The 57,671-nt window shown below is 43.1% G+C and carries 50 protein-coding genes and 1 riboswitch (2 of these 51 cut by a window edge); of the genes, 28 read left to right on the top strand and 22 right to left on the bottom strand.

The window, feature by feature from the left end:
• Positions 1-1,234 carry the 3' portion of a transporter substrate-binding domain-containing protein gene (locus tag MSG36_RS15670; protein WP_282452237.1) on the top strand. It extends 236 nt beyond the left edge of the window, so only the last 1,234 of its 1,470 coding nucleotides appear in the window; its start codon lies beyond the left edge, outside the window; its stop codon occupies positions 1,232-1,234.
• 134 nt (positions 1,235-1,368) lie between these two features.
• Here MSG36_RS15670 and MSG36_RS15665 read toward each other — a convergent pair whose 3' ends face one another.
• Positions 1,369-1,911, bottom strand: coding sequence for a DUF3332 family protein (locus MSG36_RS15665; RefSeq protein ID WP_048613988.1), 543 nt, complete (start codon positions 1,909-1,911; stop codon positions 1,369-1,371).
• Positions 1,912-2,221: 310 nt separating this feature from the next.
• Between MSG36_RS15665 and MSG36_RS15660 the strand changes: the two genes are divergently transcribed.
• The gene (locus MSG36_RS15660; protein WP_248368681.1) at positions 2,222-3,100 is read left to right on the top strand and encodes a LysR family transcriptional regulator; all 879 of its coding nucleotides are present in this window, start codon (positions 2,222-2,224) and stop codon (positions 3,098-3,100) included.
• 107 nt (positions 3,101-3,207) lie between these two features.
• Here MSG36_RS15660 and MSG36_RS15655 read toward each other — a convergent pair whose 3' ends face one another.
• On the bottom strand, positions 3,208-5,031 hold the full coding sequence (locus MSG36_RS15655) for a M4 family metallopeptidase (RefSeq protein ID WP_248368679.1): 1,824 nt from the start codon (positions 5,029-5,031) through the stop codon (positions 3,208-3,210).
• Between the two features lie 637 nt (positions 5,032-5,668).
• Here MSG36_RS15655 and MSG36_RS15650 point away from each other — a divergent pair.
• The 13 genes from MSG36_RS15650 to MSG36_RS15590 all read left to right on the top strand — a co-directional run bounded on the left by MSG36_RS15650 (position 5,669) and on the right by MSG36_RS15590 (position 17,617).
• On the top strand, positions 5,669-7,507 hold the full coding sequence (locus MSG36_RS15650; RefSeq protein WP_248368676.1) for an AAA family ATPase: 1,839 nt from the start codon (positions 5,669-5,671) through the stop codon (positions 7,505-7,507).
• 208 nt (positions 7,508-7,715) lie between these two features.
• Positions 7,716-9,032: an MATE family Na+-driven efflux transporter gene (locus tag MSG36_RS15645; protein ID WP_248368673.1), complete on the top strand. Its 1,317-nt coding sequence runs from the start codon at positions 7,716-7,718 to the stop codon at positions 9,030-9,032.
• Between the two features lie 97 nt (positions 9,033-9,129).
• Positions 9,130-9,528, top strand: coding sequence for an NUDIX hydrolase (locus tag MSG36_RS15640; RefSeq protein ID WP_061017790.1), 399 nt, complete (start codon positions 9,130-9,132; stop codon positions 9,526-9,528).
• A gap of 441 nt (positions 9,529-9,969) precedes the next feature.
• Positions 9,970-11,388 carry an SLC13 family permease gene (locus tag MSG36_RS15635; protein ID WP_048613999.1) on the top strand — a complete coding sequence of 473 codons (1,419 nt, stop codon included), beginning with the start codon at positions 9,970-9,972 and terminating at the stop codon, positions 11,386-11,388.
• A 6-nt stretch (positions 11,389-11,394) separates the two neighbouring features.
• Positions 11,395-12,750, top strand: coding sequence for an ATP-binding protein (locus tag MSG36_RS15630; protein ID WP_052878519.1), 1,356 nt, complete (start codon positions 11,395-11,397; stop codon positions 12,748-12,750).
• Positions 12,737-13,210 carry a response regulator gene (locus tag MSG36_RS15625; RefSeq protein ID WP_017070648.1) on the top strand — a complete coding sequence of 158 codons (474 nt, stop codon included), beginning with the start codon at positions 12,737-12,739 and terminating at the stop codon, positions 13,208-13,210. The genes MSG36_RS15630 and MSG36_RS15625 overlap by 14 nt, the downstream gene beginning before the upstream one ends.
• A 416-nt stretch (positions 13,211-13,626) precedes the next feature.
• A complete protein-coding gene (locus tag MSG36_RS15620) occupies positions 13,627-14,127 on the top strand; it encodes an opioid growth factor receptor-related protein (protein WP_248368671.1) in 501 nt (166 codons plus the stop codon).
• Positions 14,128-14,327: 200 nt separating this feature from the next.
• Entirely contained in the window at positions 14,328-14,783 is a 456-nt protein-coding gene (locus tag MSG36_RS15615) for a hypothetical protein (RefSeq protein WP_248368668.1), read from the top strand.
• Between the two features lie 112 nt (positions 14,784-14,895).
• The gene (locus MSG36_RS15610; RefSeq protein WP_248368665.1) at positions 14,896-15,570 is read left to right on the top strand and encodes a hypothetical protein; all 675 of its coding nucleotides are present in this window, start codon (positions 14,896-14,898) and stop codon (positions 15,568-15,570) included.
• A 61-nt stretch (positions 15,571-15,631) separates the two neighbouring features.
• Positions 15,632-16,081, top strand: coding sequence for a GNAT family N-acetyltransferase (locus tag MSG36_RS15605; RefSeq protein ID WP_086969713.1), 450 nt, complete (start codon positions 15,632-15,634; stop codon positions 16,079-16,081).
• The gene (locus MSG36_RS15600; RefSeq protein ID WP_086969715.1) at positions 16,074-16,466 is read left to right on the top strand and encodes a hypothetical protein; all 393 of its coding nucleotides are present in this window, start codon (positions 16,074-16,076) and stop codon (positions 16,464-16,466) included. The genes MSG36_RS15605 and MSG36_RS15600 overlap by 8 nt, the downstream gene beginning before the upstream one ends.
• An 89-nt stretch (positions 16,467-16,555) precedes the next feature.
• Positions 16,556-17,107, top strand: a complete 552-nt coding sequence (gene cyaB, locus MSG36_RS15595; protein ID WP_086969717.1) for a class IV adenylate cyclase — start codon at positions 16,556-16,558, stop codon at positions 17,105-17,107.
• 27 nt (positions 17,108-17,134) lie between these two features.
• A complete protein-coding gene (locus tag MSG36_RS15590) occupies positions 17,135-17,617 on the top strand; it encodes a tetratricopeptide repeat protein (RefSeq protein ID WP_086969719.1) in 483 nt (160 codons plus the stop codon).
• Between the two features lie 33 nt (positions 17,618-17,650).
• Here MSG36_RS15590 and MSG36_RS15585 read toward each other — a convergent pair whose 3' ends face one another.
• Positions 17,651-18,097 carry a hypothetical protein gene (locus tag MSG36_RS15585; RefSeq protein ID WP_248368663.1) on the bottom strand — a complete coding sequence of 149 codons (447 nt, stop codon included), beginning with the start codon at positions 18,095-18,097 and terminating at the stop codon, positions 17,651-17,653.
• A gap of 84 nt (positions 18,098-18,181) precedes the next feature.
• Between MSG36_RS15585 and MSG36_RS15580 the strand changes: the two genes are divergently transcribed.
• Positions 18,182-18,619: a MarR family transcriptional regulator gene (locus MSG36_RS15580; protein ID WP_081229655.1), complete on the top strand. Its 438-nt coding sequence runs from the start codon at positions 18,182-18,184 to the stop codon at positions 18,617-18,619.
• Positions 18,620-18,721: 102 nt separating this feature from the next.
• Here the strand turns inward: MSG36_RS15580 and MSG36_RS15575 are convergent, their stop codons facing one another.
• Both MSG36_RS15575 and MSG36_RS15570 read right to left on the bottom strand, forming a co-directional pair.
• Positions 18,722-19,750, bottom strand: coding sequence for a methionine synthase (locus tag MSG36_RS15575; protein WP_248368660.1), 1,029 nt, complete (start codon positions 19,748-19,750; stop codon positions 18,722-18,724).
• Between the two features lie 45 nt (positions 19,751-19,795).
• Positions 19,796-20,773, bottom strand: coding sequence for a DUF1852 domain-containing protein (locus MSG36_RS15570; protein WP_029405689.1), 978 nt, complete (start codon positions 20,771-20,773; stop codon positions 19,796-19,798).
• A gap of 343 nt (positions 20,774-21,116) precedes the next feature.
• Between MSG36_RS15570 and MSG36_RS15565 the strand changes: the two genes are divergently transcribed.
• The 3 genes from MSG36_RS15565 (at position 21,117) to MSG36_RS15555 (ending at position 26,618) form a co-directional block, all read left to right on the top strand.
• The gene (locus MSG36_RS15565) at positions 21,117-21,926 is read left to right on the top strand and encodes a sulfite exporter TauE/SafE family protein (RefSeq protein WP_029235341.1); all 810 of its coding nucleotides are present in this window, start codon (positions 21,117-21,119) and stop codon (positions 21,924-21,926) included.
• 227 nt (positions 21,927-22,153) lie between these two features.
• Positions 22,154-23,158, top strand: a complete 1,005-nt coding sequence (locus tag MSG36_RS15560) for a metal-dependent hydrolase (RefSeq protein WP_248368658.1) — start codon at positions 22,154-22,156, stop codon at positions 23,156-23,158.
• Positions 23,159-23,480: 322 nt separating this feature from the next.
• A complete protein-coding gene (locus tag MSG36_RS15555; RefSeq protein WP_248368656.1) occupies positions 23,481-26,618 on the top strand; it encodes an HD domain-containing phosphohydrolase in 3,138 nt (1,045 codons plus the stop codon).
• A 65-nt stretch (positions 26,619-26,683) separates the two neighbouring features.
• Here MSG36_RS15555 and MSG36_RS15550 read toward each other — a convergent pair whose 3' ends face one another.
• Positions 26,684-28,162 carry a carboxypeptidase M32 gene (locus MSG36_RS15550; protein ID WP_248368655.1) on the bottom strand — a complete coding sequence of 493 codons (1,479 nt, stop codon included), beginning with the start codon at positions 28,160-28,162 and terminating at the stop codon, positions 26,684-26,686.
• Positions 28,163-28,459: 297 nt separating this feature from the next.
• On the opposite strand from MSG36_RS15550, the gene MSG36_RS15545 reads away from it, so the two are divergent.
• Positions 28,460-29,095, top strand: coding sequence for a LysE family translocator (locus MSG36_RS15545; protein ID WP_050650625.1), 636 nt, complete (start codon positions 28,460-28,462; stop codon positions 29,093-29,095).
• Between the two features lie 145 nt (positions 29,096-29,240).
• Here the strand turns inward: MSG36_RS15545 and MSG36_RS15540 are convergent, their stop codons facing one another.
• The 4 genes from MSG36_RS15540 to MSG36_RS15525 all read right to left on the bottom strand — a co-directional run bounded on the left by MSG36_RS15540 (position 29,241) and on the right by MSG36_RS15525 (position 34,297).
• The gene (locus MSG36_RS15540; protein WP_050650624.1) at positions 29,241-30,719 is read right to left on the bottom strand and encodes an aerolysin family beta-barrel pore-forming toxin; all 1,479 of its coding nucleotides are present in this window, start codon (positions 30,717-30,719) and stop codon (positions 29,241-29,243) included.
• 550 nt (positions 30,720-31,269) lie between these two features.
• Entirely contained in the window at positions 31,270-31,731 is a 462-nt protein-coding gene (locus MSG36_RS15535) for a hypothetical protein (RefSeq protein ID WP_048669389.1), read from the bottom strand.
• Complete coding sequence (locus MSG36_RS15530) at positions 31,728-32,534, bottom strand: winged helix-turn-helix domain-containing protein (protein ID WP_102479689.1); 807 nt, start codon at positions 32,532-32,534, stop codon at positions 31,728-31,730. The genes MSG36_RS15535 and MSG36_RS15530 overlap by 4 nt, the downstream gene beginning before the upstream one ends.
• A 392-nt stretch (positions 32,535-32,926) precedes the next feature.
• Positions 32,927-34,297: a sodium:alanine symporter family protein gene (locus MSG36_RS15525; RefSeq protein WP_048659467.1), complete on the bottom strand. Its 1,371-nt coding sequence runs from the start codon at positions 34,295-34,297 to the stop codon at positions 32,927-32,929.
• A gap of 128 nt (positions 34,298-34,425) precedes the next feature.
• Positions 34,426-34,559, bottom strand: a riboswitch (glycine riboswitch).
• A 609-nt stretch (positions 34,560-35,168) separates the two neighbouring features.
• On the opposite strand from MSG36_RS15525, the gene MSG36_RS15520 reads away from it, so the two are divergent.
• Both MSG36_RS15520 and MSG36_RS15515 read left to right on the top strand, forming a co-directional pair.
• Positions 35,169-35,903: a chromosome partitioning protein ParA gene (locus MSG36_RS15520; RefSeq protein WP_050650622.1), complete on the top strand. Its 735-nt coding sequence runs from the start codon at positions 35,169-35,171 to the stop codon at positions 35,901-35,903.
• A gap of 161 nt (positions 35,904-36,064) precedes the next feature.
• A complete protein-coding gene (locus MSG36_RS15515) occupies positions 36,065-36,229 on the top strand; it encodes a hypothetical protein (RefSeq protein ID WP_248368654.1) in 165 nt (54 codons plus the stop codon).
• 155 nt (positions 36,230-36,384) lie between these two features.
• Here the strand turns inward: MSG36_RS15515 and MSG36_RS15510 are convergent, their stop codons facing one another.
• From MSG36_RS15510 to MSG36_RS15485, 6 genes are all read right to left on the bottom strand, one after another.
• A complete protein-coding gene (locus MSG36_RS15510) occupies positions 36,385-37,926 on the bottom strand; it encodes an alanine/glycine:cation symporter family protein (protein WP_050650621.1) in 1,542 nt (513 codons plus the stop codon).
• Positions 37,927-38,411: 485 nt separating this feature from the next.
• Positions 38,412-39,581: an ABC transporter permease gene (locus tag MSG36_RS15505; protein ID WP_050650620.1), complete on the bottom strand. Its 1,170-nt coding sequence runs from the start codon at positions 39,579-39,581 to the stop codon at positions 38,412-38,414.
• Entirely contained in the window at positions 39,578-40,849 is a 1,272-nt protein-coding gene (locus tag MSG36_RS15500; RefSeq protein ID WP_050650619.1) for an ABC transporter permease, read from the bottom strand. Before MSG36_RS15500 ends, MSG36_RS15505 begins: the two co-directional genes overlap by 4 nt.
• 7 nt (positions 40,850-40,856) lie before the next feature.
• Entirely contained in the window at positions 40,857-41,831 is a 975-nt protein-coding gene (locus MSG36_RS15495; protein ID WP_050650618.1) for an efflux RND transporter periplasmic adaptor subunit, read from the bottom strand.
• 3 nt (positions 41,832-41,834) lie between these two features.
• Entirely contained in the window at positions 41,835-43,277 is a 1,443-nt protein-coding gene (locus MSG36_RS15490) for a TolC family protein (protein WP_248368653.1), read from the bottom strand.
• A gap of 222 nt (positions 43,278-43,499) precedes the next feature.
• The gene (locus MSG36_RS15485) at positions 43,500-43,727 is read right to left on the bottom strand and encodes a hypothetical protein (protein ID WP_009846577.1); all 228 of its coding nucleotides are present in this window, start codon (positions 43,725-43,727) and stop codon (positions 43,500-43,502) included.
• 616 nt (positions 43,728-44,343) lie between these two features.
• On the opposite strand from MSG36_RS15485, the gene MSG36_RS15480 reads away from it, so the two are divergent.
• From MSG36_RS15480 to gnd, 5 genes are all read left to right on the top strand, one after another.
• Positions 44,344-45,993, top strand: coding sequence for a sensor histidine kinase (locus MSG36_RS15480; RefSeq protein WP_248368652.1), 1,650 nt, complete (start codon positions 44,344-44,346; stop codon positions 45,991-45,993).
• Positions 45,994-46,062: 69 nt separating this feature from the next.
• Positions 46,063-46,758, top strand: coding sequence for a response regulator (locus tag MSG36_RS15475; protein WP_017063807.1), 696 nt, complete (start codon positions 46,063-46,065; stop codon positions 46,756-46,758).
• 410 nt (positions 46,759-47,168) lie between these two features.
• On the top strand, positions 47,169-48,671 hold the full coding sequence (zwf, locus tag MSG36_RS15470; RefSeq protein ID WP_048606938.1) for a glucose-6-phosphate dehydrogenase: 1,503 nt from the start codon (positions 47,169-47,171) through the stop codon (positions 48,669-48,671).
• Complete coding sequence (pgl, locus tag MSG36_RS15465; RefSeq protein WP_248368707.1) at positions 48,668-49,384, top strand: 6-phosphogluconolactonase; 717 nt, start codon at positions 48,668-48,670, stop codon at positions 49,382-49,384. Before zwf ends, pgl begins: the two co-directional genes overlap by 4 nt.
• Before the next feature lie 28 nt (positions 49,385-49,412).
• On the top strand, positions 49,413-50,861 hold the full coding sequence (gene gnd, locus MSG36_RS15460; RefSeq protein WP_017059712.1) for a decarboxylating NADP(+)-dependent phosphogluconate dehydrogenase: 1,449 nt from the start codon (positions 49,413-49,415) through the stop codon (positions 50,859-50,861).
• Positions 50,862-50,993: 132 nt separating this feature from the next.
• Here gnd and MSG36_RS15455 read toward each other — a convergent pair whose 3' ends face one another.
• Entirely contained in the window at positions 50,994-52,154 is a 1,161-nt protein-coding gene (locus MSG36_RS15455; protein ID WP_248368651.1) for an HD domain-containing phosphohydrolase, read from the bottom strand.
• Between the two features lie 429 nt (positions 52,155-52,583).
• Here MSG36_RS15455 and MSG36_RS15450 point away from each other — a divergent pair, with 429 nt between their 5' ends.
• Complete coding sequence (locus tag MSG36_RS15450; protein ID WP_010438513.1) at positions 52,584-52,997, top strand: VF530 family DNA-binding protein; 414 nt, start codon at positions 52,584-52,586, stop codon at positions 52,995-52,997.
• A 136-nt stretch (positions 52,998-53,133) separates the two neighbouring features.
• Here MSG36_RS15450 and MSG36_RS15445 read toward each other — a convergent pair whose 3' ends face one another.
• The 5 genes from MSG36_RS15445 to MSG36_RS15425 form a co-directional block, all read right to left on the bottom strand.
• Complete coding sequence (locus tag MSG36_RS15445) at positions 53,134-53,325, bottom strand: hypothetical protein (RefSeq protein ID WP_017059711.1); 192 nt, start codon at positions 53,323-53,325, stop codon at positions 53,134-53,136.
• 289 nt (positions 53,326-53,614) lie between these two features.
• The gene (locus MSG36_RS15440; protein ID WP_248368650.1) at positions 53,615-54,373 is read right to left on the bottom strand and encodes a sulfite exporter TauE/SafE family protein; all 759 of its coding nucleotides are present in this window, start codon (positions 54,371-54,373) and stop codon (positions 53,615-53,617) included.
• A gap of 192 nt (positions 54,374-54,565) precedes the next feature.
• On the bottom strand, positions 54,566-56,086 hold the full coding sequence (locus MSG36_RS15435) for a tripartite tricarboxylate transporter permease (RefSeq protein ID WP_012603793.1): 1,521 nt from the start codon (positions 56,084-56,086) through the stop codon (positions 54,566-54,568).
• A gap of 10 nt (positions 56,087-56,096) precedes the next feature.
• Positions 56,097-56,597 carry a tripartite tricarboxylate transporter TctB family protein gene (locus MSG36_RS15430; RefSeq protein WP_041472791.1) on the bottom strand — a complete coding sequence of 167 codons (501 nt, stop codon included), beginning with the start codon at positions 56,595-56,597 and terminating at the stop codon, positions 56,097-56,099.
• 242 nt (positions 56,598-56,839) lie between these two features.
• Positions 56,840-57,671, bottom strand: the 3' portion of a protein-coding gene (locus tag MSG36_RS15425; RefSeq protein ID WP_048615086.1) for a tripartite tricarboxylate transporter substrate binding protein. Its footprint extends 140 nt past the window's final position; the window shows 832 of its 972 coding nt (coding positions 141-972); the start codon falls outside the window, past its right edge; its stop codon occupies positions 56,840-56,842.

Below are 57,671 nucleotides of genomic sequence, written 5' to 3'. Positions count from 1 at the left end.
TGATCAAGAGCTAAAGCTGCGTGACCCTTTACTGCGCGTTAAGGTGATTCCGGTTGAGCGGAGTGAGCTACTCAATGCTTTGAATCAGGGGCAAGGTGATATTGCCATCGCCAACCTAACAGTGACTAAACAGCGTGAGCAATTGGTCGATTTCAGTATTCCCATTCGTAGCGACATTGATGAATTACTAGTGACAAGCCGTTCTACCCCTTTGATTAACGACATCACCCAGTTACAGGGTAAAGAGGTCTGGCTAAAGCAAAACTCCAGTTATATCAGCAGCGTTCACTCAGTGAATAAACAGCTAGAGAAGAACGGTTTAGCGCCCATCTATATCCACTTGTTAAGTGACAACCTCCAAGATCTCGAATTGCTCGATTTGATTAAACGCGGACAAATTACCGCAACCATCGTGGATAGCCACAAGCTTGAACTATGGGGAAACTTAGAGCAAGACATCAGAATCCATCACAATCTTGCCTTTAGGCACAATGCAGATATTGCTTGGGCGATTCGCAAAAATAGCCCGCAACTGAAAGCCAAAATCGACCAATATTTGCAAGATTCAAAGCAGGGGACGTTGCTGGGTAATGTCATCGACAATCGTTATCTCGAAAGTACGTCATGGATGAATAGAGCCTCTAATCCGATGCAAAACGAAGAACGGGATAAGCTAGAAAAGCTGTTCATGGTTTATGGGGAAAAGTTCGAGATCGATTGGTTCATTTTGTTAGCGATGGCTTTTCAAGAATCAGGCTTGGATAACTCAAAAATATCGCATCGTGGTGCGGTGGGTATTATGCAAGTGATGCCTAAAACCGCAAAAGATTGGTATGTCGATATTGATAATGTTTACGACTTAGAAAGCAATATTCATGCGGGCAGCAAGTATCTGCGTTTTATCTATGACCGGTACTTCGATTTGCCTGAAATCTCGGATATCGACAAGATTCATTTTAGCTTAGCCGCTTATAATGCCGGGCCTGCTAAAATCAGACGAATGCGTGTGCTTGCCGCCAAGCAAGGTTACAACCCAAATAAATGGTTTAATCATGTTGAAGTGGTCGCAAGACAAAATATTAGCCAAGAGCCTGTAAAATACGTCGCCAACATCAATCGATACTTCACTATTTACCAGCGATTGGATCAGTTTCAAGACACCCGAGAGGAGCAGCTGAGCAATATGACTCGTCAGCTCAATATCAAACGTTTCTCTCCTTATTTCGCTTATTAGTGACGGTTATTCGTCATAAACCAAAATAAAAACGACAAACAAAAAAGAGAGGTTAGCGACTAAGCTAACCTCTCTTTTTTATAGGTACTGACTAACTGAATTGATTGGGGGTGTATCAGTTAATTCTACGTTGCTTAAGACTGCTCAGCCGATGCCATGTACATCTGCATCTCTTCCAAGCTTGTTTTTGCAATCACTTGGTTATCAATAGAGTAGTGAACTTCATCGCCGAAACGTTGACCCGTTAGAGTCGCGCGAGTACCGTCGTTGTAGGTTAGCTCAATTGCGATTTCGTCTTGGTTAAGTACTTTCATTTCACTGTGGTCAATCACATGCTTTGCCAATGGGTCGATAGGCGCTTCTGTTAAACTGTCATCCAGTTGGTCATTAACATCAATGTAAGTATCAACCTTAGAATCGAAGATGTGTGGCTTCTTGTTGATTGGGTTCTTACCCGTCCAAAATTCCAGTGAGTTAAACACGATGTAATCGGCAGCAACGGTAATACCATAAGCAGGGGCAAGTAACATGTTTAGGCCACCACGAGCGTAACGGTTATCAACGGCTTTAACGTTAAATTCCATTAGTTTACCAGTTACTGCGTTACTACCTACGCAGCCAAATAAAGTCACTAGGCTCGCTGAGATTATTATCGGTTTTACAAATCGGTTCATCATTCTCTATTTCTATATGTGTCTATTTAGGAATCGGGAATTATGTCAAACTCAAGCGTCTTCTAATATAACGCCATGCCTATACTAGATATCAGGAAAACCTATATCTTTATAAAAACCAGTCTGTTACCTATTTTCGAAGTTTATTCTTTAAATACTACCGTACTAGTTCGTGTCATTTTGTTTTGGCGTTTTAACAATGTTCTGTCATAACCCTAACTAAAATATGGGAATGGAAAGCGATAATTCACAGTCATTTAAACGATATTATTTTTATCGTTTATTTAAATACATGACTGCCTGAAGAGCTCGAATGAAACGATTTAACCTCAACCTCATATATTACTTTATTGCGATATATGAAGAAGGAAACCTGACGTACGCGGCAGAAAGGCTCAATATATCTCAACCTAGTCTCAGCGCGCACCTAAAGCAGCTTAGAGACGAATATCGGGATCTCCTCTTCGTTAGAAAATCATACACACTCGAGCCTACGCCAGTCGCGAACGACCTGTACCCAATCTTCAAGCAAGCACATAAGCTGGTTTCACACTCACTCCCTGAAACTCACGATTTCGACCCGAAAGAGTGTAATTACACCTTCAGAATTGCTGCGATGAGCATTTCAAGCAGCGTGATCTTGCCTCGTATCTTGGACAGGATTCAAAAAGAAGCCCCCAACTGCGTTATCGAAGTGGTGAACATCAAAGAAGACATGGCAACGGATATTCGAGAGAAGAAGATCGACCTTGTCGTCGACCTTACTAATGCTCACCCGACACTGCAGAGCCAAGAGATCTGGGGCGATGAACTATGCGTTGTATGCAGCCAAAACCACTCGCAGATAGAAGAACAGATAACTTTAGAGCGCTACTTAGCTGAAAAGCACGTGATGTTGACGCATGATAATTATCGAGTGAACCAGCTAACCGAGCTTCACAGCCCGATCTTTTCCGAAAGAAAGGTAGCGAGAAAGCTCAATTCCATTGCTGACTTTTCGGACACCATTTATAACAGTGATTGGGTTGCAACTTTCCCTAAAGGGGTCGCAGACGCGTATTTTGATAAAGACAAAATAAAGCTGTTAGAGGTGCCATTTGAATACCTTACACCATCATTGAGTGTGTATTGGCACAGCAACCGCAATGACGACATCGTGAACTTGTGGCTACGCGAACTCTTCACCAATTAAGTATGAAGTTAGCGTTGTGAAACGAAAAGCCTACTCATCAAAGAGTAGGCGTGTTGGTCTGTCTATTTCAAAACGAGACATACAGTTTCGCTGTTAGTGTACGTCACTCAATCTAAACGCAATGTTAGGCCAGAGTAGTTCGAGTATCCGCGCAGTAACACATGATAGGTGACACCCGGTTGCGCGTTCACACTGCACTGCTCATTGTTCCCTGCGCGATAAGGGCGACAATCGTAACTCGATGTCGTTGGCTTGCTGCCCGATTTCACGTAAAGGTCGGCATCGCCTGAACCACCAGACATTGAAACCGTCACGCTGGATGCAGAATCGACCGTGAATGTGTAGAAGCTTTCAGAGTATTGATTCCCACTTAAGTTCGCAATCGGTGTGCCTTTCGTTAATACATTGCCAGTTGGAGGCGTGACACCACAACTGGTATTAACGCCGACGGTATTAAAAGCATCTTCAACATCGGCAACCACATAGCCCATGTCGGCTGCGGCTTTCGCTACGCCACAAGCACCGGCATCAAAGGTACTGTTTGCCGTCCAATACAATTGGTTTGCGACCGTAAAGATCTCAAAACCCTTACGCACATCCCAGCCAGACTTGTTCGCTAAAAGGTAAAAGGCGCGGTTATAAACACCGCTAGATAGGTGAACGTTCAAGCCATCGTAGTATTGCGAGGCGTGGTCAATCGAGCGACCATCTTTTGAAGGTTGATCGAAGTAACGCAAGCCGCCTTCTGATTTGAATATATCGCTTCCGACAATCCAATCTACACTGCCACGTAAGTAGTATTCAGCCGCTTCGCCCGCAATATCTGAGAAGGCTTCATTCATACCGCCCGACATGTTTCGGTACACAAGGCCGGAGTTTTGCTCGGTGAACCCGTGGCTAACCTCGTGAGCACTCACGTTGATGTCGACCAATGGATAGAAGGTGCTGCCACCATCGCCAAAGGTCATGGATGAGCCATTCCAAAAGGCATTTTCATAATCGGTACCGTAATGAACTCGCATCGTCAGCTGGAAAGTCAAAGGCGATGTGTTCATCCACTCTTTGTACATATCGAATACGACATTACCAAAGTAGTGCGCATCGTTAAGAGGCGAGTATGCCCCGTTGATGTATTTGTGATCGGTGTAGTTGGTGCCGTCGGCACAGTTGTAACTGTAGGCTGCGCTGCCAGACGTTCCGTTCCTCAAATCGACTGTCTTAACAGAATCGTTTTCTAACGTACAAGTTGTGCCTGTTTTGTCGATGGGAAAGCTAGGGAAGTCGCTGCCATATTCATATCGAGTGGTTTTGATATTACCACCGGGGCCAGTGCCGGATGCTTTGGCGTGGTTTAACCCATTCCATTTTTGGAGAACATCGCCAGTCGTGGCATCAATAAAGTAAAAAGGGCGCTCTGGCATAGAGGAAGCGATAAAGAAATCGACCAGATACACCACTTGGGCGGTTTGGTTCTCATCCAATCTCACCATCAGTTTCGCATTTTTGTTTTCAATCGACTTTTTGCCGACGGTAAGCGTGCGGTGAGCGGACAGTGCGGCTTCAATCGCTTGTTCCTGATTTAGCTTTGGTGCGATGCTGGACAAGTCCCCACTGATCCCTTGTGCCATCGAGCCAAACACCTGAGTGGGTTGGTTCTTGGAAAGGGTGGCCACGACCGAAGTATCAAAGACGGGTAAACCTAGGTGAGTTTGTTGATAGCGGACTTTGGTTTTTCCATTGGGCAGTACCACCCGTTTTACTTCAGAAAAACCTAATTCTAGTGGGGCAACACTCTTCGACTGCGCGATGAGGCTCTGTTGGAGTAATGCATCATCATCGACCCTGACCATTTCTGCAGCGTGTGCATTAAAGCCAAAAGACGTACCTAGAATAGCTGCTATTTTCCAGCTTAGTTGACGTTGTTGGTTCATTTTTCGTTCCTGATTTTAATATAAACTCCTTCTTCCCAACGGCTTTATAGGAAGTCTATATGCAACACATTAGTGCCATGTGTTGCGAATCAAGATTGGAAGAGTATTTCGGCTTATGACAAGTTTTTATCAGAGATTAAGTTTTAGAGTATGTAATTCAAAGTTTACAAAGATTCTTATTGATCAAATTATTTTTATAAAATCAAATTTTATTATTTATCGTAAACGTATGAAGGGGCGGTAGTTATTAAAATACGCTTTGTTTGAATCGATAGAATACGTTTCTCTAAGCTAACTTCGATGTTTTTGGCTTTTTATCTTAATTGCAAATGAGTAAATAAGAGCGTTTTGGATGTAGAAATATTGTCTTTATTATCAATAGTAAACTTATTTTAACAATACCATTAAATACAGAACTCATCTTTTCTACATTTGATATTGTCAGACAGAAGAAGATCTACATTTTCTTGTTCAATCATAAACTAAGAACGATAAGTTGTTGTTATAAATGGAGTAAGTCGCTTAAGATAGACAGCATAAGAAACTAGACAGAAAACTCTGTATTTAAATACAGAGTTTTCTGTCTAATCACTGTTAGCTTATTTGGTCAGTTTGGCGAAAACTACAAGAGATAAAAATGAAATTAAAAAGCCTAAAAATATCTAGCTTTAGAGCTATCAATGGTGATGAAAACATTATCAGTTTCATTGATAACAATATAGTTTTTATATTCGGGAAGAACAATATAGGGAAATCAAGTATTCTTCATGCTTATCAATATTTTGTAAAGCCCAATCAAGCTGCACAAATTACTGATTTCTATGGTCAAAACGCAGGCAATAATATAGTTATAGAAGCTACCTACATCAAAGAGGACAGTGATAATGATTATTTCTCAGAAAAAGGTTTTGATAAATGGGTCAGTAAAGATAATGAAGTTAAGTTTAGAAAAACATGGACGAAAGTAGGAACAAAAGCCCAAAAAGAAACATTTTCCGTTGAGAGGAATGAGTATGTTCCTGATGGTTTTGGTGGGCTAGAGACTTTCTTGACAAAGGCAACACCTAATATAATTTATATTGAAGCAATCCCAAGTGTGAAATCTCTAACGGACTGGATTGAGAAAGAGATAAAGAATAAATTACTCAAGAAACTTAAGGCTAATCATAAAAACGAATATGAAGCAGCAATATCTGCTATTAAAACTCTACAAGATAGAGTGGAAACTGATGGTTATGTTAGCGAAATTAATGAAGGCGCAAATAGGTACTTTTGTGAAACTTTTCCAGATTTAAAGCTAAATATAGCTTCAAATCCTAATAAAGAAACAGATATTACAAAGGCTTTTGAAAAAGATTTCAGTGTCGCAATTAGTAACAATACTAATGAAGAGAAAGAATTAAATGAAGCGCTAGATAAATTAAATGAAGTGGGTAAGAGTGATAGTCAAACTTTTGATCTGCATGGACATGGTTTAATTAGACAAGCAATTATCAATATTTTGGGTTTCTTTCGAGATACGACTAAAGATGAAAAGCATATAATTTTGTTTGAAGAACCTGAATTATATTTACATCCTGCAAATAAAAGAAAGTTTAGAAATACGCTGTATAACATAGCTGAGCAAGAAAACTATCAGGTGCTCTGTGTTTCACATGATCCCCAGTTGATCGACTTAAGTCGTGATCATACTTCTTTAGCTAGGTTTGTTAAAAAGCAAAATGGGGAGACTGTTGTATACCAATCAAGTAACGATGTGTTTGCAAATAGAAAGGTAGTTAAAGATAGAATTTTGATGCTCAATCGCTTTAATCCTCATTTGTGTGAAACATTTTTTTCTGATGATGTCATTATGGTAGAAGGCGATACTGAGGCTATAGTTCTAAGAACTCTGATTGAAAAGTACTACCCAGAAAAAGAAGTGTTTGTGTTAAATGCTCTGTCAAAGACAAACATGACATTCTTCATGGAAGTTCTTGGTCACTTTAAAATCCGTCAACACATTATTCATGACTCGGATGAAAGGTATGACTATGAGGGTGGAAGACCTAAGGTAAATAAGGATGGTAGCTTTAAAAGAAACAGCTCTTGGACACAAAGTAATAATATTTTTGAAATGCAGTGTCGTTTGAATAACATTGAATATCTAGTACATAGATATGTTTCGATTAGAAATTTTGAACATAGTCATGGTTATAAGCATAATGCTAGTAAAGGTAAACCACTGTCTGCATATGAATATGCAGAACAAATGGATATCGAAGATAATTCAATTTCTATCATACGATTTCTTAAGCAGATAATTGGAGAACTTGAAAGGGAAGCTCATGGTTATGACGAGTTGTATTTAAAGTCTGCTGTTATGGAACCGTTTGCAAGGGTTAGTCACTCAAATGTTTATTGTAACTACGCCTCAAAACCTCCAGTTGCTAAAAGAACCAATAAATGCAGTGCATATGCTTATAACTCAATGTAAATCAATGATCTAACAAGATTTTAAGACGAATTCTCAACGCATGGCTTTTTCACTATGCGTTGACTTTAGTGTTTCTAGAGTTCGGAGGTAATAATTGCGCGGAATTGAATTAGTGCATGATTTACGTGGAAAGCTACCGTACACGCCTCTATGTTTTTGTCTGAAATCCGAAATGTTGTCGTTTCAAGTTAACTTCTAGGGTGTAAAAATGAATAAAAATATTAATTATCAACTCTGGTTGGTGTTGATGCTTACGAGTTTTATTCCCTTAATTTATGCGACAACTAGAATTTACTTTTTAGGAAGCATCGCAAGCCCTTGGGTATATAGTATCGCGGCGCAAGTAGCTTGGCTAAATGTTGGTTATGAAGTACTCCATGAAGCGTTATTCATTCCGTTAGCATTTATCTTTGGTAAGGTAGTAAGTGATGATAGGAAATTTCAAGAGAGGGTTAGTCTAGGACTAAAAATTATAGTATTCAGTTACCTTTTAGTCACTGCTGTTGTCCTATGGTTTACGCCAATCTTTGTTACTGCAATGCAACAACAAAAAGAACTGTTCACTACGACGACACAATATATCCGATTGGAATCATTAGCTATATTACTTTCTAGTGTTTACGCCTTTTTATCGTTAGTTTTAGTGTTGAAAAATCAGAAGAAGACTCTGTACAAGTTGTTAGTCGTACAAATGATACTAACGATTTTGTTTGACACTCTACTTGTTAGCCAGTTACCAATTTCCTTTGAATTGGGCGTTCATGGTATCGCTTTTAGCAATATTATTGTCAATTTAATACTCGCCGCAGTCGCCATTACTTATCTTATAAGATTAGGTATATCTCTTAAGTTTGGGCAAAGTCATCGAAATCAAAATATATGGCTAAAGGAGTGGGTAGTCATTGGGTGGAAGTCAGGCCTAGAGTCATTTGTTCGTAATACCGCTTTTATTGTAATGATTTTGCAATTAGTGAACCAAGTACAACAAGCCGGAACGTTCTGGGTTGCGAATCAATTTATTTGGGGATGGTTGTTGCTTCCTATATTAGCTTTAGGTCAGTTAGTGAAACAAGACGCTGCAACCAACAAAGGGTTATCGATTGAACGAATCAATGGTTACTTTTGGTTAACTGTAGGGGTCATTGTCGCTTGGGCTATCACAATACCGATGTGGGATGGCTTTATATCAAGTGTAATGGGGGTTAAGAACTCAGGCCCAATTATCGATTTAGTATGGTTGTTAGTCGGATTTTATGTTGTGTTTAGCTTCAACAATGTCATAGACAATTACTTCTATGGTATTGGTCGAACAGACCTCATGCTCTATCAATCTTTGGTGGTTAATAGTCTGTTCTATGGTGGTGCTTTTGTGTGTTATCAAACCGGCATATTTGTTCCTACACTGCAAACTATCGGATTGATGTTCGGCTTGGGTATAACTCTAGACGCAATGATTACATGGGCTTTATACCTAATGCTGAGGAGGCAGCAATCGCTAAGCCAGTGCGAGTCTCTTTTAAGTTAAGTAATAGTTGGTGCAAATACAACGGCACACCTAAGGCGCATTCCTTATTCTTAGTTCATTTTGTTTAAAGTACTTTTTGAAGTACAAGGAAGCTCATATGAAAAACATAGCTATGGCCGTGGTTGTAAGAGAAGGGAAAGTCTTAATCCAAAAGCGTTTTAGACATCGCCAAGGTATGGTTTTTGAGTTCCCAGGAGGTTCCGTTGATCCCGGAGAGTCTGGTAGCGAAGCCGCAATTAGAGAGTTGTGGGAAGAAACAGGTATTAAAGATTTACAACTCCTCGGCACTCATAAAGGTCAGAACTACTTCGGTGGTGAGATTCATTACGTCGTTTTGCGTGCGGATCTAAATAATGAACCGAAAATGGTCGATGCAGAAAGACAGCAAACTTTCTATTGGCTAGAACCCTCAGCGATACCTCTTGGTGATTTTTATCGTGCAGATATTGAGTTTATAGAGAACCATTTGAGTCGATATACCTCTCAAAGATGCTAGTTTCATAACCACCATCTCTATTCATCGTTAGTTTCACGTAGGAAGCATGACAAGCGACCAATTATTGGAAAAGGCACTTTATAGCAGTGCCAGCATCCATCAACCCCCAACGATCTTGTTCAGCGCTTTTATCAGAAGTGATCCTTAATTTATGGACGTGACTTTAAGTGACGGACCTGTTCTGACAGTATCTAGAATAACTGGAACGGATTATGGCTAGAAACGTAGAAACTACTTTCGTGAATTTAATTGCAACAGTAAATGATACACAAACGTAGAGGTAGCGCACAGAATCGAAAAAGGGGATATCGCGATTACGTAATCATTGATCTAGCCGATAGTGAGATAGTGATAAGAGCTCGATAATTCGTTGTCGGATCTAAATTAGAGCTGTAAATCTAATTTCTAAGTAGTTGTTATCTCAGGAAGAGTTTTTGTGCTATGCGCCCCTATATTAAATACATTATCCCTATTTTAATTCCTTTCATTATCCTCGTAATGCCGCTATCAGCGTTTCCATTTGAAGGCCTCACGATTATTCAACAACGCGTTATCGCGATCTTTTTATTAGCGGCATTGTGCTGGGTGTTCGAGCCTATCCCGATTTACGCGACGTCTGTTGTTATTATCGTTCTGCAATTATTGATGTTGTCGGATAAAGGGCTGATCTTTTTAAGGTTTGAGCATGGGGAGGAACATTTTGGTGAGTTGTTAAAATACAGCGATATCATGGCGACATTCGCCAGCCCAATCATCATGCTGTTTTTGGGTGGTTTCTTCTTGGCGATGGCTGCCACTAAATATCGATTAGACGTAAACTTAGCCCGCGTGTTGTTGAAGCCATTTGGGCAAGACCCGAAGTTTGTGATGCTCGGCTTAATGTTGATCACTGGTATCTTTTCGATGTTTATGTCTAACACGGCAACAACGGCAATGATGCTCTCTATTTTAACGCCGGTATTGGCTGTGTTTGGTCCGAAAGACCCCGGTCGTGTAGCGTTTGCGCTTTGTATCCCTGTTGCCGCTAACATCGGTGGCATTGGTACCCCGATCGGCACCCCCCCGAACGCTATCGCACTTAAATATTTAGTTGGCGATAACCTCATTACGTTCGGCGAATGGATGGCATTTGGTGTGCCGTTTGTCGTTATTATGATGGCGTTAGCGTGGTTTTTAATAGGCTTTATGTACAAAGCTGACCAAAAGAAAATCGAGCTAAGCATCAAAGGTAAATTCCTTAAAACGCCTAAAGCCATTGCGGTATACGTCACTTTTGCGCTCACCATCATTCTTTGGTTAATGGGTTCAAGCCATGGCATGAACTCTTATACCGTCGCTCTGATTCCTGTCGCTGTGTTCTCACTTACAGGGATCATCAATAAAGAAGACCTGAAAAAGATTTCTTGGGACGTACTGTGGCTTGTATCAGGTGGTATCGCGCTTGGTTTAGCTCTCGATAAAACTGGCTTAGCAAGGCTCGTGGTACACAGCATTCCGTTTGATGCTTACTCACCATATGTGGTGTTGTTCGGAGCGGCGTTCTTGTGTTTGCTAATGGCAAACTTTATGTCTCATACCGCAACGGCCAACTTGTTAATGCCAATTATGGCTGCATTAGGTTCGTCTATGGCTTCACTCACGCCACTAGGCGGTGAGATAACGTTAATTCTGGTTGTGACCTTTGCCGCTTCATTAGGGATGTCGCTGCCAATCAGTACACCACCGAATGCGTTGGCTCATGCCACGGGTCATGTGCAAAGTAATCAAATGGCCAGAATCGGTATTATTTTGGGTGTGGTTGGTGTGCTACTGAGTTTTGTTATGGTGTGGCTGCTACATTCAATTGGTCACATAGGATAACGATACGTGTATCAACAAAAGCTAGAAGCACTTATCGAGCGCTATTTTAACCAAACAGAACGTCGGGTGACGTGCTGTGCCGGTAACACCATTATTGAACAATCAGCGTTAAACACACGTTTATATTATGTGTTTAGTGGAGAACTGGAAGGGTTTTATACCGATGCGAATACACCGCAAGTGCGAGTATTTAGCGCGGGTAGTGGGGCTTTTATAGGCGTTCATAGCTTCTTTTCAGGTAATTGGACAGCATCTTCAACGGTTGTTGCTAAAACCGATGTTGAGTTAGCGTGGATCGATAAAGACACGCCTGCAGAAGATGAACGTAAATTTGGTCCTCTTACCGCACAGTTCACACCTGTGATTGTCAATGAGTTGTCGCGTCGTCAACGCCGCGCAACACAAGAAGCGATAGCGAAACAAAAAGCGCTAGAGAAGTTACATACTGCTGAGCAAATGACGACCTTGGGTCAATTAGCTGCAGGGATTGCTCATGAACTTAACAACGCTATTGGTGTGGTAAATAGTAAATCTGGTCGACTTGAAACGGTCATCATGGATCTGCTTGAAGAAGTGCATCCAGAAGCCAGTCAATTTTTCGATTTTGGGTTAATGCATGGTCAGAAAACGTCGTCGTTAGAAGCACGAACACGTGGGCGACAATTTGAAAGAAAATATGGTTTAGACAAAAACATTGCTCGCTCTCTTGCAAAGGCGATTCCAATTGACGCTTTATCTGCAACAGACGTTATTTCAAAGCACTGGCTGAAAAACCCAGAAGAAGCGATTCGTTTTTGGCAGATGGGCTGTGATTTACATGATTTACGTTTGGCATCTAGACACACTGTCGGCATCGTAAAATCGGTTAAACAACTTGGCAGAACGGATATCGACACCGAAGAAGCGGTTGATATTAACGACTCCATTAACCATGCCTTATCGTTGTTACAAAGTGAGTTACGTCGAGTGTCTGTGCGATTGAGCCCTGCGGATTTACCGTCTTTTAAAGGCTCGAAAACAGAGCTCGTTCAGATTTGGGTCAACATTGTAAAGAATGCTTGTGATGCAATGTCGAATTCAGACGATGCCACAATAGAAATTCAAACCAGATTAAGTAAGAAAAGAATATTAGTTACGATCACGAATAACGGCCCTGAGATAGACGAGGCGACTCGTAGAAAGATATTTCAGCCCAACTTCACCACTAAAAAAGGTGGTTTATCGTTTGGATTGGGCTTGGGTTTATCAGTAGTTAAGCGGATTGTGGCGGGTTATGGCGGAAGTATCATTGTGAAAAGTGACGCTTCTAAAACTGTATTTAGAATCAAGTTACCAATAGAGGGTGAACATGGAGAAGCTTAATTTAATCTGTGTCGATGACCAGAGAGAAGTACTGAGCGCAGTGATACAAGATTTAGAGCCGCTGGCGAGTTGGCTGAATATTGAAGATTGTGAATCAGCGCAAGAAGTGCTTGATCTCATTGATGAACTTGACGCAGAAGGCGAACACATTACCGTCATCGTGTCTGATCATGTGATGCCAGGGAAAACGGGTGTGGAGTTACTCACTGAAGTGTTCCATGACAGCCGCTTTCCGAATACAAAGAAAATTCTTCTTACGGGGCAGGCCACTCATACTGATACCATCAATGCGATTAATGCAGCAGGCATCGACCGTTACTTTGAAAAGCCTTGGCAAGCAAGCACATTGGTTGAATGCATTCGTACTCTTGTCACTGAGTACATATTTGATCAAGGGCTTGATTACACGGACTATCAGAATGAGCTCGACCAGCAGGTTGTGTTGAGGCGCTTGCGCTAGTCTCTTGAAATTCAATGCACCGAAGGACGCTTTCTGAAGGGTTTTTCGTTGAAAGATGTAATCCTTCGGTGCTTATTTTACCTACCTCTTTTAGTCGTTCAGGTTTTAGTACTCAGTTATTAACACACTGGTTGCTGGCTTAAGTCTAAAACCCATACGCTACGCTAGCGGATGCATTATGTTTTTTTCATGAACGATTCCCTTAACATGCAGCAGATCTAAAATGTGTCGCAGAGTACCAGTGTCGTTTGTTGGAAAAGTAAGTCGAAAGTATTCAAATGTGATTCCTAACGCGTGGTATTTGGAGTTCTAAGTCAGATCGGTACTTACAACGTAAAGGACTAGGCTTTTCACGGCTTACTGCGTAATAATGCATTCGCCCACAAGTGGGGGTTTATAGTCAGTAGGATTTTAAAATGAGTGAGATTGCTCGCTTTATATCTGGTGAAGCGCCGGATAAATTTGGTAGAAATGTAGAACAGTTATTGGCTTACAATCATTTTTGGTTGGAGCATGACCATAAGTACATTCAAGTATTTTTCCCAATTGATGAGGGGACTAAGTTTAATCAACATGCACCGTTGGTTACTCAAGAAGATAGGGCGCTTTTTGCTAATTCAGAAGCGCTTCGCATAGCTCATCTACAAGTGCTTGACCTGATGCTTGAGTTTTGGGGCATGCAGCGCAACGGGAATGAAATATCTTCATCGTTGCCACTTAGCCCGGCGAACCATGTATGGTTGAAGAATCATGACCATAACCAATTGAGGCTAACGCGAGCCATTCGCAGTTTATACTTGTTAGGTAATGAAGAAGTCGCAACTCGCTTATGTGAGTTTCTAGTATCAGCGGCGACCGAGACAGGCTCGGTGTCGGAGAAAACCGTTCAGTATTGGCGCAATGCCTTGGAAGGTTAGGGCTTCTCTGTGCAGAGCTTTCGGCACTGCCCATAATTGATTCTCAATGCGCGGCATTTTTGTACGATGCCGCTTTCTCTATATTCAACATTTGAATGCAATTTGTGGAATATATCAAAATTAATTAAATTGATAGTAAGTTATTACTTTTCATTATGTTAGGGTTCTTTTCTTAAGGTCAGTGGATTAGGAAGAGGCTCATGAAAAAGGGATTTGTGATAGCGATTTCAATCGGCTTTGTTGGCTTCTTCCTCGTTGGTCGTGAACTCCAGTGGTTCGGGTCCAGTAATTCCGAGTCGTTTCCTAAACTTCCTGATAGTCCCCAATTTGTTCCTTCTACCGATTTCGACGGTGAGTGGCTAGGCCGTCGCATTAACACCACTGGCAATAATATGTGTGAACGCACAACCATCACCGGAACCATTCGTGAGGGTAAGGCTACCCTAAGGCTTACCTACAACGGAACACCGTTAGAGGGCTGGATTACTGAAAGCGGCGACTTACGTTTATATGCTAAACATCGCCAATGGGATTATCGTTTTTCCGCACATGGCAGTGGCAATAGATTTGATGGCCGTTGGCACTTAACCAATGGCCCGTGCCAAGGAACTTGGTTTATAGAAAAGCTGGGTGATAGTTTTGGCGTTGATGAGTAAAGGACAATTTTCATGATATCCAACATTTGGCACTTTCGATGCGCACTTGTAGAGGGTGATTACTTTAGAGGCATTATCTCTTTTCGTTTTAAATTGGGGATGATCGGTGCTGATGAATAATGAAGTAATGAAAAAGCTAGGTTGGTTCATGGTACGGCTAGTCATCGCGTACTTATCAATCGGAGTGTTGCTGGGCGTTGTCATACTTAACAACACTTATGCTCCGCGCTTTTTCTCAATGGACTGGGACATTATGGCGTGGTTTGCCGTCTTGGTGACCTTATTAAGTTATGTACTATTTCGGATAAAGAGGACGACCAATATCGGCAAGCTTATGTTTGCGAGTATTTTGGGAACCGTTGTTTTGTTTATGTATGCTGAAGAAAGGTATTGGATTGCCAATATTAACGTGCGCTCTTGGAGTCTGTTTCTTAGTGTATTGTATGTGTCTATGCTTTTATATTTCTTGTTTCCCCACCGATGGTTAAAGCCGTTTCTGTTTTTATCTCCTGTTGCTGCTGGCTCATGGGTTTTATTCTGGATAGGTTATACGCCAATTAACGTCACCTTGAGCATCATGGAAGTGCAAGGGACAATTCCAGACGAAAAATATCACAAGGCAATCGCTATGCTCCCTGACATTTATAGTACTTGTATGATATCGGCTTTGCTTTGGGCTTCACTGGTACTAGGTATTTACGCCTTGGCGTATTGGGGAAACAACCCAAGAGTGAGTTACCAAAACGCGGTGCGATCGTTAAAATCAATGGTTAGCTCTTCAAAGTGATTCAAACTATGTGGCACTTTCCTATGCCGTATTCAGATGTGATTTAAAAAAAGGACACAATATGGAAGTAAGGCTGGTCAAAGGTTCCGATCCTAAGTTCGCTGAATCGATCACCAAAACGAATATGGCGAGTTACTACCAAGTTCGTGGCATCGCTTGGGGTCATAGTCAGTTTTTACGCAGCTGGGATGAGCTGGATAACTATGAAATTTATGTGGGGGATAGCCGTATTGGTGTTGTTCGCTTCAGTTACGCCAGTGGTACAACGTTTCTTAGGGACTTGCAGATATTAGCTGACTATCAAGGTCGAGGTTTTGGCTCTAAGTGTCTCGATTTAGCTATTGAACATGCGAACAATCAAGCATCCACTCAGTTAGTGTTGCGCGTGTTCAGTGAGAATCCCGCCATTAAGCTTTATCAATCAAAAGGTTTTACTCAGTTGTCTGAAGTGAAAGGGCTCGTTGAAATGGAGCTGCCTTTAGGGTCATCATTGAGAGAGTGTCATGGATAACCGTATCCAATTAAATTTTATTAAGTACTTATTTTCAGAGTTACTGTTTATTGTTATTGCACTAGGTATTGTCTATTGGATATCAGACGGTGATCGTTCATCGCTGCTAACCATAGGGCTGATAATTTATGTTCCTCCACTAATTAAAATTCTAATGTTGTGGTGGAAGCTTCGCGATAGCTCATTTGAAATCATGAACGGTCATGTACGTTTAAATGGCGTTGCTTGCGATGTGGCTTTACAGCGCAGCTTTCTTCCGTTTGACATTGGATCATTCATCAAGCTTTCATACACGAAAGGTGCAATGCAGAAACACAATATTTACCTTTCTAAAGGCTCTATGAGCCAAGAAGAATGGCAGCGTGTGTTAGCGTGTCGAACGTAGTTCCACTGCTTTAGTTTGTGTTGTGCGTCAGTTTGTATTTCGGATGCGGTTCGTGTGCTAGTATCGCCTTTTTTGCACCGAGCGATCTTATGACCAACGACCATTTCAAAGGCAAATATGAGGTTGAGCTGAAGTATCGACTTAGCTCTAAGTCTGAGTTCTTGAAAACTTTGAACCTAATTCCTCATGAAGTAATGCTGCAAGACAATCAGGAATGTGATTGGTATTTCGATAGCCCTGATAGAAGCTTACAGGCTCAGAATAAAAGCTTGTGTATTCGCACTATGGAGCCGTCGGGCATCAAACTATGGATCGTAAAAGGCCCTGAGCCTGATCGATGTGAAGCGACAAACATCACCGATGCGTCGAATGCGAAGAGTATGCTAGAGAACCTGGGATACGAAGTGATTCTTGAAGCGCAAAAAACTCGCAGTATCTATTTTGTTGGAGAGTTCCATATCACGGTCGATTCTCTTGCGGGTATCGGTGATTTTGCCGAATTTGCTATCATGACGGACGATGAATCTAAGTTGTCTGCGTATAAAAGTGAGCTTGAGTTGTTAGCCAATAAATTCGGGCTGACTCAATCGGCACAGCAAACTCAGTCTTACAAACAGATGTTCGAAGAAATGAACGCATAGCACAGCGCTTAAGCGTCAGGGAGAGTTATGGACACCACTATCAAACAAGCCATCGAATTGCGAAAAGAAGAAAAGTATCAAGAGTCGCGTGACTTGTTGGCAACGCTACTCACTGATGAAAACTATGCGGCGAAAGCTCATTTACAGATTGCGTGGTCTTACGACAACCAAGGCAAAGAGCAACAGGCGATTGAGCACTATGTATTGTCTCTGTCTGGCGTGCTTTCTTCAGTAGAGCGTTTTGATGCGTTGTTCGGCTTGGCGAGTACTTATCGAAGCCTTGGCCTTTATGCAGAGGCTTTAGGCTATTTCGAACAGACGATGGCTGAGTATCCTGAATCGATAGAAGTGAAACCTTTCTACGCAATGTGTTTGTACAATTTAGGTCGCCATAAAGAGGCGACATCGCTGTTACTTGAGCTTTTAGTTTCCACGACGAATAGCGAAGCGATCAAAGAGTACCAACGAGCGATCTCTTTGTATGCTAAAGACCTAGATAAAACCTGGTAACAGCCACGTATAGTTTGCTTAAACACAATGAGCTTAGCCTTGTTTCGCCTTTTTAGGACGAAACTTTCTGCCGTCCATAATATTCAAAGACATCAGTGTTAGGTTGGTCGCACCAGCTATCAGTTCTAAAACCTGAACACCATAAAACATAGAGTCGAACTCTCCTAAACTTGCCCACTGATTCAAAAAGTACGCGGCCGGAATCAAAATAACGATCCCGTTGAACGCGATAATTGGCATGCGTTTACTCTTGCGCTCAGCTATTTTTCCTTTACGTTGTTTTGCCATAGATGCACCGGTCGCACCAGTGATAGCAATGGCAGGGATAAGAATAAACAAGCCCGGAAAAACGATCATCGATTTGACTAGCTTCACTGATTCCAAAGTGCCAAACAGTTCTACAAGCAATGTGCTGGTAAAGAATGTCACGATACACAGTGTTGCTGTTAATGTCGCTGTTTTGTGGATTATTGGTTTCATATCATTCTCGCTGTTAATTTGGTAACATGTTGTCAATTTGGTTTAAGTCTAATTTAATGACAGCATGTTGTCAAAGTGAGTGTTATGGATACGAATGGAGAAGTTTTTACTAAGATCGCACTAGAGATCTTTAAGGTCAGTGGTCTATTGAATGCTGAGGGTGATAAATTAACCGAAGAATTAGGGTTAAGCAGTGCCAGATGGAAGGTGATGGGTGCGATCGAAAAGTCCGATGATCTGGTCACGGTTTCTCAAATTGCTCGTATTATGGGGCAAAGCAGACAAGCGACTCAGCGTGTTACAGACATCATGGTGAAAGATGGCCTGCTAACTTGGCTTGATAACCCAAATCACAAAAAAGCAAAGTTGGTTAACATGACTGAAAAGGGCAAGGGAGCGTATTCGCTGTTAGATAAAAAACAGGAAGTATGGGCTGAAAGTGGCGCTGAAGGCATTGAAAGAGACGAGCTTGATAAGGCGCTAATCACTCTGAAGAAGATGGCTACTTTCTTAGATAGATAAAGGTTAGATAAATAGAGAGTGGAAGTTGAGAAGAGTACGGAAGCCTAAGCATCGATGTGATACTTAGGCTTCAGGGGATAGCTTTTGTTCTTTAGGAAAGCGTTACGCTGAAAGCTCTTTACGAACGATCTCTGCGCCAGCACTTAGCGCATTCAGCTTAGCTGAAGCAATGTCGCGAGGTAGGGGAGCCATACCGCAATTGGTGCAAGGGTAGAGCTTGTCTGCATCAACATACTTAAGTGTTTCTCTTAGCGTGCTAGCCACTTCTTCCGGTGTTTCAATAGAGTCTGTAGCAACATCAATCGCACCAACCATCACTTTCTTGCCTCGTACCAGTTCAAGTAGCTCAAGAGGTACATGAGAGTTGTGACACTCTAAAGAGATAATATCGATATTCGATTGCTGCAGCTTAGGAAATACTTCTTCGTATTGACGCCACTCGGTGCCTAGTGTCTTTTTCCAATCCGTATTCGCTTTGATGCCGTAGCCATAGCAAATATGTACTGCGGTTTCGCATTTAAGCCCTTCAATGGCTCTTTCCAAACAAGCAATGCCCCAATTGTTCACTTCATCAAAAAACACGTTAAATGCAGGTTCATCGAACTGAATAATATCAACGCCTGCAGCTTCTAACTCTTTCGCTTCTTCGTTGAGGATCTTCGCAAATTCCCACGCCAGTTTTTCACGGCTTTGGTAATGCGCATCGTAAAGTGTATCAATCATGGTCATAGGACCCGGCAGAGCCCATTTGATCGGTTGGTCGGTTTGCTGACGTAAGAACTTCGCATCTTCAACAAACACCGATTTCTGACGAGAAACTGGGCCAACCACTGTAGGCACACTCGCATCGTAGCGGTCGCGGATTTTAACGGTTTCACGCTTTTCAAAATCAACGCCATTCAGATGTTCAATGAAGGTCGTTACAAAGTGCTGACGTGTTTGTTCGCCGTCACTCACAATATCAATGCCTGCTTGCTGTTGCTCGTGCAGAGAGACACGCAGCGCATCTTGTTTGCCGTCTGTGAGTTCATCGCCTTGAAGTTTCCATGGCGACCAAAGCGTCTCTGGTTGTGCAAGCCAAGACGGTTTCGGCAAACTGCCCGCTGTTGAAGTCGGTAATAGTGTTTTCATAATAATACTGCCTATCCTTGGGTGGTTTTAAAGCGCAATAGACGATTAAAGTGCGTAATTTGCCGACCAGTTCTCTAGAACTGATTGGTATGGCTTAATGAACTTCTCTTCTGCGAATTTACCTTGTTCAACAGCTAGCTGGCTTCGTTCTTCACGGTCGTACACGATTTGAGTCAGCGAGTGATCCAAGTTTTTCAAGTTTGGTTGGTAACAGTTGCCTGCAACCGCGTTCGCGTTGTAGATCTCAGGGCGGTAGATTTTCTGGAATGTGCCCATGGTACTGATGGTGCTGATAAGCTCTAGGTTAGAGTAATCGTTCAGCAGATCACCAAAGAAATAGAAAGCCAAAGGTGCAACACTGTTTGGCGGCATGAAATAACGAACCTGTAAGCCCATCTTCTTAAAATATTGCTCAGTTAAAGAAGACTCATTCGGTTGGTATTCAAAACCTAATACTGGATGTTGGTTTTCAGTGCGGTAATAGGTTTTATTATCTGACACGCTTAAGCAAATAACAGGTGGCTTATTAAAGTTCTTTTTGTAAGCGTCAGAGTTAACGAAATATTTAAATAGCTTGCCGTGTAAATCACCAAAATCTTCTGGAATGCTGAATTTATCTTGGCCTTTATTATGATCCAATAGACGTACGCTAAAGTCATAATCTCGAACATAAGAAGAGAAGTTATTTCCGATAATGCCTTCAATACGCTCGTTAGTTTTACGGTCTACAATATTGGTTTTCAGCACTTCAATTGAAGGGAATGCTTCGCCGTTGCTTTCAATATCCATATCAACAGAAATGATTTCAAGCTCAACAGAGTAACGGTCGCCCTTCGGGTTGTCCCAGTGTGCTAACGCATTGAAACTGTTGTCTATCATTTGTAGTGCATTACGTAAGTTCGCTTGACGGCTGTCACCGCGAGCCAGGTTAGCAAAGTTGGTTGTGATACGCGTGCTGTCTGCAGGCTGGTAGTTCTCGTCGAGGCTAATGCTCTTAATCGTAAAATTAAATTCTTTATTCATGCTGATTTGGTATCCCAATTTGTTTTCTGATTCTCTCGGTCTTTAGTATTAAAACAGCTTTTATTATTTGCTTGTGACCGGATTAAGAATCGAAGGCTATGCTGTCTGAAATTAATGCTTAATAGAATTAATGTCGTATAAAGTTAATCGCTTAAGGTTTTTATACGTGGATAGGTTGACCATTAACAATGGTATTACTTCACATTCAACATGAGGAATATTCATGATCTATTCTGTTTGAATATTTAAGTCGGTGTCAGTTATATTAATTAGCTTGATGGAAATATAACCATATTAATAGTGCGTTATTTAAGACAATTAATTTAATGAAGAGATGGATGAAATGAGTGAATTGCTGTTGTTGATTTTCTACTGTGCGTTACTTGGCAGTGGTGTTGGGTTTCTAGCCGGTTTGTTAGGTATTGGCGGAGGGCTGATCATTGTTCCCGTGTTAAGCAGCATTTTACTGTATTTAGAAGTTCTTCCGTCCGACCAAGTGGTTGTCGCGGCGATCGCTACCTCGTTGGCATCGATTCTGTTCACCTCTACGTCTTCTGCACTTGCTCACCACAAGAATGGCAATGTGCCTTGGGATTTGGCACCTTGGATCATGCTCGGTGTTGCTCTGGGAGCTCTGGTTAGTGGTTTTATGGCGGCGTTGTTACCGGAAAAGGTCGTTCGTATCGTGTTTGCCGTGAGTGTGGTTCTTATTGCGATCAAGATGTTCTTAAGCAGCAAAAATGATGCGCCTAAGGAACGAAAACTGCCGAACAAAGGCGTGCTCACTGTATTGACAACCATTACGGGTGGCTTGTCTGCCATGATAGGGATTGGTGGTGGTGCATTGCTGGTTCCGTTATTAACGTTCTTCTCTGTTGATATGAAAAAGGCCATTGGTTGTGCCTCGGCTTGTGGCATTGTGATCGCGTTGTTTGGCTCGATAGGTTATATCAGTTCAGGCAGCAGCCACTTTGCTCTATCAGACGGTTTTGCTGGCTTTGTTTATCTGCCTGCGCTGCTGGGTATTGTGTGCACGTCTTGGTTCACGGCTCCGTTGGGCGCAAAAGCCACTAACCATTTACCGGTTCCAACGATTAAGAAAATCTTCTCAGTACTGCTGGTGGTTATCGCAGCAAGCATGGTTGCTCGTTAATTACAGATCGTTCAAGTGTGAATATATAGAACAAAAACGAATAAATTGATCAACCACCAATAATTAGAAAAGGGCAGTTTCATAACTGCTCTTTTTTTGTTTGTCGGTCTATGCTTATACAGCTATGTACATGAGTATATTGATAAAACCGTTTAGTTATGAACAATTCACTGCTATAGCTAAATGTACCTTGTTTGATTCAACGGAATGCTATCAATGAGTGGTTTATGGATCCTTTAACGCAGGGCGTGTTAGGCGCTTCTTTGTCACAATCGGCCAGCAAAAAACAACATTTGGTTGTTGCTGGGGTATTAGGTCTACTCTCTGGATTGGCTCCAGATTTAGATGCACTGATTAAGTCTCAAAGTGACCCTTTGTTGGCTTTGGAATTTCATCGACAATTTACCCATTCACTCTTTTTTATCCCCATTGGCAGTTTGATCTGCGCTTTGGTTCTGCATCATCTGATTGCAAAAAAACGTGGGCTTACTTTCAAACAAAGTTGGCTGTTTTGTGCTCTGGGTTATGGCACTCATGCACTGTTAGACGCTTGTACCACTTATGGTACGCAGTTACTTTGGCCTTTCACCAACGCGCGCTTTGCTTGGAACACCATATCAATCATTGATCCCGTTTATACGCTTCCCATCTTAATTTTACTTGTGTGTGCAACGTTGAAACGAGCGCCTTGGCTCGCGCGTGTCGCGTTTGCTTGGGCGCTAATTTATCCAACATTAGGGATGATTCAACGAGACAGGGCAGAGGCGGTTGGGTGGCAATTAGCGCAAGAAAGGCAATACACACCGATTCGATTAGAGGCAAAACCAAGCTTCGCTAATATCTTGGTGTGGAAAGTGGTGTACGAAACAGAGGCTCAATATCATGTAGACGCAGTGCGGGTTGGCACATCGGTAAATGTATATCCCGGAGAGTCGATTGCGAAACTGAATGTGAGTCAGGATTTACCTTGGCTAGACCCAGATTCCCAACAAGCCAAAGACATTGAACGTTTCCGCTGGTTCTCGAATGGTTATATTGCTCAGGACCCAACGGATGAGCTGCGTATTATCGATGTCCGATATTCAATTGTACCGAATCAAATGAAAGCACTTTGGAGCATCAAGCTATCAAAAGCAGTTGATGCAAACACGCATGTAAAATACGAAACTCATAGAGACAACACACCTGAGTCGAGACAGATCTTCTTCGATATGCTTACTGGCGATAAATGATCTAGGTCTAAAAAGTAAAAAGGCTGAGTCAGATAATCTGCTCAGCCTTTATTATTCGTTTATTCCTAAGCTACCGAGCGTTTAAGACTTAATACGACCTAAAATTAGTTCTTGAATATCAATATTCACGATACTCAAATTAATAGAAGCAGAAAGACTTGATTCCATTGTTGGCAATTTTGCTTGGTTGTCAGGATATAGGTGCCTCATTACGAACGAATTTTCGTTGATGCATGGGAATACTCATCATTGGCGTCAAAGTTGTTCTTGAACGATACTGTAGTCAGTTGAAATATTAAGGCACTGAGCTGAGCCAATAAAAATGAAGAAAAAATACACACGCATATCGTTAAGGACAGTGTTAGGGGGTATGTTTGTCTTTTGCACTCTCGTGACGGCCAGTGTTGCTATTCTCTTGCAATACCATTTTGCGAAAAAAACAGAGCTGCAACACACCCTTACTCAATATCAAACCATTGCAACTGGTGTATCGAGCCATTTGTCTAGTCTTCAAAATTTAGCTGACAACATAACGCGTAGGGGCGCTCAACTGGTATCTCTGATCGGCGTGGATACACCGGAAGAGAGTATCATTGTCCCTTTGTCTCAATTGTTAGTGAGAGAGTCTAGTATCCATAGTATTTTTGTGGCTAAAGAAAATAACGATTTCTTCCAGCTGATTAATCTTTCTTCTAAGGAGGTTCGTTCGCGTGTGAAGGCGAAACCCGGTGATAAGTGGTTGCTTATAGTTCACCGCGGAGTGAATCGAGAACGTAGTAAGGTGAGTAGCTATTACGATGAGAATTTTAATTCACGACATACCTCGAATGAGTCGAGTAATTTTATCCCCACTCAGCGTAGTTGGTTTGAAAATGCTGAATATGATGAAACTTATAACACATCGCCTTACTTGTTTAATACGCTAAAAGTCTCAGGTGAAACTTTTTCAATCAAAGTACCGGGTTCAAAAACTGTGGTGGGTGTAGATATCCTCCTTTCCTCTTTAGAAGCGCAATTGACTAATCGATTTGTTAAAAACAAGAAGGCCTCAGAGGCTGAAGCCTTTATCTATCAAGAAAATGGGCAGTTGATTGCAACGAATAAGGTGGTGGATGTTGAAGGGCGGTTACCATCAGTCTCTCCAGTGGATTTGACCGATGAGCAGCGAATGTTAGTCGACCAAGCTCCGGAACTAACAGTGTCAAACCAAAACAACTGGGGCCCGGTCGACTTTGCCGTGGGTGGGCGTCCGAATGGATTCGCAATAGACTTATTCAAAATGATATCGGAAATGACAGGCTTAAAATTTAGGTTTGTGAACGGCCGTAGCTGGAATGAGCTTGTGAAAGACTTTGATAGCGGAAATATTGACATTCTTCACTCTGTTGCCGATCAAGACGATCTTTCTAGTATTGGTGTGGTTGGTAAACCTTTATATCACGCTAAGTTTGCTTTTCTGACGAAGAAGGAAAACCAACACATCAATACCCTAGAGCAAGTAAAGCAAACTCGGATTGGTTTGCTGAAAGGGTGGAGCATTCAAGATGATTTGGAAGAAGCTTATCCCCAAATGACCATCATTAGTTACGCTTCATTGCACGACGCGATTGATGGTGTATTGAATGGCGATATTGTTGCTGTGCTTGATATTCAAAAAATTTTGACAAACAAGATACGCGAAACGTTCCGCCAAAATTTGGTAATTAATTTGCTTAAAGGGCCCAATATTCCGAACGCCTTTTATTACTTAATAAATGAAGATCAAAGAGCTTTAGTTGAGATAATTAATCTTGCGGTCAGCGCTATTACGCCAGAGCAGAGAACTGAGCTGCGTGAAAAATGGTTTAAGGGTAGTACAGCCCAGTCAACTTATACTTTTGTGCCATACGAGGAACTTCTTGAATTCGCAAAAGATCCAACATTTGTTAATTCAGTGCGCTTGGTATCAGTCCATGGTGTCGAGAAATATGTCTATGTTGCTAAGTTGACACATAAAGAGGGACGTTATTTTGCTGTTGTGATTCCTAAAGCCCACTTAATGGCAGGCGTAAATGAAACGGTAGTTTACGCAGTTGGTGCGTCATTCCTTGTGCTTACTCTCTTAATCCCAATTGCGTGGGCAATGGCAAAACCTATTTCGGAGCCAATTAATGCATTAAGAAAACAGGTCAGGTTCGTTAAAGATCGTGAGTACGAAAAAGTGCAGCGTGTTCATTCCCGTATTGAAGAAATTCATCAGCTTGGTTTATCTCTGATGAGAGGTAGTCATTCGCTACAGCAATTTGAGCAGCGTCAAAATGAGTTTTTTGAGTCTGTGATTCAACTTATCGCGCGCGCGATCGATGAAAAATCTCACTATACAGCGGGCCATTGTAACCGTGTACCAGAGATTGCTCTGATGTTGTCGGAAGCTGCCGAGAAATCCGAGCAAGCTTTGTTTAAAGGGTTTGCTTTTGAAAATGATGAAGAACGACGTGAGTTTCGTATCGCCGCTTGGCTACATGATTGTGGCAAAATTGCGACGCCAGAGTTTGTGGTCGATAAAGGCAGTAAATTAGAAACCAACTATAACCGAATCCACGAAGTTCGTATGCGCTTTGAGGTGCTGTGGCGAGATATACAAATCCAATACTTACTCAAAAAATTGCAAGAACTGGGCGTTGATGGGCAGCCAGAACAAGCATTACAACAAGAATTTGCAGTACTTACCGAAGAGTTTAATTTTATTGCCAACGCTAACGTAGGGGCAGAATTCATGTCTGATCAAGATATTGCACGTCTGCATGAACTGGCTGAAAAAGAGTGGGTGCGATACTTCGATCGTGGATTGGGTTTATCTCCATTAGAGGAAGCGCGTTATCAGTTTAAAGCGACACCAGCAGTAGAGAAATTACTGACCGATCGCCCTGAACATGTGATTGAACGTGAACAGCCGTTTTATATCGACCCTGAGTTTGGTATCAATATGAAGGTGCCCGATATTCTCTATAACCATGGTGAGTTATATAACTTAGCTGTACAGCGTGGCACATTATCGGCAGAAGAGCGCTTTAAGATTAATGAACACATGATAAGTGGAATCAAAATGTTGGAGAGCATCCCATTCCCGCCCGAGCTTGAGCGCGTTCCTCGCTATGCGACGACTCACCATGAGGCGATGGAAGGCTTTGGTTATCCGAGAGGCTTGACTGGGAAAGAGTTGTCGATTCCTGAGCGTATTCTTGCAGTAGCCGATATTTTTGAGGCGCTAACCGCTGCCGACCGACCTTATAAGAAAGCCAAATCGCTAAGTGAGGCTATCCACATCATGTCTAAAATGGCATTAGGCGGGCATATTGATAAAGACGTGTTTAAATTATTGCTCACTAGCGGAACTTACCTAAGCTATGCTAAGCGCTACTTACCAGACGGGCTAATTGATGATGTTGATATCGAGGGATATATAGACAAGCTTTCATAATCCCAAAAGATTTGTCCAGAAACGAGCCAGTAGATCATTGTTCTAACGTCTACTGGCCGCTATGCTTAACCTTTCAAATAACGGTTCATCAAATGCTGTTTAAAGTGCTCAGCATTGAGCGTTTCACCCGTTGCGCCTTTCACCAAATCATCGGTGTTAAGCAGGCTACCTTTACTCCAAATGTTCGACTCTAACCAAGTGAAGATAGGCGATAGGTCACCACTTTCAATCACAGCGTTCACATCCACCGTTTGCTTCATTGAAGCCATGAACTGAGCCGCGTACATCGCGCCTAGTGTGTAAGATGGGAAGTAGCCGAATGCGCCATCTGTCCAGTGGATATCTTGCATACAGCCATTTGTGAAGTTGCCTTGAGTGCTTAAACCAAGGTAAGACTGCATCTTAGTGTTCCAAAGTTCTGGGACATCAGTGTGTTTGATTTTGCCGTTGATCAAGTCACGTTCAATTTCGTAACGTAAGATAACGTGCGCTGGGTAGGTCAGCTCATCGGCATCAACACGGATGAAGTCTTTCTTCACGCGAGTGTAGATCTTCTGGAAGTTATCTTTCTCAAATTCTGAACCTGAGAACTGTTGTCCTGCTAGGTTGGCTAAGTGTCCGATGAATGGATCGCTGCGGCCAACTTGCATCTCGAAGAACAAAGATTGAGACTCATGGATACCCATAGAGCGTGCTTCGCCCGCCGGTTGGCCTGCTAGGTGTTTTGGTAAGCCTTGTTCGTAACGTGCGTGCCCTGTTTCATGCACAATGCCCATTAAGCTTTGAACGAATTCCGCTTCGTCGTAGCGCGTTGTGATACGCACGTCTGAAGGCACGCCGCCACAGAATGGGTGAACACTTTCATCCAATCGGCCGTGTTCAAAATCGAACTGAAGCAGCTTCATGACTTCTAAACCCAGTGCTTTCTGTTTCTCAGTCGAGTAGATACCGGATGGCGCGCTAAATTGCTCGCTCGATTGCTTTTCGATCACTTCGTCAATCAGGCTTGGTAGCCATGTTTTAACGTCTGCAAATAAGACATCCAGTGAAGCAGAGCTAGTACCCGGTTCATAGATATCCAGCATCGCATCATAAGGGGTTAGGTTAGCGGCATCGGCGCGGATTTGTGCTTCTTCACGTGATAGCTCAACCACTTCACGCCAGTTCTTTTCAAAACCAACCCAGTCGTTTTCTCCACGTTGGCTACGCCAAGCATGCTCACACTTTGAACCCGCTAGAGATTTCGCTTCAACCAGTTTTTCTGGAAGTAGGTTAGCTTGCTGCCATTGGCGTTTTATTTCACGTAGAGACGACTGTTGATCGTTGTTCAGTGCTTCGTTTTCGGCGTCTGCAATCCAGTCACCAAGCTGTGGTTGTGTCATTAGGCCGTGAATATGAACAGATAGCTCGGCCATTGCTTCACTGCGAGCTTGGTTACCGCCAGCTGGCATCATGGAAGCTTGGTCCCAACCACAAATAGAGGCTAGGTGTTGAAAGCGTGAACATTTTTGAGAGTGTTCGACTAGTTTTGTGAATGCGCTCATTTGACTACTCTTAATTTGGTTTCTGTAAATGATCCTTAGGACAGCATCAGCGTTAAGGTTCATCTCTCATGTATTTTGATTATGGCTCACTTTTAAAAGACGCTTACCTTCGGAGTCGAAGATATAGCGAGAAAAGCATGAGGCGGTACGATGCCTTGAATTTACTATTTCTTAACAAATTAAACTGTTCTATTGTGCACAAAATCAGTGAGTTGTATAGCTGGTGGCAATTGTTGCTTGCGAATTGTTCAGATACACGGTATTGATGATGGATCGCTGAACAAGAATGACAATGATATGGATATTTTGAACTTTGAGGCATTTCTAATTGCCATCACTATTTTAACGCTAACGCCGGGCTTAGATACGGCTTTGGTGATTCGTAATACCAGCCGCTCTGGCTTAGCTGACGGTTGTATGACGAGCTTTGGTATTTGTAGCGGCTTGTATGTGCACGCGTTTTTCTCTGCTGTGGGTATTTCTGCAATTCTCGCCCAGTCTGCTGAACTCTTCCAAGCCGTTAAGATGGTGGGTGCGGTTTACCTAATCTGGCTTGGCTTAAGTAGTTTGCGAGCTTTGATGAAAAACGGTGGTGGTTTGAAGGTCGGTGAACAAGCTCAGCAGGCTTACAGTGCTAAGCGTTCTTTGCGTGAAGGCTTTCTGTCTAATGTTCTTAACCCAAAAACGGCGGTTTTCTATTTGGCTTTTCTGCCTCAATTTGTAAACCCTGAAGGCTCGCCTTTATTGCAATCTATGTTGATGGCTTCAGTCCACTTTGTGATTGCGATGGTGTGGCAATGTGGTTTAGCTGGTGCTCTTAATTCCGCTAAAAATTTGCTCAAGAACGCGAGTTTTATGAAGTGGATGGAAGGCGTGACTGGTATGGTGCTGGTGGGGCTGGGCGTTAAGCTTCTGATGGAAGAACCTGTGTAGTTCACTGTTTTTTAATAGAACATATGAAAGCCCACGACGTGTCGTGGGCTTTTGCGTTTTATTGCTTGTAGATTTGTGCCGCGCTTATTAAACAACGAAGTTCTTCACAGCGTAGTTATTTGCAGCCTAATTATTGACGGTGTAGCTATTCCACGACACTGATGTTCATCTCAGCACCTTCGAAACCTAAGTCACTCAACTCATCAGCATTGAAGTTGGTAGTGACTTCAATATCGCCAATGCGCTCAGTCGTTTCGTTGACGGAATCAGTGCTTCTTTTGCTGCGTAGATTGTTGGCAATCGGTGTTGCTTGGCCAATCTCAATGGTGCCTGCAAATTGAGAGTCTGCGTAGAAATCACCCGATACGTAAGAGTGGAAGGGACGTAAGCTTCCGCCTGTTGCGTATTGCATGCTAGATAAGCCCGCTTCTTTAATTGCCCAGCCCCAGTCCCACCATTTGGTTTCACCTGGAATGTATCGGTGATCCCATTGGTAGCGAATGTCAGCAGATTTATCACTGCCGCGACCCATAGTGAAGGTGTGGGTTTTGTAAGGGCGATTGTCTGGATGTGTATGCCATGCGTTGCCACCCCAACGTAGGAAGCCGTTAAACTCAACATCGTAGCTAATGTCGGCGTTGAATCGATACGGGTAGGAGATGCTTGAACGATACAGCTCGACTCGAATCGGAAGCTCTGAGTTTGCTGGAACCATTGGGCGCGCTTGAAGTGTTACTTGCTCGCTAGTGGAGCCACCGTTGGATTTAGAGAAGCTTTGGTTGGCTTCGAACTTAATGGTGAGCTTAGTTTCGCCAACAAGAGGCCACTTAAACGTATTCTCTGTTTGAACACTTTGTGAGAATCCGTAGCTGTTCGTTTTCGACCAGTTTGTTGATTCATCTACTTTCAGGTCGACAACCACTTGTTGCGCGATATTACTGTTGTTTCTTGCTGTCGCGTAAACGGTCTTCACTAGTTCACGGTCAGATTCAACAACATCGCCATGCCAAAAATTGTCGTCGTTAACGGTGTAGGCAAAGTTGTCGACGGTGATTTTGGTTTTCTCCCCACAGCGATAACCACTACAAGAACCACCATTGTTTCCTTGTATCACCCAGCTGTCGCCAGAGCGGTTGATCGTCATGTCTTCACCCACGTACTGACTATTATTGCCGCCAACCCATGCGTAACCAAGGTTGTGAGCTAAATAGCTTAACGGACGAACAAAGTCGTTACGGTTATTGACCAACTCGTATTGAACATCCAACTCGCTGCCTTCTGGAACCGATTTAGCAGAGTAGTTTGGAATTTCAGACTGGTCATTGTTCGGATAGCAGAACGTTTTGCCGTTGGTTGTGTCTTGTTTAATAAGGCCGTTGTATCCCGGGCCCATTATCACCCAGTTTCCTTTTAAGCCTGTGATCTGCCAAGTGCCCATTCTAGCCAGTAAAGCACTCTTTTGCTCTTCCGCTTCAAAACGGTCTAACGGGCGATAGCCAGAGCGACATACATCGTCACCAAGTTGGTCATGGACTATTTGGTCTGGGTAAATTTTTGCGTTTACGCCAGTAGATAGAACAGACAACACTGCGGTTGCTAAGAGACTTCTGTTTATTCGGATCATTAACAATTCCCTCATTTGTAGTTTTTCTATTTTGATAATGTTTTTTGTGCCGTGCAGTTAACAAGACAAGTTCACTTTTTCATGTTGATAAATAGATAGATACTGAAAAGGGTTGAATTAAATTACCCTTTTAATTCAATGGTTTGTATTGTCTCAATTGTTTGTTCGGTGAAAGAGGCTGTAACTAAAAAGAAAATGTTTGATAGGGCTCAAACCGTTTTTAGAAAAATGAGGCGTTATGACTGACACATTAACGTCAAATAGTTTTTGACGTGGTCAATCGCGAGCGAAATGAATGGTTAAGTACGAGAGGCGATATATTATTCACATCGTTTTTATTTGATGTAAATGTCAACAGTAAAGCGATAAATGAGACTTGGATGTTTAAATTTAATCCAGTGTTTTAAACGTTCGATTAATTGAATGCTCAAAATGCAAGAGATGTTTACTGATGCAGTAATAAATATAACCATTCGTTTTTTATGTGTAATATTCAGAACGGTGTTAATTAAAATGGAATGAATTCAGCTGGTGGCCAAACGGCGATAAATTATCGTTTAGCCAAAAGTTGAGTTCTTCCTGTATTACATGTTCGAATGATGGCAAATAGATCATTTGAACTTAATATATCAACCTTCAATGTTAAAGGGTCATTGTTGATAAGTAGGTAGGGCGACAATAAGTTGTCATTCATCGTTTTATTTATTTTTTGCACGGAGACTAAGTCGATAGTGCCAGCTATTGAAAAGAATAGGGATTGAGAAGGGCCAGCCTCACCTCTGAATCGTAGAACAATCGGGTCGGGCATGTTGTCATCTTGGACGGACATTAGGTGCAGAACTTTGTTATCACTTATTTTGGTGAGCCCATCGGTTCGTAATACATTTCCATCTAATACAAGATCTACCACGCTATGTTGATAACGGTGCTCTTCTTGGGGCGGAGAAGAAGGGATACTCCATATGCCAATCAATAACGCTAGCGAGGAAAACAGAGCTACAAATGGCATCATAATTGGCCTCTCTTTAGGAATAATTTTATCTCTTCACTCGCTCGATCTAACTGCGTGGCTGTGTAAAAGATATTGATGGACTGACGTGTTGTCTTGTTGAGCATGGAGAGTTCTGAATAGCCTGGCTCATCGCTGATGTAGGCTACGCAATCGCATTGGTATTTGTAGAGAATAGCCTCGAGTTCTGGGCTCAAGGACATCTCTGTTTCTTGAAAAACTTGTACCTGCCCAACCCATTGTTCATTAAGTCGGTTAAAGGGGGCGATATCACCAAGGCTTTTATCGTGAACCTTAGCAAAAGCCAACAGTGCCGAGGACAACAGCAAACAGCCCGTTATGAAGTAACACAGTCTGTTTTTGTATAAGCTGACCTGAGAATAGGCAAGTGAAGTCGATTTGGATTCAGGTGTATCGTTGCTCGCAATAGAGGCTGCAATACTACTATGACCGAGTGGAACTTTGTCACTCACAGGAGTGAGAGGAACAGTGGTTTCGCTTTGTGGTTGCGAGTCAATAAAGACGCATTCATCAATTAGGCGGTAACCGACCTTTGGCACCGTGACGATGGGTGTTTCTCTGATACCAAGCTTAACGAACCCTTGGCGAAGTAAGCTGATACACTTCGCAAGTGACGTATCCCCAATGAACTCGCTTCCCCATGCGAAGCTAATAATATCTTGTTTGTTCACAATCTCAGGTGAGTTTTTGAGTAATAACTCTAAAACGCGAGTCTCACGATATCCTATCTTAATAGAACGTTCGTCGTTATAAATACGGTTTTTAATCGGGTCGAATCTGATCATATAGCCAACGTTTTATTTTTATTATAATTCTCTCAACAATTTAGATGACTATAAACTGACTATTATATGAATTAAAGTCACATGTTTTATTCTGGTGTGTTTTTGAGTGGTCATAACAAAAGCGTTCTTTATTTGTTTATGAAAGAAACTCTGCCATTTAGTCACAATCTGTTAAATATAAGTAACATCTAATTAAGTGTTGATTTTATTAGCGAGCTTTTAATTAGATAGTTTTGGTTCAATCTTTACCAATAAATTAATTAGAACACTGGTCTAATTAAAATCTTATTTTATTTGTGGATATACGATAGTAATAATTCAATCAGTTTAAGTATCGAAGGGATATAAAAAAGCCCGCATTTGAATGCGGGCTTTGGTTCAATCAATTCTGATTATGCTTTAACAGCTTCACAATCTTTTGAAGACGTTAAAGGTTTGAAGAACAGCTTAGTTTCTTCGATAACAACATGGCGTAGTAAGATAAGGCCGATTAGGTTTGGAATTGCCATCAGGCCGTTGACGATATCTGCCAATATCCAGATCATGTCGAGCTTCAAGAATGCACCAGAAGCCACCAACGCAATGAAGATGATCTTGTAAGGTAAGACTGCTTTAGTACCCAGCAAGAAAACAACACAGCGCTCGCCGTAGTAGTTCCAGCCTAAAATCGTAGTAAACGCAAAGAAGATTAGGCCAACTGAAACCAGCATAGGGCCAAGCGTGTCTGCATTCAGACCAACAGCAAATGCATGAGTGGTCATCGCAGCACCAGAAAGGTCAGTCTGCCAAGCGCCTGTTAAGATAAGTGCCAAACCTGTCATCGTACAAATGATGATGGTATCGAAGAAGGTACCAGTCATAGAGACAAGGCCTTGTTTCACGCATGAATCTGTTTTTGCAGCCGCCGCAGCCATTGGTGCGCTACCTAAACCAGATTCATTAGAGAATACACCACGAGCAATACCAGATTGGATAGCAAGCATGATGCTCGCACCAAAGAAACCGCCTGTTGCCGCAGTATTTGTAAACGCAGAGGTAACAACAAGGGTAATGGCATTCAGTAGTTGGTCTGCATTTGAAATCAGAACGCTTAAACACGCGACGACGTACATCACCGCCATAGTAGGAACAACTTTCCCTGCTACTTTAGCGATAGATTGGATACCACCAAGGGTTACCACCGCCACCAATATCGTAAGCACGACAGCAGACATCTCACGAGAAGCGCCAAATGAGATTTCAGTTGCATCTAAGATAGCGTTAACTTGTGGGAAGGTACCAATACCGAAGCAGGCAACACCCAAAGCGAACACAGCGAACATCACCGCCAATATTCTTGAGCCAACACCGTATTGAAGATAGTACATAGGGCCGCCAACCATTTCGCCATTGCTATCGGTTCTGCGGTATTTAACAGCAAGTAGACATTCTGCGTATTTGGTCGCCATGCCAAATACAGCGGCAAGCCACATCCAGAACAGGGCACCAGGGCCACCAATCTTGATTGCGGTCGCTACACCAACGATGTTACCTGTACCAATGGTCGCTGAAAGTGCAGTACACAAAGCGGCAAAACTTGATACGTCACCCGTACCAGATTTGTCTTTGCTGAACACCATTTTTAGTGCGGTTGGGAGGTGTCTAAACTGGAGTAAGCCTAAGCGAAAAGTAAAGTAGATACCTGTACCCACTAGCAGAATAAGCAGTGGTGGTCCCCAAACGAATTGGTTGATGGTTTGTAGTGTAGCTTGTAGGTGGTTCATAGATTCCCCTTAATAAATCAAAAATTTAAGGAGAAGAGGGAAGGCAGTGCAGATCGCAGGGATCGGGAGCACTACTTAATACATACGGATTTCTAGATAGAATTCTTTTGTTAATTAAGGCTGTTGCTTTCCACTCCTCTGTCCTTTTGCCTGAGAGTTTCACTTAGCGAATCACTTATAGATAAGTAACGGGCACTAAGCTTGCTCCTTCGGCGACCGCTTGCTACAAAAAAGTAGTACGGTTCTCTCCAGAGGTTCCTCCAACGACAGTCCTCACTTTTCTGGATTTCTCCAGCATAAAGCACCTGAAAGATTTACTTCTTCGGCGGGTCAATCTAACTAAATGTTAATATTTAGTTAAAAACCACTCTCCTGCAGTCTTCATCGGAACAATTACCTAAATAATTAGGTAATCTGTAGGCGTATCCTAGATCATATAAAATGTGATGTCAGCTACAAAATATCTGTTTGCACAAATGTTGTTCAACTAAATGATCAAACAACGAGTCTCTGACGTAACTTGCTTATTTAAATGGTATAAAATAGAGAAACAAGGAGGAGTTATGACTCGACTAATAGCGATTGTTTTTTTATTGGCTTTGGCATTTGTACTATTTCGTTACCGGACAAACGAAAAACTGCAAAAATGGGTAGTGATAGTTATCGTTAGCAGCTTCCTTTTGTATACTGCCAGCTTGATGATTTCGGAGTTAACTCGTTAAACCTGCCTGTGAACTGGTGGGATGAATGTGTTAGCAGAGCTTAAGTGCTTCTGGCTTGAGCGATAGGTTTAACTGAGCCTACACTATCAGTATTGGCATTCGTGTCAGTGACCGCGTAACGTTAAACAAATTTTTGGGAGTACCCGCTAGTGAACCAGCAATCTGGACAAAGCGAACAAGGTGAAGTGGTTGTTATTGAAGAACGCGATAAGCGCAGTCAGCTCTATATCGGCATTGCTGCGGTTATAGGTTTAGCACTGGGTGGCTTAATTGGTTCTACAGTTACGGCTTCTAAGTGGGAGTCCACTTATCAGGTACTCGAAACTCGTTATCAAGAACTGCATGACAGCAGAGCACAGTTGATGACATCCGTTGAAACTAAAGTGGCAAAAGTTGATACCGAAATCGATGCGAAAGTAGAAGCCGCTCTAGTGAAACAAACGGAAGAGCATCAAAAAGAACTCCAAGAATTAGCGAAACAATCTTCGGTTTTAGAGAAGGCGAACTACTCGTTAGAGCAACAGCTAAATGAACAGAAGCAAACGTTAGAGCAAACTCAGCAAGACAACCAGAAACTTAATCGTCAAGCTGACATGCAATCGACGTTGTTTGAGCGTTCGCGTGAAGTTTTCCGAAAAGAATTACAGATTTCTCAAGAACTTGAAAAACTTGAGAAAGAAAGAGATCAACTCGAGCAGAACCTTGGTTCTCTTAAGAAAGCGTGTGATGTTTACTTAGATGGCACATCATGGGATGCGAAATCTGACGCGTGTGAGAAGCAAGATAACGCTAACTCTCGACTGAGCGATATCAGACAGATGATTGAAGTGCACACCATGGATCTCAAGCAGATCAAAACGCTCACTGAAGAGATGGGTCTATAAGCTGAAGGTTTTACCAACCTAGCGTTAATTTTGCAGTAAATATTGAAACGCCCACATCACACGTGATGTGGGCGTTTTGCGTTTTCTTGAGAGCGTAGAGTCGATTCTTTTTCACTATTACTAACTCGCATTTGGACTGCTTTGACTACAGGGATGGAGTGATGCAAGAGTATCTTTGCGAGCACTGCACCATAGCTTATTGTTTCGATGATTGTCGTTCGCCACTAGTGCAAAAAGAGATAATCGAAGTAGAAGAATTGGTTCGTCGTATCGACGTTGAACACGATAGTGAAAAGAGTAAGCAAGGCATTGAGGATAGATGCTAGTCTAACAATTCAAACATAAAAAATCCCTACGAGCTAAACCATGAGCCAGTAGGGATTTTAGATTAATTGCAGTACTGTTCTCGCTTTCTCAAGCAAAGGGTATTACAAAAAATTTTTAGAACAGTGTTATTCGACAATAAATTATTGACGAGTCACTATTTTTCGTAGGTTTTGATTTCACCTGATTTTACACGAGCAACGAACGATTGCAGTTCCTTCTTCACAACTGGCATCAAGAAGTATAGGCCAAGGATGTTAAAGATAGACATAGCAAAGATAGCCGCGTCAGAGAAGTCGATTACCGCGCCAAACTGAATCGTGGCACCAATAACAACAAACACACAAAACATCACTTTGAAAATCAGTTCCGTTGTTTTGCCTTCACCAAATAGGTAAGTCCACGCCTTAAGGCCGTAGTACGACCAAGAGATCATTGTCGAAAACGCAAACATGATTACCGCAAGAGCGAGTGTGTATTTAAATACTTCTGCAGTTTCAGTAAATGATGCTGCAGTAAGTGTTACACCCGTTAAACCAGAACCATCGAATGGACCTACATTTAAGCCAGCGATAGTGATAACCAATGCTGTCATTGTACAAATGACTACTGTATCAACGAACGGTTCTAATAGTGATACTAGACCTTCGGTGATTGGCTCTTTTGTTTTAACCGCTGAGTGAGCGATAGCTGCTGAACCTACACCTGCTTCGTTCGAGAACGTTGCACGCTTCAAGCCTTGAATTAATGCACCAATGAATCCACCAACGACACCTTCACCAGTAAATGCACCTGTAAAGATTGCACTGAACGCAGGACCAACTTGATCAAGGTTAGAACCGATAACAATCAGAGCCATACCGATATACAGAGCTGCCATCCAAGGAACAACTTTTTCCGTTACCGATGCGATAGAAGGCATACCACCAACAATCACAGAGAAAACTAAAGCGGCGAGTACAAGGCCAGTGATCACACCGTACTCACTTGGTACATCAAATGCGTAAGTTAACATGGCGTGTGCTTGGTTAGCTTGGAACATGTTACCGCCGCCCAATGCGCCTAAAATACACATTAATGCAAAACCAATAGCGAGCACTTTACCTAGTCCGCCTAAACCTCTTTCACCAAGACCTTGGCTTAGGTAGTACATTGGACCACCTGAAACAACGCCTGAAGGTAGGATAGTTCGGTATTTCACACCTAAGGTACACTCACAGAACTTAGAAGCCATACCAAGAAGGCCACACAAGATCATCCAGAATGTCGCGCCAGGACCACCAATGGCGAGTGCAGCACCTACACCTGCGATGTTACCAAGACCGACGGTTCCAGAAAGGGCAGTAGCTAAAGCTTGAAAATGGGAAACTTCGCCGTCTTCTTTTGAGTTAGGGTCTGTGTACTTGCCTCTAATGATATCTACAGCCATACCGACTCGCTTAAATTGGACGAAGCCAAAGTAAACAGTAAAGATCAACGCAGCGAGTAATAACCAGCCAACAATAATAGGGAAGTTGGCTTCGCCAACCGGTACACTTTTAAATATGAGTCCAACGAACCATCCTGTGTAGTCGTTGAAAAATCCATCAACACTTTTGCTTAAGTTACTGATAGCTTGATTAAATGATCCTTCTTCTGCAAATGCACTGGAACTAAACAATAATATAAACCCAAAAAATAATTCTCTTATGTTTTTCATGGTTTTCCCTGTCTTTTTATTAATTTATGTTTGCTTATGTTGTGTTTGTCTTATATTTCAATAGCTTATTTATTTCTTCGATAGCGACAAAATGCTCTGTAGCCAAGTCGAAATGCGAGATAAATATCACTACTAATCACGTTTTATATGGAGATCCTTTTGGCACGTGAACCAATAAGACTATGATATTCGGCTTACCACGTCTTATTGATAACCCTATACATAAAATTAATACCGTCAAAGAAATTTTTACAATAAATTTACAATAATTCGTGTTTTGTCGTCTTTTGGGTATAAGTCGATGATTTTTGAGTTTGAAAAGGCATATAGATTGGCGGTTAAATTGATAGCTAAAATAGATGAGCTTTGATGTAACGCTTGTTTTTGGGAGGTTTTGAAAAGTCTCTTACAAGGGAAGGAGCAAGTCGGAGGTATTAAAAAAGCCCTTTATCAGAGCTTTTTATGTTTGCGATGAGCTAAACCACTCAAAGGCTATTATCGGTAGTGCGGTTAACGATGCTTTTGCTCGACTTGTGGTAGAGCTTCAGTGCAAGCAACGACCCCCAAAGTACAACTTGTCCCCATAACAGCGTCCATTGAGATGCGACCTCTTGCCACGAAGCGCCCATCTGATTCAGGGCTAAGAAACCTTGGATAGCAGGTGTGCTTGGAAACAGTTGTGATAACAGTACTAACCATTCAGGCATCATTTCAATCGGCCAGATAAAACCTGAAGAGAAGATCAGTGGCATTGAACTGATTAACACCACAACCGTGACTAACTCTCTTCGTGGCACTAACTCACCGATAAAAATGCCAATCAAACAGCTGGCCAATAAGAAGGGCAGTAACAAGGTTAAAATCTGTGAGATTGAGGCGAGTAGGTTAATCCCGTACATCGAAAAGCTGGCGCCGAAGTAGTACATCGATAATAAGTAGTAGATCCCTACTAAGGTGCAACAGCGAGCAAGGATTAGTTTGGTTGGATGAACTCTGCACCAATAGCCGAATGTGGATTGAGCATTTTGCGTTGCACCAACCAACCCTGATGCCATGGCTAGGGTTTGCTGAAGGATCAATACAAAGACAGCGGGAACGACGTAATCGATGTATCCCATTCGACTATTGAAAGTAGGTTTTAAATTTAAGCTAAATGCGCTGTAGCCTTTGGCTGCGGATTCTAAAGGCACACCTTCGACTAACAAGTGACGGACCTTTACTTCTGCAGCTAACGTACCTCCTGCTTTGGCAAGCCCTTCAACAATGGTTCCGTAGACCAAGAAGTAAGAAGCATCACCAGCGTAAGAAAGTGTCGGGCTTTTACCGAGCAGCAAGTCTTTATAGAAATCTTCTGGAATGACGAGGAATCCGCCAATCTCTTGGTTAAGCACGGCTTGTTTAGCATCGGCGATGGTGGAGTCTCGACGGACTAATTCGATTTGAGAGGTGGCATCCACCATTCGTTCTAATTGGTAGCTGCTTTGACTCTTATCCAAGTTCACAACCGAGGCTTTCAGCTGTTGAGGAACTTGGTTCGCGTAAGGCAATGGATACAAGAATGAATAGAAGACCACACCACCAAATACCGTAAGAAGCACGACAGGGTTGCGCAATACCGCTAGGAGTTCTTGCTTGAGCAGTTGAGTAAAGCTCATCGTTTTACTCCTTGTTGTGCTGATGCTTCTGGCTGTGTTGACGGCGTTGTTTTTGCTGATAGACCTGCTTTTGTAGATAGATCCGCTTGTGCAGTTAGAGCTGATTGCGCCAAGTGTTTCTTAATTAACAACATCACCACCAAAGCAGGAACCGCGTACCACAACATGGAAGAGAGGCTGATCAAAGACTGTGCGGCGCTCACACCATAACTAGACTGCGCCGTTTGTACTTCGATGTAATGACTCACAGGCAATAAGCTTCTCCAAATTTGCGCTGCCGTGTTCATGTCTGTGACCGGAAAGGTAATACCCATGAACGCAAAACTTGGTGCCGTAAATGCGCCAGCGAAACTCATCGCCCTTGCAGGATCAAGTGTTAAGAAGAAAAACAAACAACCCATGATGATACAGCTGATGACGGTAAGCAGTTGGGCAATGGCCAATGCCACAAAGCTGCCGTTAAATGGCCAGTCTAAGAGCACATAAAACCAAAAGCTAAACGCGATACCAAACATCAAAAACAAGACAAGGTAGGGCGTTAATGTTGATGCGAGTGACTTCATAGGGGCGTTGGATAACCAAGCGTGAAGGCCGCGAGCTCTCACGTTTGCCGTCAAAACCAATATCGTGCCCACCACAATCATGATCTGCCACAGTGCAGGAATAACCGCAGACACCAAGAACTGAGCATAACTGGTGTTCTTGTTGAACAGTGGTGTGATCTGGCTTTGCACTGTTACTGCTTGGCCTAATGCGGATTGCACCGTGGTATCACCGTGTGACAGCTGTTTCACGACTTCAAGTTGCGCGTTAAAAGTCCCTTGAGCCTGCAGCAACGCAGAGTTCACCAGCTTACCGATTAGGATAAATTGGCTGTTATAGAACACAGACACTTGCGGATTCAAGCCGAGCAGAAGGTCTCGGTCGAAGTGCCTTGGTATCACAACATAACCATAGATATCGCGTTCGATCATCGCTTTCGCCGCATCACTCGCAGAGCTGTATTTTTGAGTGACCTTCAGGGTAGGTGAGGCATCGACTAAGCGAGTAAACTGCTGCGAAATTTGGCTGTGTTCTAGGTCAACCACTGCAACAGGCAAATCACGGGCGATGCCTTGTGAGAAGATCAGCCAGATACTTGCAGCAAGCAGCAAGGGTATCCAAGTTAAGCAAGATAGCAGCCACTTGTCTTTACGCACAATAGCCCACTGTCTAAGCAAATTGCTTGTCGCTTTGTGATGCTCTGGTAAGTGAGAATTAGCAGACATACGTCACCTAAAGCTCAACCACTAGGCTCATGCCCATACGCAGTGTTTCGCTCGTATCGACAGGGTGCGCTTCTACTTCAAAAGTACGTAAGTCAAAGCCTTGTGCTGCGTCTGTTGAACGCCAAGTTGCGAAATCACCCATTACGGCGATGTGTGTGACTTGGAAAGTTAATGATTTATCCAGAGCTGGTAGGTATGCCTCAAACTGACTGCCTTTCTCAAAGTGCTTAAGCATATCTTCACGCACATTGAGCACGGCCCAAGCATCCTTGGTGTCGATGACAGTCACAACAGGGAAGCCTTGTGGTGCGAGTTCACCGCTGCTCAATAGAACTTGAGACACTTCGCCATTAAACCAGCTGTGGACCTGTGTGTCTTTTGCGTAAGCTTCAACTTCCGCCACTGCCCCTGCCGCCATTAACGCTTTTTGAGCGGCAGCCACTTTGGTTTCGTCACGAGCTCCTTCTTGCGCCAATTGATACATTTGGAACGCAGCACTTTCGGTGTACTTCGCTGCTTGCCATTGAGTTTTGGCTTCATCGCGTTTTTGCTCGGCAACGACACCATCGTTGTAAAGGTTGTTTACACGTTGGTAGGTTTTGTCCATCAGATCGGCAGCTGCTTTCGCTTTCAACCATTGGTCTTTAGCCGCTTGGATTTGCTGAGTACGTGCGCCATTCTCTGCTTCTTGTGCCAATGCACCAGCGGCTTTCTGACCGGCTTTTGCTTGTTCTAATTTCGCATCAATCTCTGGGCTAAGAAGAGAAAAGATCAATTCGCCTTTTTCAACTGAATCGCCTTTACGCACGAATATTTCATCAATTCTGCCAGGTACTTTCGATGAGATGCTGTATTGCTGCGCATCGATTTGACCTTGAAGCTTAACAGGCTGAGGTTGATAAGCTTGGTAAAAACTGTATCCGACCCAGCCAATAATGCCGATACCAACTATAGATAGAAGAAGGGGCTTAATAGGTTTCATGAGTTATCCTTTTGACTGGCTAGCGGTGTCTGTTTTTGAGTCGAAATCAGACGTAACAGAAGAAGTTAAGTAACTTGAGTAAGCATTCATTTCGCTGGTAAGCGCCAAAAGCTTGTTGAGAGAGATAAGGTATTTGAATCGCGCAGCAGCTTGCTGTGTCTTAATGCTCGCAAGATAGAGCTCTGCATCAACCACTTCTAATGAGTTAGAAAGCCCTTGTGTGAAGGCTTTTTTACGAAGCAATAGGTTCTCTTGAGCTAAAGACAGGCTTGAGTTTAGGCCTTGAACCTCTTCAATTGCTTGGTTTGCTTCAAGATAAGTCTTTTGAACTAATACGGTTAAGTCTTGCTTGGCTTGTGACTTCAGAAATTGAACCTGCGATACGGCACTGTGAGCCGCAGCGACTTTGTCGGAACGGCCTGAAGTGTCAATCAACGGCACATTTACACCAATACCAACTAACCAATCGGGTTTCATTTCACTGGCTAGAGAGTCATCTTCATACAGGCTGTAGTCACCGTAAAGATAAACTTCTGGGTAGTACTTACCTTTCTCGGCTTTAATTAAGCTGCTTGCTTGTTTCTCTTTTGCATCAAGAATTTTAAGGCCGGGATAGGTCATGAGAGTTTGGTCAATGAACACGTCCATGTGAGGTAGGTTCTTATTGATAAACAGTTGCTCTGAGGGTTCTACACTTTCACTTTGACCAAGGATCTGAGTCAGTGCTAGTTGAGCAATCTTGAGATCGTTCTGAGCTTTCGTGCGCTCTACAATCGCTTTATCTAAAGAAGCATCGGCTTGTAGGCGTTCTACTCGTGCGATTTGCCCTTGCTGTTCAAGCTTGATGGCGAAATCACGATGTTGAGTTAAGCCTGTTTCGACGGCTTGACGCGTTCTCACGACGTCTTCCGCTAAGATCACAGAGAAGTAATATTTACTTAAATCTTCGTAGCGAGCTTGCTTCTCCATCAACAATTGGCTTTGTGCTTCTTCGCTTTTACCTTCTGCAGCATTCTGCGCCGCGGTAATTCGACCACCTGTAAAGATAGGCCACACCGCGCGAATAGAAGAGCTAAAGATGTCTTGTTCAGTAATGGTGGAAGTAATCCCGCCAAGCGCACTGATGATTTGAGGAGGAACAGGGAGACCAATAGAGGGCACACCACTCAAGCTGTCGGCAAACTGTTCGCCATTGATAGTCACATCACTATCAAGGTGCGTGTAGTTAGCCCCTAAGGTAATAGAAGGTAGATTAAGGCTACTTGTTGAATTCTGAAGGTGTTGATAACGTTCAACGTTAGCTCGTTGAGCCGCAAGTGAGTTGTTGTTTTCTTGTAGCATTAGCCATGCTTCAGAAAAAGTAAGCGGGGCTGCGTAGCCTGGCGAAGCAAATATGCCGAGGAGCATGCCAGCAATTACAAGGTGTCGAAATTTTGGTTTGGTCATCGGAATTAAATACCAAATTAGAGTATTAGCTCTAATGTTAACAGGGCGATAGTCATTTGTCTTGAATAGATTGTCTCATATGAATACAAATTCTCATAACTCGTTAATCAAGTGTAAATAAGATTGAGTGATGTGAATATCGAAGATAAATGAAACTTAAAAAGCACGCAGAAGCGTGCTCTTTAAGTTCAGTATAGAAGTGTTTTTACAAAATGAAGTGGCTTATTTAAAGCTAGGACAATGGTGATCGGCGCGCCATACCAATTGTCTTGAACCTTGCATTGTTTGTAATAAATCTCTACCTGACATTTGCGGGAATGCTAACAATACCTTGAGATCGAGTGGGGAGGTGCCATCTTTCTCATAGGCTCTTACGTGAGTAAAAGTCGATTGTAAGTGTTTGAACAGCATAGTCTTAGTAAGACAAATTCCAAAGTTATCGCGTTTCATTGCCTTGTTTCCTTTTCAACAATGTTTATACGTTATGTTTGTTATCCTGTTTCTATTGGACGTTGCCACTGATCGATACTTCCTGCTCATCAATGTTTTATTATTGGGTGATGCTTTTATCAGTCACCTCTCGTTGTCTGGCTAGCCGAGTGTGAATTAGCGATGGATGAATAGGGGAGAATACTTAATCCGTTTGTTCATCATTCGTAACGGCGAGCGTGCAACTTTTAGTTATAGATACGTCCAGCGAGCGAAGGGTTGTTGCCATTTTGTTAATCGAAATTTCGATTCAAAGCACGGTCTGAAAATCATGACTTATGGCTTAGCAACAATAAACTTCTTCATATGCAACCATTATAATTGTATTTATTTTAAACAACCTAAAAAACACCTAAAAGCTTAGTGATCTAGCTCAATATTTATTCGTTTATTTTGGTTTTTAAGCTAATCCGTTCTAAAAGTGAACGATTAATCGAGATGAACAACGTAAAGGATTATCAATTAACAATCTGCTCAATTATTTAGTTGAGTAGCAGTCACAAATTCACGTCCCTAGAAAGGTCATGCGATTAACTTGGTGTTAACATTGATCGTCTAACACTAGGGACGGTGGAATATGAAATGGAGCAGTATCAGTTTCCGTAAAAGGTTACTGATTATCATGACGGTCACTGGCCTCGTTGAACTTTTGATTCTTGCAGCGGCTGGTTTTTACTACATCAAACAATCTCAAGAACAAGAGATGGGTTTGAAAGCGTTAGGTGTTGCTGAATTTCTATCTGAATCGCCACTTGTCACCAGCATTATTCAAGAAAATGGAACGTTGGACCCTAATGGCGTTCCCTACGTTTTGTCTGAAGAAACCCAAGTTAAATTTCGTAACCTTACTCAGCTCATTGGCGCGGCGTTTATCGTTGTTGGAGATGATAAAGGTATCCGCCTGATTCACCCTTACGATGACAGGCTCGGTAAACCCATGCGTGGTGGCGATAACCAAAAAGCATTGGTATTGGGCGAGTCTTATGTGTCGACCGCCAAGGGATCGCTGGGTTTTTCAGTTCGTGGTAAATCCGCGGTAAAAGACACTCAAGGTACCGTTATTGGGGTGGTGTCAGTTGGTTACTTACTGGATTCTTTACAAGATCGAATCGAACCTTATTTAGCCTTTTTGATTGTGATGGCGTTGCTGGTGGTTGCGGTCAACGCTTTGATTTCGAGTTATGTATCTCGCCGTTTTCAACGCGCTATTTTAGGCTTTGAGCCTGAAGAGATAGGCCGACTTTATGTTGAGCTAGATGTAACCATGAGTACCGTGAAAGAGGGTATTCTGAGCATCGATAAGCACGGCATTTTACGTTCTATTAATAAGAGTGCCTGCGATATCTTATCGATAAGTCGAGAGCAATCATTGAACCAACGACTTGCAGAAGTTCTCATAGGCAGTGATTTAGAACAGCTGTTGTCGACGAGGGAGACTGACCACGATATTGAATTATACTTGAACAACAAGCGCATCATCGCCAATCGCAGCCCCATTATCGTCGGTGGTGAAGTGGTTGGTGCGGTATCCAGTTTCCGATTACGAGATGAAATCAACGATTTAACAGACCAGCTCTCACAAACCAAAGAGTATGCCGATCTACTGCGTTCACAAACCCACGAGCATCAAAATAAGCTCAATACCATCAGTGGCTTGATCCAGATGGGCGAGTTGGATTCAGTCCAGCAACTGATTGGCCAAGAAACGGCGCACTATCAAAGCTTGATCGAGTTTTTGCGTGAAACCGTTAAAGATCCGCTCATTGCAGGTATGCTGCTTGGGAAAACGGAGCGCGCGCGCGAAATAGGCTTAGAGCTCAAGGTTGAAGAGGGCTCAAGGCTTGAAGCGCTGCCTAGCTGGCTGAACGCGGATGACGTTGTCACCATTCTTGGCAACCTGATTGATAACGCCTTTGATGCCACTATGACGGCAATTAAGCAAGAGGGGAAAATTGCTCCAGCGCGTCGTGTTATTGAAGTTTCAATCAGTGATTTTGGTAATGAAATTATCGTAGAAGTAGAAGACAAAGGGTGTGGTTTGCCGAAAGAGCTGGCGACAAAAGCACTCACCGAAAAAGGCGTATCGAGCAAAGCGAAGCAAAATCGCGGTGTGGGTTTGTATCTGATAAAGCAACTGGCAGACCGATATCAAGGGCAGCTTGAAATGGTCGACAACCAAGATTTTGGCACGCGAATGACGGTTTATCTGCCAAAAGAAGAACAATAATAATTAAGCACGAAGCGATCTTGTGAAGATCATCGTGACGGAAAAAGCATGGTTAAAGGAAGAACATAAATGAACGCAATCACGAGAGTCATGGTCATTGAAGATGATATTGCGATTGCAGAGCTACACCATCGTTATTTAGAACAGATGGGTGGCTTTGACGTGGTCGGCATTGCCACCACTCAGTCTGAAGCGCTCATGCAACTGGACATCTTAAAACCTGATTTGGTGTTATTGGATGTGTACCTGCCGGACGGGTGTGGGCTCGATATTCTTAATCACGTAAGAGGGAGCAATCAAGGCTGCGACGTTATCTTGATTACCGCTGCTCGTGATGTGGATACGCTGCAACAGGCGATGCGTGGTGGAGTGGTCGATTATCTATTGAAACCTGTGATGTTCCCTCGTTTGGAAGCGGCGCTGAAAAAGTATCAATCTCAACAGCAAGAGTTTGAAAGTGTGTCGGATTTGAACCAAGGTTTGGTTGATAAGATGCTGCAAGCCAATGCCAAAGCGGACTCTGGAAAAGTATCCACCTTGCCCAAAGGCATTGATGGCGTAACGTTGGACAAAATCAGAGCCATTTTTCAGCAAGCTGATGCCGTTAATATTACCGCCGATGAAGCCGGAGAACGAATTGGTGCTAGCCGAACCACCGCCAGACGCTATTTAGAATTTTTGATTACCACTGGTGAGTTAGTCGCAGACTTAAATTACGGTACCGTAGGTCGCCCGGAGCGTTGTTATAATAAAGCGCAAAGATAAACACGACATCATCACAATAAATATAAAGCCAGTTGAATAAGCTGGTTTTACCTTTCTCTCCCTTTCTTATTGCTCACTCCACCGACCAGATACCGTTCTTTCTTGACTACACTGTTTGAGAATGCCGATTTGCTTCTCCCTTGGGACAAATGAACTGAGCTATTGATTAGAATTTGTTCGAAATGAGTCAATATTTAATCGATTGCTTTCACAGTGGTTGATGTAAATCAAATAGTCATAGACAATACCGTCCCGAATAGAGGTGATAGCTTTCACCCTCGTTTACCAAACGCATTCTCAAATTTAATAGGCGCTTACTATTGATGTAATAGTTAAGACCTATTATCTATTTTCGTATGTCGCTGATACCTTTGGCGAATACTAAAAACCTTGTTTTTATAGGAAAGATGATGGTAATACCTGAAAACAGCAGCATCGTTATTTTTGGTGCGTCGGGAGATCTAACTTACCGCAAGTTAATTCCTGCTCTATACCACCTGTATGCTAGCAATCAACTACCAGAATCCTTTGCGATTCTTGGAGTGAGCCGTACTGAGTACAGCGATGAGTCTTACCGTGAGAAGCTGAAGAAGTCTCTTCAGGAAATGGAAAAAACTGAACCAGAGACGCTGAATGCATTTATCGAACATCTGCATTACCAAGCGATCAACACTTCAGATGTAGACGACTACGCTCGTTTAGCACAACGTCTAGACAAGCTTGAGCAAGACTACCAATTCGAAAACCATAACACACTGTTCTACTTGGCAACCCCGCCAAGCCTATACGGTGTTATCCCAGCAAACCTTGCTGCGCATGGCCTTAACGATGAATCGAATGGCTGGCGTCGTCTGATCATCGAAAAACCATTTGGTTACGACTTAGCATCAGCTCAAGCGTTGGATGAAGAGATCCATCATCACTTCCAAGAACACCAGATCTACCGTATCGACCATTACCTTGGTAAAGAAACGGTTCAAAACCTTCTAGTGCTTCGTTTCTCAAACGCGATGTTTGAACCACTGTGGAACCGTAACTTCATTGATTACGTTGAAATCACAGGTGCTGAGTTCCTTGGCGTTGAAGAACGTGGCGGCTACTACGATGGTTCTGGCGCAGTTCGTGATATGTTCCAAAACCACTTGCTACAAGTGTTAGCAATGGTGGGTATGGAACCACCAGCTCAAATTAACGCTGATTCTATTCGTGATGAAGTGGTTAAAGTGCTTCAGTGTCTGAAACCATTAGAAGAAGATGATCTGCGTAAAGACTTAGTATTAGGTCAGTACACAGCATCAGATGTTCGTGGTCAGCACCTACTAGGTTACCGTGAAGAGCATGGTGTAGCGGATGATTCTCGTACCGAGACTTACATCGGCTTGAAAGCTCACATCAATAACTGGCGTTGGAATGGTGTTCCTTTCTACGTACGTACAGGTAAACGCTTACCAACACGTGTGACTGAAATCGTGATTCACTTTAAGAACACGCCACACCCAGTATTTGGTCAAGATGCACCAGAGAACAAGCTGATTATCCGTATCCAACCGGATGAAGGTATTCAGATGAGCTTTGGTTTGAAAGAGCCAGGCGCAGGCTTCAAAGCAAAAGAAGTGAAAATGAACTTCTCTTACTCTGACTTGCCTGAAACTCAGATGCTGACGGCTTATGAGCGTCTTCTTCTTGATGCACTGAACGGTGATGCGACTCTGTTTGCACGTACCGATGCGGTAGAAGCATGTTGGAAGTACGTTCAACCAATCTTAGACTTCAAGCAAGATCCTCAAGCACTGTTTGGCTATGCTTGTGGTACTTGGGGCCCACAGGAAGCAGATGAACTTCTGCAACGTGATGGCCGCGCATGGCGTTTCCCATGCAAAAACTTAACAGACACGGATTACTGCGAACTATGATCAATCACAAGATCTTTGCAACCCCTGAACTGGTTGTTGAAAACCTAGCAAATGAAATGAAAGCATACAGCGAGCAGGGCAAACCTGTTCACATTTCACTGTCTGGTGGCAGCACGCCAAAAATGCTTTTCAAGCTTTTAGCTGAGGCGCCTTACGCCGAAGGTATTCAATGGAATAACCTTCACTTCTGGTGGGGCGACGAACGTTGCGTTGCACCAGACGACGCTGAAAGCAATTTCGGTGAAGCAAACTCACTGTTGTTTACTCAAGTAAACCTTCCTGCTGAAAACATCCACCGCATCCGTGGTGAAGATGAACCAAAAGCAGAAGCAGAGCGTTTCGCAAAAGAGATGGCAGACGTAATCCCAACAGAAAACGGCACGCCTGTATTCGATTGGATTCTGCTTGGTGTTGGCGCAGACGGCCACACAGCTTCACTATTCCCGGGCGTAACCAACTACCAAGATGAGAACCTATCTGTACTGGCTTCTCACCCTGAGTCTGGTCAAATCCGTGTTTCTAAAACAGCGAAAGTTTTAGAAGCAGCAAAACGAATCAGCTACCTAGTACTGGGTGCAGGTAAAGTTGAGATCGTTAAAGAAATTCATACAACTCCTGCTTCAGAATTGCCTTACCCGGCAGCGAAAATCCAGTCTAAAACTGGCGAAACAGAGTGGTTCCTAGATTCAAATGCAGCAAGTGCTATCGCATAAGTGCGAATAGCCGCAAGGAGATAAAATAATGAAAGGTGATATCGGTGTAATTGGCCTAGCAGTAATGGGTCAGAACCTTATCCTAAACATGAACGACCACGGCTTCAAAGTTGTGGCTCATAACCGTACTGCTGCTAAAGTAGACGAGTTCCTAGAAGGTCCAGCTAAAGGTACTAACATTGTTGGTGCTTACTCTCTAGAAGAGCTAGTTGAGAAGCTAGAAGCGCCACGTAAAGTGATGCTTATGGTTCGTGCTGGTGACGTTGTAGACACGTTCATCGAAAACCTAATCCCACTTCTAGACGAAGGCGACATCATCATTGATGGTGGTAACACTAACTACCCAGACACTAACCGTCGTGTAGCGCATTGTCGTGAGAAAGGCATCCACTTCATCGGTACTGGTGTATCTGGTGGTGAAGAAGGTGCTCGTTTCGGTCCTTCAATCATGCCAGGCGGCGCGGCTGAAGCTTGGGAAGCGGTTAAGCCAATCTTCCAAGGTATCTCTGCAAAAACTGACGCTGGTGAGCCTTGTTGTGACTGGGTTGGTAACGACGGTGCTGGTCACTTCGTTAAGATGGTACACAACGGCATCGAATACGGTGACATGCAGCTTATCACTGAAGCATACCAGTTCATGAAAGATGGCCTAGGTATGTCTGCTGACGAGATGCAAGCAGTATTCGCTGACTGGAACAAGACTGAGCTAGACAGCTACCTAGTTGAAATCACTGCTGACATCCTTGGCTACAAAGATGAAGACGGTGAAGCGCTAGTTGAGAAGATCCTAGACACTGCAGGCCAAAAAGGTACAGGTAAGTGGACGGGTATCAACGCACTAGACCTAGGTATCCCACTGACTCTAATCTCTGAGTCTGTATTCTCTCGTTGCCTGTCTGCACTTAAAGACCAACGTGTTGAAGCTGAAGCTTTGTTTGAGAAAACAATCACTCCAGTTGAAGGTGACAAGCAAGAGTGGGTTGATGCACTACGTCAAGCTCTACTGGCTTCTAAGATCATCTCTTACGCTCAAGGTTTCATGCTAATGCGTGAAGCGTCGAACGAAAACGGCTGGGACCTAAACTACGGTAACGTTGCGCTAATGTGGCGTGGTGGTTGTATCATCCGTTCTGCATTCCTAGGCAACATCCGTGATGCGTACGAAGCAAACCCAGACATCGCGTTCCTAGGTTCTGACGAGTACTTCAAAAACATCCTACAAGGCAGCCTAGTGGCATGGCGTAAAGTAGCGGCGAAATCTCTAGAGTCTGGTATCCCAATGCCATGTACGATTTCTGCGCTATCTTTCCTAGACGGTTACACAACTGCACGTCTACCAGCGAACCTGCTTCAAGCTCAACGTGACTACTTCGGTGCTCACACTTACGAGCGTACTGACCGTCCACGTGGTGAATTCTTCCACACAAACTGGACTGGTACAGGCGGCGACACTGCTTCTACAACTTACGACGTATAATCGTTAGTTAGAATCAGTTAAGAACCTTGTTGTTCTTATCAGCTGTACACTAGAAAACAAAAGGATGCCGATTGGCATCCTTTTTTGTAGGTTCTGAAAGAGAGTCACGTAAAGTAAATTTAATACAACACTTTAAGCGAGCGCAGCTTGTGGACTTTGCACATCACTGTATTGCTCTCGTATCGACATGAAGTAATCAAGGTTTTGCTTCAGCGCAGACACACACTCTGGATCAAACATCAGCCCAGTATGCGCTTCAATGTAGTCCATTACCTTAGATGCTGACCATGCGTGTTTATAAGCTCGTTTACTCAGTAAAGCATCGAATACATCTGCTAGCGTGACAATTCTTGCCTCCAGTGGAATCGCTTCTCCAATGAGCGCATCTGGCAATCCCGAGCCATCAAACCGTTCATGATGGTGACGTACAATATTCTTGATGAACTGAACTTCTTCGCCGCACATTGAGCTGTGGTGGGAAAGGGCAACCACGTCATCAATCATCTCTTCGCCATATATCGTGTGATTGTTCATGATGTTTCTTTCTTCTTCCGAAAAACGCTCAGTACTGAAGAGCACTTTGTCTGGAATTCGGTACTTACCTATGTCGTGAAACGGGGCATATAAGCGAATGCGGTGAACGAATTGGTGGGTAATCTCATTGTTACTATGCGAAAGCGTACGTGCCAGCTGCTCGCTGTATTTTCCCATGCGAATCAGATGCTCTTTGGTTTCAGGATCTCGTGCGTGTCCCATGTTTAGAGCGATCGCTAATGAGGACTGAAAATGTCTCTGACGTTCGAAGAGTTGCACAAACAGGTTCGAAATCGCTTGGGTGAGGTAGGCGATGTCACTTTGTATTGTCTGCTTAGCAAAAAAGTCAGTGCATGATGCGTTGATGAAAACGAACCCAAGGTTACTCTCTTGGTAGTGGATTGGAGTGGTGTAGCTACTTTGGTGACCAAGCTTGAGCAGATGAGAGATTTGCTTAGTCGGATTCATCAAAGAGAGGTCATCAACAATTCTTGTTTCCAATGACTCAGCCAGACGACTCAGAGCAGAGTTGGGTTTGATCTCCTGTTCGATGTAGTGATGCTTGGCGTTTTGGCACAGTGAGTCTGAAACAAAATAATTCGATGCTTTATTTTCACTGCATAGCACCACGGATAGCCGAGATAATATGGGGTAGTGTTCACGAGCTAGCTGGAAGAGATCATCGACTATGGCGACGATGTCTTTGTCTTGGGCCGCTGCTCTACTGAAATGGGAGTAGTCAAACATGTGGCAAGCCAACCTTTAATTATAATTATGTCATTGTTTAATCGGGTTTTTTACCGTTTCGATATTCAATAAAACCATAGCACTGTGTTATTAAAATGTAATACTGCGTACTGAAAAACTTTAATGTCATCACTAAATGTATGGTTTTTGCATACGGTTACCGGAGGTTTTGTTAAGTTAAACCAGTTTCATAACCTTTGAGGTGAAGGTTTGTTTGCAGAATGTGCTTAGTCTGTATAGCGAGCTAAGGTAGGGTGTTAAGTGACCAATTCGAAATTAATTTCAAAGATAAATAGGATAACGAGTATGCTTTATGCCATCATAAAGGCATAAATAAGGGCAATGGATGTAATGCCCAAGTGATTGAGCTAGAAATGGTCAGTGATGACGGTGTTCTAGAGTAAATTCAAGGCCTTTAGTTGCCTTGAAAAAGGTAATATTATGACTGAAGAAGAAAGAATCGAACTGCAACAAAATAACCCGCTACACGGCTTAAAGCTTGAAACCATGATCACTGAATTAGTGGATCACTATGGTTGGGAAATTTTAGATGCGGCAATGCGTATGAACTGCTTTAACACTAAACCTACAGTGGCAAGCGCAGTTAAATACCTGAAGAAAACCGAATGGGCTCGTGAAAAGGTTGAAAACTTCTACCTTTACCGTTTCAAGCGCATGCCTAAAGCATCTGACATCGAATACCAGATGCCTCCGCGTTCACGTACATTCCGCCATGGGCTAGAGCCTCGTGAGCCAATGGAACTAACGGTTGAGTCTATCCACGCTTCTCAAGCTAAAGCTGCGTCTGCATTTAAAGAACGCCGCGGCGGTAACGGTCGTAACTTTCGTCGTTAATAAGAAGGCGTCGTTAATAAGAAAGCGTCGTTAACAAGAAGGCGTCGGCGATTAGTACGCCTAATTAGATAAGCGAAAAACACAAAAGGAGCCTATGAGCTCCTTTTTTAATTCGTTCGATTTAAACCGTAAATGGCTAAGCTTCGCGGTTCTTTCTTTGATTCTTCCAAAGATCTGTGACATAGACGATCGCACTGACCAGTAAGAATAGCGCTGACACAGAAAACAGAGCGGGCATTTTTAGGATCCACGCGAATGTGGCAGCAAGAAAAGCGACAAAGCAAATGAGTCGACTTGATGACATGACATGACCTAGTTTAGTGTTCATAACGCCTCCTAATGAAGTCTCACTTTCGACAGAAGAATTATCCCACCTTTGGCAAAATAAAGGCTAAAAAACAGTCTAAATTGTTATCAAATTTGCTAATTGGAGGACTCGTCTCACACATTTTGGCTTGGCTATTTTATAAGCAATAAAATAGCGAAATCGATATGAGAAGGGTGGAGTCTTTTGGCTTTGTCTTTCTAGTTGCAAGCCTTATTGACCGAATGTCTAGTTAGCTTATAACCAAGTTGGCACAGAGCTCATTTAACATAGAACCTACTTAGTATAAAACCTAGCTAGCATAGAAAAAGTAAGCGGTGATCAAAAAGCTCGCGATGATCACTGTGGTACGAACATATTGTTGAGGGATGCGGCGAGAGATTTTTGCTGAATAATAACCACCAACCAATGTACCCAATAATACAGCTAGGCCAGATGGCCAATCAATCGAGCCATTTACGATAAAAAACACGATCGCTGCGAGGGAAGCACACGCGGACACGAGCAGTTTGATACCATTCATCACGTTGATGTTGGTGTAACCAGCCAGCGCCAAATAGCTCAATGTCACAATGCCCAAACCTGCATTAAAATACCCACCGTAGATACAGATAATCAAAAGTAATAAAGCGGAAAAGAATGCGCCTGCGCTGTTGGCGTGCTTATGTTTTGCTGTAGCTTGTTTAAGCCATTTATTAAGCGTGCCACCAAACGTGAATAGCAAAGCTGCAAACAGCAGCAGCCAAGGAACGGATTGAGTGAACAGAGCTTCTGGTGTGTGAAGTAGCAAGAAAGCCCCGATACCACCGCCAATGACACATAAAGCAATGGTCAGTTTTAGCTGCTTAGTACCAGATTGAATTTCGTGGCGCAGAGCATAGGCTCCGCTAATGTATCCGGCACACGAAGCAAAGGTATTGGTCGCGTTGGCTGCTATTGGTGGAACGCCAGCAAACAATAGAGCAGGGAAGGTGATGAAGCTGCCGCCACCCGCAATGGAGTTAAGCACACCGCCAATCACCCCTGATAAGAACAGAATCAACCAATCCATAGTTTTAGAATCCAATACGTTAACTAACTGGTTACCTTACTTGAATTTGTTATGAATATCAGCGCGATGTGTGTTGTAAAGATAGGTTTGTGAGTTTGCTACCATCTTTAACCGCTGGTTTGAATTGAGGCTCTAAATGAAAAAAGGAGCCAATGGCTCCTTTCGTTGAGGTTTAGTTGATTCGATAAAGCTTTACACTTCTACTGGCTTCGCTCTAAAACTCTTAAATAGTTTCACTAGAATCGGGCTAGACAGCACCAGTACCGCCAGAATAGTGAACGTCATCGTAATAGGGCGTTCCCATAAGAAGTTCAGCTCACCATCGCTGATCATCAATGCACGTCTTAAGTTCTCTTCCATCAAGCCACCCAATATGAAGCCTAACAGTAATGGTGCCAATGGGAAGTTGGCTAGCCTTAATGCTATTGCTGCCATCGCTACCAGTAGCATCACAAATACGTCCATCGTGTTGAATGACACCAAGTACACGCCAGTGATTGAGAAGAAGATAATCATTGGCAGTAGAACCGTTCTAGGTACCGCTAGCAGTTTAGAAATATAAGGGATTAAAGGCAGGTTCAAGATAACCAGTACGATGTTGCCAAAGTACATAGATATGATGACTGACCAAAATACATCTGGGTGTTCAACGAACAAGCGAGGACCTGGCTGAATACCGTAGGCAATCAATGCACCAAGCATAATCGCGGTTGTACCAGAGCCCGGAATACCAAGCGTTAGTAGCGGAACGAATGAGCCACTTGAAGCTGCGTTGTTTGCTGATTCAGGTGCAACAAGACCACGAATGCTGCCTTTACCGAACTCTTTCTGTTTGTCTTTTGGCGCTAGGCTACGCTCCATACCGTAACTTAGGAATGCCGCAATAGTGGCTCCTGCGCCCGGTAGAACACCGGTAAAGAAACCCAGAATAGAAGAGCGGATCGAAACCGGCGCCACTTCTTTGAACTCTTCTTTGGTGACTTTCATGCTACCAATATCAGACATCTTTTGGCTTTCTTCTGCGCTGGTATCTTGCTCTGGCTTAAGAATACCCATCAAGGTTTCACCCAGTGCGAACGTTGCCATCGCTAATAATAGGAAGCTGAAGCCATCCATCAGATCCGTTAGGCCAAAAGTGAAACGTTCAACGCCAACCCCTTTGTCGATACCTACAGTTGATAGCATCAAACCAAGAATAGTCATCATCCACGCTTTGATTACCTGACCTGGGCCAGCAAACGCCGCTACAGCGGATAAACCTAATAGCATCAATGCAAAGTAGTCTGAAGACTGGAAGCTCAGTGACACGCTTGCTAGAGCCGGTGCGGCAATCAAAAGCATGATCGCTGAAAGCGTACCGCCGGTGAAAGAAGAGTAAGCCGCGAGAGCAAGAGCTTTACCTGCTTGGCCTTTTTGAGCCATCGGGTAGCCGTCAAACGCGGTTACTACCGTTGAAGAACAACCCGGAGCATTGATTAAGATGGATGACGTAGAGCCACCAAATACAGCGCCGTAATACACACCAGCCATCAAGATTAGGCCAGAAGAAGGGTCTAGGCCGTATGTAATAGGGATCATCAACGCGATTGCTGAAATTGGACCTAACCCCGGTAGCATACCGATGAAGGTGCCAACGAAACAGCCCACGATTACCATCATGATGTTCATTGGCATCACAGCGGTCGAAAGTCCTTGTAAAATTCCGTCTAACATAATGTTATCCCTACCAAAGAGTGAAGATTAAACCAGGCTCTAGGTAGATATCTAAGCCTTGAGTTAATAAAAGAAAGAACGCGATAACGAAAGGAAATGACGCGCCAAATAAAACCGCTTTACGACGCTCACCCAGTAGGTAAAAGCCTGCAAGTAAGAAGAAGCTGGTTGCTAAAACAAAGCCAAGATAAGTCAGCCCAACACCGTACAGTGCCATTAACACCAAGAAGCCAATCAGCAGTTTCCAGTTCAGCGGCGTTGTGTCACATGTGACTTTCTTATCCGGTTGTCCCGTTATTAGCAGGATCAACGAAAGGCCAATGCCGATAAACGTCAACAGGGTAGGTAAGGTTCTTGCTGTGAAGGGTTCGTACTCGTCACCGGGAAACAAAGGAATCAGCGTGGTTTGGTAGCCGTAGCACAAGCACGCCAGCATAAAGATCATGGCTCCGATGCGATCCTTCGAAAGCAAAGATTCCTTACTCAGAAATTTGGTTGGTAAGTCCGACATATCCAACTCCATTTGGGGTGGTATAAAAAGTAAAAAAGCCGTACATGAGCGAGTTAATGAAGAATGTCTGGGATCACTAACCAAAGGTGAGCGAATTACATGACTTGGTTAAGCCACTTGCCTCTACAACGAATCAGCAAGCTTTAGCAATACACTACGAATAAACAAAGGAGTTTTAGTTAACTCATGTACGGCGAAACAGGAAAGAGTAAGAGGGCACAAAGACCCTCTCTGGTTGTTGGTTACTTCAAGAAGCCAAGCTCACGCATTAGATCGCCCATCTGTTTTTCTTGGTCTTCTAGGAAGGCGTAAAAATCTTTGTCAGCTTTGTAGTTGTCGATCCAACCGTTACGGTCACGAACCACTTGCCACTCATCGGTTTTGTACATTTTGCCAAGAGCTTCGTTCCACTCGTCGATTTTTGCTTGGCTTGTCCCCGGTGCCGCGAAGAAACCACGCCAGTTAGCAAATACTGTCTCGTTGCCGTACTCAGTCAGTGTTGGGATGTTAGGCGCAGCGTCAAGACGTTTTGGAGCCGTAACAGCAAGCACTTTTACTTGGCCAGATTTAGACATCTCTAGTACTTCACCAAGGCCAGTTGAAAGCAGCTGTGTTTCGCCAGAAAGCAGTGCCGCCATCGCTTTACCGCCAGCATCGTAGGCAATGTAACGTACTTTCTTCGCATCAAAACCTTCGCCTTTGAACGCTGCCGCTACCACAAGGTGGTCCATGCTGCCACGAGCTGAACCGCCAGCAATTTTCACTTTACGTGGGTTGGTTTCGAACTCTTTAACGACGTCTTCCCAAGTGTCGTATTTAGAATCTGCAGACGCGACGATTGCACCGTAATCGGCAATGGTTGCTGCTACCGGAGTTAGGTCACGGAAAGATTGAGGGAAGATACCTGTTAGTGAGCGAACAACGATAGGCGTTGAGTTCACCATTAGCGTGTCTTCTTGGCGTTGTGCTGTTTCGATTAGGTGAGCAATCGCTTTACCGCCGCCGCCACCAGACAGGTTTTGGAAAGAGACATTTTCTACGATGTCTGATTTCACCAATACATCACCCGTACCA

The organism is Vibrio sp. 1CM8B (genome assembly GCF_023161685.1).
GTDB classification, from domain to species: Bacteria; Pseudomonadota; Gammaproteobacteria; order Enterobacterales; family Vibrionaceae; genus Vibrio; species Vibrio coralliirubri.
The sequence above is the reverse complement of the archived record's forward strand: the minus strand, read 5'-3'. Positions and strand labels throughout refer to the sequence as shown.

What these genes read in the sequence shown, in the direction of transcription:
- cyaB (WP_086969717.1), top strand. Translation starts at nt 16,556, where the DNA reads ATGACCAACGACCATTTCAAAGGCAAATATGAGGTTGAGCTGAAGTAT.
- MSG36_RS15625 (WP_017070648.1), top strand. Translation starts at nt 12,737, where the DNA reads ATGGAGAAGCTTAATTTAATCTGTGTCGATGACCAGAGAGAAGTACTG.
- MSG36_RS15575 (WP_248368660.1), bottom strand. Translation starts at nt 19,750, where the DNA reads ATGAAAACACTATTACCGACTTCAACAGCGGGCAGTTTGCCGAAACCG.
- MSG36_RS15500 (WP_050650619.1), bottom strand. Translation starts at nt 40,849, where the DNA reads ATGTCTGCTAATTCTCACTTACCAGAGCATCACAAAGCGACAAGCAAT.
- MSG36_RS15485 (WP_009846577.1), bottom strand. Translation starts at nt 43,727, where the DNA reads ATGAAACGCGATAACTTTGGAATTTGTCTTACTAAGACTATGCTGTTC.
- MSG36_RS15555 (WP_248368656.1), top strand. Translation starts at nt 23,481, where the DNA reads ATGAAGAAAAAATACACACGCATATCGTTAAGGACAGTGTTAGGGGGT.
- MSG36_RS15530 (WP_102479689.1), bottom strand. Translation starts at nt 32,534, where the DNA reads ATGATCAGATTCGACCCGATTAAAAACCGTATTTATAACGACGAACGT.
- MSG36_RS15645 (WP_248368673.1), top strand. Translation starts at nt 7,716, where the DNA reads ATGAATAAAAATATTAATTATCAACTCTGGTTGGTGTTGATGCTTACG.
- pgl (WP_248368707.1), top strand. Translation starts at nt 48,668, where the DNA reads ATGATCAATCACAAGATCTTTGCAACCCCTGAACTGGTTGTTGAAAAC.
- MSG36_RS15640 (WP_061017790.1), top strand. Translation starts at nt 9,130, where the DNA reads ATGAAAAACATAGCTATGGCCGTGGTTGTAAGAGAAGGGAAAGTCTTA.
- MSG36_RS15585 (WP_248368663.1), bottom strand. Translation starts at nt 18,097, where the DNA reads ATGAAACCAATAATCCACAAAACAGCGACATTAACAGCAACACTGTGT.
- MSG36_RS15535 (WP_048669389.1), bottom strand. Translation starts at nt 31,731, where the DNA reads ATGATGCCATTTGTAGCTCTGTTTTCCTCGCTAGCGTTATTGATTGGC.
- MSG36_RS15475 (WP_017063807.1), top strand. Translation starts at nt 46,063, where the DNA reads ATGAACGCAATCACGAGAGTCATGGTCATTGAAGATGATATTGCGATT.
- MSG36_RS15600 (WP_086969715.1), top strand. Translation starts at nt 16,074, where the DNA reads ATGGATAACCGTATCCAATTAAATTTTATTAAGTACTTATTTTCAGAG.
- MSG36_RS15660 (WP_248368681.1), top strand. Translation starts at nt 2,222, where the DNA reads ATGAAACGATTTAACCTCAACCTCATATATTACTTTATTGCGATATAT.
- gnd (WP_017059712.1), top strand. Translation starts at nt 49,413, where the DNA reads ATGAAAGGTGATATCGGTGTAATTGGCCTAGCAGTAATGGGTCAGAAC.
- MSG36_RS15525 (WP_048659467.1), bottom strand. Translation starts at nt 34,297, where the DNA reads ATGAACCACCTACAAGCTACACTACAAACCATCAACCAATTCGTTTGG.
- MSG36_RS15650 (WP_248368676.1), top strand. Translation starts at nt 5,669, where the DNA reads ATGAAATTAAAAAGCCTAAAAATATCTAGCTTTAGAGCTATCAATGGT.
- zwf (WP_048606938.1), top strand. Translation starts at nt 47,169, where the DNA reads ATGGTAATACCTGAAAACAGCAGCATCGTTATTTTTGGTGCGTCGGGA.
- MSG36_RS15490 (WP_248368653.1), bottom strand. Translation starts at nt 43,277, where the DNA reads ATGACCAAACCAAAATTTCGACACCTTGTAATTGCTGGCATGCTCCTC.
- MSG36_RS15665 (WP_048613988.1), bottom strand. Translation starts at nt 1,911, where the DNA reads ATGATGAACCGATTTGTAAAACCGATAATAATCTCAGCGAGCCTAGTG.
- MSG36_RS15450 (WP_010438513.1), top strand. Translation starts at nt 52,584, where the DNA reads ATGACTGAAGAAGAAAGAATCGAACTGCAACAAAATAACCCGCTACAC.
- MSG36_RS15545 (WP_050650625.1), top strand. Translation starts at nt 28,460, where the DNA reads ATGGATATTTTGAACTTTGAGGCATTTCTAATTGCCATCACTATTTTA.
- MSG36_RS15435 (WP_012603793.1), bottom strand. Translation starts at nt 56,086, where the DNA reads ATGTTAGACGGAATTTTACAAGGACTTTCGACCGCTGTGATGCCAATG.
- MSG36_RS15605 (WP_086969713.1), top strand. Translation starts at nt 15,632, where the DNA reads ATGGAAGTAAGGCTGGTCAAAGGTTCCGATCCTAAGTTCGCTGAATCG.
- MSG36_RS15550 (WP_248368655.1), bottom strand. Translation starts at nt 28,162, where the DNA reads ATGAGCGCATTCACAAAACTAGTCGAACACTCTCAAAAATGTTCACGC.
- MSG36_RS15565 (WP_029235341.1), top strand. Translation starts at nt 21,117, where the DNA reads ATGAGTGAATTGCTGTTGTTGATTTTCTACTGTGCGTTACTTGGCAGT.
- MSG36_RS15480 (WP_248368652.1), top strand. Translation starts at nt 44,344, where the DNA reads ATGAAATGGAGCAGTATCAGTTTCCGTAAAAGGTTACTGATTATCATG.
- MSG36_RS15445 (WP_017059711.1), bottom strand. Translation starts at nt 53,325, where the DNA reads ATGAACACTAAACTAGGTCATGTCATGTCATCAAGTCGACTCATTTGC.
- MSG36_RS15430 (WP_041472791.1), bottom strand. Translation starts at nt 56,597, where the DNA reads ATGTCGGACTTACCAACCAAATTTCTGAGTAAGGAATCTTTGCTTTCG.
- MSG36_RS15515 (WP_248368654.1), top strand. Translation starts at nt 36,065, where the DNA reads ATGCAAGAGTATCTTTGCGAGCACTGCACCATAGCTTATTGTTTCGAT.
- MSG36_RS15590 (WP_086969719.1), top strand. Translation starts at nt 17,135, where the DNA reads ATGGACACCACTATCAAACAAGCCATCGAATTGCGAAAAGAAGAAAAG.
- MSG36_RS15560 (WP_248368658.1), top strand. Translation starts at nt 22,154, where the DNA reads ATGGATCCTTTAACGCAGGGCGTGTTAGGCGCTTCTTTGTCACAATCG.
- MSG36_RS15570 (WP_029405689.1), bottom strand. Translation starts at nt 20,773, where the DNA reads ATGAATAAAGAATTTAATTTTACGATTAAGAGCATTAGCCTCGACGAG.
- MSG36_RS15610 (WP_248368665.1), top strand. Translation starts at nt 14,896, where the DNA reads ATGAATAATGAAGTAATGAAAAAGCTAGGTTGGTTCATGGTACGGCTA.
- MSG36_RS15540 (WP_050650624.1), bottom strand. Translation starts at nt 30,719, where the DNA reads ATGATCCGAATAAACAGAAGTCTCTTAGCAACCGCAGTGTTGTCTGTT.
- MSG36_RS15620 (WP_248368671.1), top strand. Translation starts at nt 13,627, where the DNA reads ATGAGTGAGATTGCTCGCTTTATATCTGGTGAAGCGCCGGATAAATTT.
- MSG36_RS15495 (WP_050650618.1), bottom strand. Translation starts at nt 41,831, where the DNA reads ATGAAACCTATTAAGCCCCTTCTTCTATCTATAGTTGGTATCGGCATT.
- MSG36_RS15505 (WP_050650620.1), bottom strand. Translation starts at nt 39,581, where the DNA reads ATGAGCTTTACTCAACTGCTCAAGCAAGAACTCCTAGCGGTATTGCGC.
- MSG36_RS15580 (WP_081229655.1), top strand. Translation starts at nt 18,182, where the DNA reads ATGGATACGAATGGAGAAGTTTTTACTAAGATCGCACTAGAGATCTTT.
- MSG36_RS15440 (WP_248368650.1), bottom strand. Translation starts at nt 54,373, where the DNA reads ATGGATTGGTTGATTCTGTTCTTATCAGGGGTGATTGGCGGTGTGCTT.
- MSG36_RS15615 (WP_248368668.1), top strand. Translation starts at nt 14,328, where the DNA reads ATGAAAAAGGGATTTGTGATAGCGATTTCAATCGGCTTTGTTGGCTTC.
- MSG36_RS15635 (WP_048613999.1), top strand. Translation starts at nt 9,970, where the DNA reads ATGCGCCCCTATATTAAATACATTATCCCTATTTTAATTCCTTTCATT.
- MSG36_RS15510 (WP_050650621.1), bottom strand. Translation starts at nt 37,926, where the DNA reads ATGAAAAACATAAGAGAATTATTTTTTGGGTTTATATTATTGTTTAGT.
- MSG36_RS15655 (WP_248368679.1), bottom strand. Translation starts at nt 5,031, where the DNA reads ATGAACCAACAACGTCAACTAAGCTGGAAAATAGCAGCTATTCTAGGT.